We start from the raw sequence: 46,155 nt of genomic DNA, 5'->3' as shown, positions 1-46,155 counted from the left end.
CTCCTGCCCGCGGCGCAGCATTTCATGGTGGACTTCGCCGCCTCCCGCGTGCCCGATGTCGGCACGCCGCTGCGCTCCTCCAAGGTGACGAAGGTCGAATGATGCGCCCGCTCGCCACCCTCGGCAATGTCAACGTCGACCTGATCCTCGGGCCGCTCACGCCCTGGCCGGTGCCCGGCTCCGAGGTGCTCTGCCCCGAGGAGGATCTGCGCGTCGGCGGCGCGGCGGGCAATGCCGCGCTCGCCTGGCAGGCGATGGGACTGCCGTTCCAATGCGTGGCGAGCACCGGCTCCGATCCGTTCGGCGACTGGCTGCGGGCGGGGCTCGGCGCCGCCTCGGCACGCTGGACGCGCAGCGCGGGCGCGACGACGATCTCGGTCGGTGTCACCCATCCGGGCGCCGAGCGCACCTTCCTCACCACCCGCGGCCATCTGCCCGAATTCGGCTGGGCCGATGTCGAGGCACAGCTCGACTGGACGGCATTGCGCGGCGGCACGCTGCTCCTTTGCGGCTGCTTCCTGATGGACCGGCTCAGCGCCGATTACGATCGCCTCTTCACCCGCGCCGAGGCCGAGGGCGTCGCCATCGCGCTCGACACCGGCTGGCCGCTCGAGGGCTGGACCGAAGCGATCCGCGCCCGCGCACTCGACTGGGTCGCCCACTGCCGCCTCGTCCTTTTCAACGAGGTCGAGGCCACCAGCCTCACCGGCCTCTCCGATCCGGAAGCCGCCGCCGAGGCCCTTGCCCGGCGGATGCCCGAGGGCGCCATCGCGGTGGTGAAACTCGGCCCGCGCGGCGCGCTCGTCCATCGCGGCGGCATCAGCTGGCGCGCGTGTGCCCCCGCCGTCGCCGTGAAGGACACGATCGGCGCGGGCGACGTGTTCAACGCCGCCTTCCTCGCCGCGCTCGCCCGCGACGCGGACCTCCCCGCCGCACTCGCACAAGCCGTCGCCACCGCCTCGCGCGCGGTCTCCACCGCGCCGCGCTGCTACATCCCTGAGGAGCTTTCCGCATGAGCACGCTCGAGCTGCGCGGCATCCGCAAATCCTTCGGCACGATCGAGACGCTGCGGGGCATCGACCTCGAGCTCGGTACTGGCGAGTTTCTCGTGCTGCTCGGCGCCTCGGGCTGCGGCAAGTCCACGCTGCTGAGCATGATCTCGGGCCTCTCCGAACCGACCTCGGGCGAGGTCGTGCTCGACGGCCGCGCCCTCAACGGCGTGCATCCGAAGGATCGCGACATCGCGATGGTGTTTCAAAGCTACGCGCTCTATCCGAACCTGACGGTGGCGCGCAACATCGGCTTCGGCCTCGAGATGCGCGGCATCGACCGCCCCACGCGCGAGGCCGCCGTGGCCGAGGTGGCGCGGATGCTGCGCATCGACCACCTGCTCGATCGCAAGCCCGGCGATCTGTCCGGCGGGCAGCGCCAGCGCGTCGCGATCGGCCGCGCGATGGTGCGCAAGCCGCGGCTCTTCCTCTTCGACGAGCCGCTCTCCAACCTCGACGCCAAGCTGCGGATGGAAATGCGCAGCGAGATCAAGCGGCTGCACCAGATGCTCGGGGTCACCGTCGTCTATGTCACCCATGACCAGATCGAGGCGATGACGCTCGCGACGCGGATCGCGGTGATGAAGGACGGCAAGATCGAACAGCTCGGCCCGCCCGAAGAAATCTACAATCGCCCCGCCTCGCGCTTCGTGGCCGAGTTCATGGGCGCGCCGCCGATCAACATGCTGCCGGCGACGGCGGTCGAAGGAGGGCTGCGGATCGGGGCGACCGATCGCCTGCTGCCCTGCACGCCGCCCGCCGCCGCGGTCACGCTCGGCATTCGCCCCGAAGCGCTGCGCCCCGCGCCGAGCCCGGGCGCGATCACGCTTGCCGGCACGATCGACATGGTCGAGCTGACCGGCCCCGAGCAGATCGTCACCCTCGACCTCGGGCAGGACCACATCGTCGCGACGCTTTCCGCCGATCTCGCGCTGGCGCGCGGGCAGCGGCTGGAGCTGCATCTCGATCCGGCGCGGGTTTCGGTCTTCGACGACGCCTCGGGCCTGCGGATTTCCCCCGACCGCCTGGGCTGAGCCGGGGCTGGCGGCGCGCCCGATCGGCGCGCCCCCGTTTCATCGGAGCCTCCCGGCTCAGAAGGTCATCTGCATCGTCAGATAGACCGTCCGCCCCGGTTCGTTGACGCGCGCGACGGTGGTGTCGAACACGCTCTTGCGGCTCAGGTGCTTCGCGTAGGTCTTGTCGAAGACGTTGTCGACGCCACCCACGAGCCGCAGGTTCTCGCCCAGCGCGTGGCTCGCGAAAAGATCGAGCGTCGCATAGCCCACGCTCTTGCCCGGGTCGATGGCGAGATCGACGCGGGTCTGCCCGGTCGCCCAGTTCACCCGCCCGCCGGCCTGCCAGCCCTCGCTGTTCCAGGTCGCGCTCAGGCTCCCCTCGAGCGGCGGGATCTGCGCAAGCGGCGCGTGATCGGTGCTGTTCTGCCCATGGGTCCAGGTCGCGTCCCCGGCGAGGGTCCAGTCCCCCGTGACCCAGCTGCCCGAGACCTCGACGCCCTTCAGCACCGCCTCGACGTTGCGATAGATCGTGCGGTTGCTCGTGGTGCCCATCATCGTGACGGCGACGCTGTCCTGCAGGATATAGTCGTCGACATGGTCGTAGAAGGCGCTCGCGTTCAGCGTCCAGTTCGCCTTCGCGGTCTGGAAACCGATGTCGAACTGGGTGTGCTTTTCCGGCGCGATGTCGGGATTGCCGACCCAGGTCGCCATCCCGTTCATCCCGCGCGCCATCGCCCATTCGTTCGTATCCGCGGTGCGCACCGTGCGCGAGAGCCCGGCGAAGCCCTTCGTCTCCGCATCGAACGCATGTTCGAAGCGCAGAAGCCCGCCGATATTGTCCTCCGTCCGGGCCTTGTCGAAGGTGGTGCCGTAGACCTGGCGATAGTAGTCGTTCGGGGTCTTGCCGGTCATCCCCACGACGGTATTCGCCTTGCCGGCATCGGCGCGGACATGGTCATAACGCAGCCCGAATTTCACCGTGTCGCGCGCGTTCAGCGCGGTTTCCGTCTGCGCATAGAGGCCGAGCTGCGCTATCGTCACATCGGGCCAGGTCAGCGAGGAGGGGTTCGCCAGATTGATCATCGCCGGCGACATCGCCATGTAGCCCCAGGCGGTGCGCTGGTTCGATTGATAATCGACGCCGACCGTCGCCTTCGTGCGGCCGAAGTCGAGCTTGCCCTCGAGCTTGCCGCCCACCGTGTCGGAGGTGGTGGGCGAAAGCATCGCCATGCCGCTCGGTGTGCGCAGCGAATAGTTGTCCATCGTGTGATCGACGTTCGAGCCGAAAAGCACGCCTTCGATCCGGTTCAGCGCGCCGGCATCGAGATCGACCCGCCGCGCAGCCGGTAGGTCACCGTCTTCGACAGCGGGCTGTCCATGCTCGCCCCGGCGAATTCGACATCCTCGGCGCGGTCCGTCTCGACGTCGAAGGCGAGATCGACGCCGTTGTCGCGATAGCCGAGGGTCACCCCCGCGCTCTTCTGCGTATAGCTCGAGCGCACCTTGTGCCCCGATCCGTCCTCGTAATCGGAGGCGGTCTTCGCCTCGCCCGAGGCCTCGAGATAGAAGCCATGACCAAGGTCGACCGCGACGGTGCCGGCCACCGCGCCGCTGCCGCCATTGTCCGCCCCACCGAGGGAGAAGCTGCCGCTGACCGGCTTGCCGCTCTCGAAGCTCGGCGCCTCGCGTTCAAGCCGGATCGTGCCGGCGGGCGCGCCGGGGCCGTTCGTCACGCTCGCGTAGCCCTTTTCCACCACGACCCGGCTGGCCCGGTAGAAGGTCGCGATCGAGGAGGGCGGGTCCATCCGGTTCGGGCAGCCGCCATAGGTGAAGCTGCCCGCGTCGATCACGTTCAGCTGGTTCTTCGACATGCCGCGCAGGATGATGTCGATGCCGTGCCCGCCCATGCGCGAGCCGGAAATCCCCGGGATGGTGGACAGCAGCGCGCCACCGTCGAGCGCGGCGGGAACGCTCATCGCGCCGGGGCTGAAGGTCGTGACCGTGCCCTCCTCGGTGATGCCATCGAGCTGCACATAGATCGGCTCGAGCGCGGTTTCGGGTTTCTTTTCGGTGGTCTCGGCGAGCGCCACGGTGGAAATCGTGCCAAGCAGCACGGCGGTCACGCCAAGGCGCGCCGGGAAGAGAAGGCTCATTCGGGTTCTCCTGGAATCCTGGTCTGATGCAGGCGCGCGCAAAGAGGCCGGCGCGCCGGGTCACTTGCCCCGCCGGGGCGGAGCGTCGGTCAGACGGAAACCGGGGGGCCGCGGATGCTGCGGCTGTCGTCGCGCCGGGCTGCAGCCAGCACACGCGCCGCGGGGGGCGGCAGGTCGATGTCGTGGAGAATGCGGGCGAAACCGGGCAGCGGCTGGGCGGTGGCGACAAGCCCGACCCCGACGATGCAGAACGGGCATTTGGGCGCGCCGGAACCGCTTTCCGGATCCGCCTCGCGCACTGCGCCGGAGATGAGATCGATCACGATCGTGCGCAGCCCGGTGCCGTCGCAGAGCTCGATCAGCGCCTCGTTCGGGCCGGGAACCGGGCGGTTCGCGCCCGGCTGATAGGCCATCGCGACCTGCAGCGCGAGAAGCACGGCAAGCGCCACGGCAAAGATGCCGCGCAACCCCGCTCCGATGCCCCTCACGATCCGCATGGGGGCATCTGATCGGCGCTCACGAAAAGTTCAAGGCAGTCCCCCGCCGAGCCGCCGGCGCGGGCCGCGGTGTGGCGCGCCCGCCACGGCCATTCCGCCCGCCGCCGCGCTGGGCAGAAGCGAAAGATCACGACTATTTTCACTCGGAGCGCGATTTTTCTCTCGCTGCACTGCGGCATTTGTCACATAATTTTGCACAAGCGTCACGAAACCTTCGTGCGTTCCGCGCATTGGGAAGATGTGCCATCGTGAGGAAATGATCATGCCCCTTTCGACGATCAACCCGACCCAGCGCAAGATCTTCCGCACGCTGTTCGTTTCAGACCTACATCTTGGGGCCCGAGGCAGCCGGGCAGAACGGTTCCTCGAATTTCTGAACGGGGTCGAGGCGGAAACGATCTATCTCGTCGGCGACATTCTCGACATCTGGCACACCGGGCGCGTGTTCTGGGGCGAGGCGCAGCAGGGCATCCTGGCCGAACTCGCGCGGCGTGCGCGCTCCGGCACGCGGGTGATCTACCTGCCCGGAAATCACGATGCGGCGCTGCGCGACCATCCCAGCCCGCGCTTCGGCGAGTTCGAATTGCACGAGACGATCACCCATGAGGCCGCCGATGGCGCGCGTTATCTAGTGTTGCACGGCGATCAATGCGACGCGCGGATCTTCCGCTGGCATGTGATGACGCGGATCGGCTCGCGCGCCGATGCGGCGCTGCGGGCGATCGACCAGTGGCTCAAACTGCATCTGCATCGCACCACCGAACGCGGGCTTTGCGAGCTCGCGATCTCGGGGGTGAATGCGCTGATGCTGGTGGGCAACCAGTTCGAGGAACGCCTCGCCGCGCGGGCGCGCGAGGCGGCGCATGACGGCGTGATCTGCGGCCATTTCCACAAGGCCGCGCTGCATGTGCGCGAGGGGCTGACCTATGCCAATTGCGGCGACTGGGTGGACAACCAGACCGCGCTCGTGGAAACCTTCGACGGTTCGCTGCAAATGCTGGAATGGTCCGGCGAGACCCGCAGCGCCGAGATCTGGCAGCCGGCCGCCGTTTCGGCCGTCGTGACGGAGTGACAATGACCCTGCTTTTCGCCCTGCTTGCCGGTTTCGTCCTGCTCGCGCTTTCGCTGCATCTCGCCTCCGCCGCGCTGACCGCGTGGCGCTATCTCGTGCCGGGGCACGAGACCGAAATCGCGGGAACCCCGTTCATCACGCTCCTGCGCCCGGTCTGCGGCCTCGACGCGCATGACGAGGAAACCCTCGCCTCCTCCTTCAAGCTGACCTGGCCCGCGCATGAGCTGATTTTCTGCGCCGCGCGGGCGGATGACCCGGCGGTCGCGCTGCTGGAGCGGCTGATCGCCGAACATCCCGGCTGCAATGCGCGCGTGCTGACCGGCGAGGAGATGATCTCGGGCAATCCGAAGCTCAACAATCTCGAGAAGGGCTGGCGCGCGAGCCGCGGCGAGTTCATCGCGATGGCGGATTCGAACCTGCTCCTGCCGCCCGATTATCTCGAGCGGCTGCTCGGCGCCTGGAGCCCGGGCACCGGGCTCGTGACCTCGCCGCCGATCGGCACGCGGGCGGTCGACCTCGCCGGTTCGCTCGAATGCGCCTTCCTCAATTCGTTCCAGGCGCGCTGGCAGCTCGCCGCAGACAGTCTCGGCAGCGGCTTCGCCCAGGGCAAGACGCTGTTCTGGCGCCGTGACGTGCTCGAGCGCGCCGGCGGCCTGGCCGCGCTCGGCCGCGACCTCGCCGAGGATGTCGCCTCGACGAAGGCGGTGCATGCGCAGGGACTCAAGGTGCGGCTGGTGCGACAGGCCTTCACCCAGCCGATCGGCCCGCGCAAGACGCGCGCGGTCTGGGACCGGCAGCTGCGCTGGGCGCGGGTGCGGCGTGACGGTTTCCCCGGGCTTTTCGTGCTCGAGATCCTGCTCGGGCCCTGGCCGCCGGTGCTGGCGCTCATTGGCCTTTTCGGGCTTTGGGGCGCGGCGGTGGCGCTGCCCTTCCTCGCGCTCTGGTATGGCGCGGAAATCGCGCTTTGCCGCGTCGCGCAGTGGCCCTGTGCCGCGCGCGACATCGCCGCGATGGGCCTGCGCGATCTGATGCTTGCGCCGCTCTGGGTCACCACCTGGTTCAAGCGCGGCTTCGAATGGCGCGGCACGGCGATGGATGCGCCGGGCATCGCGCATGAGGTCAAGGCATGAGCGGGCTGAGCTGCGTCATCCCGGCCTATAACGAGGCGCCGCGGATCGCCGCGGTGCTGCGCTCGGTCGTCGGCCATCCGGCGATCGACGAGGTGATCGTGGTCGACGACGGCTCCTCCGACGGCACCGCCGAGGCGGCCGCGTTGATCGAGGGGATCCGACTGATCCGCCTGCCGCAGAACCGCGGCAAGAGCTGGGCGGTTTCGGTCGGCATCGAGGCGGCCTCGCAGCCGCTGATCCTGTTTCTCGACAGCGATCTGCTCGGCCTCGGCCCCGAGGCGCTCGAGGCGCTGGTCGCCCCGGTGCGCGAGGGCCGCGCCGATGTCTCGATCAGCCTGCGCGGCAATTCGCCCTGGCCCTGGCGGGCGATCGGGCTCGACTATATCTCGGGCGAACGGGTGATGCCGAAGGCATTGATCGGCGAGACGGAGGCGCTGCGCGCGCTGCCGCGCTTCGGCCTCGAGGTCTATCTCAACCGGCGCTGGATCGGCTCGCGGCAGCGCATCGCCGTCGTCCGCTGGCCCGAGGTCGCGAGCCCCTGGAAAGGCGCGAAACGCGGCCGCTGGGAGGGCGTGAAGGCCGATGTGAAGATGCTCGCCGACATGTTCCGCACGATTCCGCTGCATCACGCGGCGGGGCAGATCTGGGCGATGCGCCGGCTTCGGGCCTGATTTCCCCAAATTTCCGGAATGATCGAAAACTGAAAAACCCGCGCCGAAGCGCGGGTTTTCGTTTCTTTGCCTGACGTGCTCAGCGCTTCGTCGGGCCGGCGTCGAGGGCGTCCTCGAAGGTGCGCAGGCCGGTCTTCGGCGCCTGCACCAGAACCGCCATGTTGCCCGGCTTGTGCTGATTGCGCAGCATCTTGGTATGCGCCATCGGGATCTCGTCCCAGGGGAAGACCTCCGACATGCAGGGGTCGATGCGGCGCTCGATCATCATCCGGTTCGCGGCCGAGGCCTGCTTCAGATGGGCGAAGTGCGAGCCCTGCAGACGCTTCTGGTGCATCCACATGTAGCGCACGTCGAAGGTGCAGTTGAAGCCGGAGGTGCCGGCGCAGATCACCACCATGCCGCCCTTCTTGCAGACGAGCGAGGACACCGGGAAGGTCGACTCGCCGGGGTGTTCGAAGACCATGTCCACGCTCACGCCCTTGCCGGTGATGTCCCAGATCGCCTTGCCGAACTTGCGCGCTTCCTTCAGCCAGGTGTTGTACTCTTCCGAGTTCACCTTGGGCAGCTGCCCCCAGCACTTGAAGTCCTTGCGGTTGATCACGCCCTTGGCGCCGAGGCTCATCACGAACTCGCGCTTGTCCTCGTCGGAGATCACGCCGATCGCATTGGCGCCTGCCGCGTTGATCAGCTGGATCGCGAAGGAGCCAAGCCCGCCCGAGGCACCCCAGACCAGCACGTTCTGACCCGGCTTCAGGTCATGCGGCTTGTGGCCGAAGAGCATGCGATAGGCGGTGGCGAGGGTCAGCGTGTAGCAGGCCGCCTCTTCCCAGGTGAGGTGCTTCGGCCGCGGCATCAGCTGCTGCGCCTGCACCCGGGTGAACTGCGAAAACGAACCGTCGTTCGTCTCGTAGCCCCAGATCCGCTGGCTGGGCGAGAACATCGGGTCGCCACCGTTGCATTCCTCGTCGTCGCCGTCGTCCTGGTTGCAGTGGATCACGACCTCGTCGCCCACCTTCCAGCGCTTCACCTTGTCGCCCACCGCCCAGACGATGCCCGAGGCGTCGGAACCGGCGATGTGATAGGGCTGCTTGTGGCCGTCGAAGGGCGAGATCGGCACGCCGAGACCGGCCCAGATGCCGTTGTAGTTCACGCCGGCCGCCATCACGAGGACGAGCACTTCGTGGCTGTCGATTTCCCAGGTCGGCACGACCTCCTGCTGGAAGGACTGCTCGGGTTCGCCGTGACGTTCGCGCCGGATCGCCCAGGCGTACATGTTCTTCGGAACATAGCCGAGCGGCGGCATCTCGCCGATCTCGTAAAGGTCCTTCTCCGGCGCTTCGTAGGGCGCAATGCCGGTGTTCTGGTCGAGGGCCATGCACATCTCCTGTCTCTCGCCGCGCCGCAGAATCGGGCGGGGTTCGAGACAGGGGATAATATTGCTCGCGCAACAATGCAATGCCTGACGTTTGCATTTTGTAATTTTGTGTCCCGCCCGTGAGCCAACTCCTGCCAATGGGGAGGCTGCGACAGGGAGTCTAAGGAAAAACGCGCGCGCGCGTATGACGCCGCGGCGCGGCGAATTGACAGGGTCATATTGTTTCGCCTATCAGGTCATCAGCCGCAATAATCTTGCGAACAGAGAATCGCGTTCCATCGACCGGAGGCCCCCAATGACCGCGCAAGCCAAGCCCGCCAAGGATAAACCCTGGCTGTTCCGCACCTATGCGGGGCATTCGACCGCGGAGAAGTCGAACGCGCTTTACCGGATGAACCTCTCGAAGGGGCAGACGGGCCTCTCGGTGGCCTTCGATCTGCCGACCCAGACCGGCTATGACAGCGATCACGTGCTGAGCCGCGGCGAGGTGGGCAAGGTCGGCGTGCCGGTGTGCCACCTCGGCGACATGCGCGCGCTTTTCGATCAGATCCCGCTCGAGCAGATGAACACCTCGATGACGATCAACGCGACGGCGCCCTGGCTGCTGTCGCTTTATATCGCGGTGGCGGAGGAGCAGGGGGCGGATGTCTCCAAGCTCCAGGGCACGGTGCAGAACGATCTGGTAAAGGAATACCTGTCCCGCGGCACCTATATCTGCCCGCCGAAGCCCTCGCTCGCGATGATCACCGATGTCGCGGCCTATACCGCCCAGCACCTGCCGAAATGGAACCCGATGAACGTCTGTTCCTATCACCTGCAGGAAGCCGGCGCGACGCCCGAGCAGGAGCTGGCCTTCGCGCTGGCGACCGGCATCGCGGTGCTCGATGACCTCAAGAAGAAGGTCAATCCCGAGGGCTTCCCGGCGATGGTGGGCCGCATTTCCTTCTTCGTGAACGCGGGCATCCGCTTCGTCACCGAGATGTGCAAGATGCGCGCTTTCACCGAGCTCTGGGATGAGATCTGCCGCGAGCGCTATGGCATCGAGGAGGAGAAATACCGCCGCTTCCGCTATGGCGTTCAGGTGAACAGCCTTGGCCTGACCGAGCAGCAGCCGGAAAACAACGTCTACCGCATCCTGATCGAGATGCTCGCGGTGACGTTGTCGAAGAATGCGCGGGCGCGCGCCGTGCAGCTGCCCGCCTGGAACGAGGCGCTCGGCCTGCCGCGGCCCTGGGATCAGCAGTGGTCGCTGCGCATGCAGCAGATCATGGCCTATGAGACCGACCTGCTCGAATACGGTGATCTCTTCGATGGCAACCCGGCGGTGACGGCGAAGGTCGAAGACCTCAAGACCGGCGCACGGGCCGAGCTCGAAACCCTCGACGCGATGGGCGGGGCGATCGCGGCGATCGACTACATGAAGGGGCGGCTCGTCGATTCGAACGCCGCCCGCATCAACCGGATCGAGGCGAACGAGACGATCGTCGTCGGCGTGAACCGCTGGAAAGAGGGCGAGCCCTCACCGCTCACCTCGGGCGACGGCGGCATCATGGTCGTCGATCCGGCGGTCGAGGCCGATCAGATCGGCCGGCTGCAGGCCTGGCGCGCGGGGCGCGACGCGGCGGCGGTGGCCGCAGCGCTCGAGCAGCTCAGCGCCGATGCGAAGGCGGGGCGCAACATCATGCCCGCCTCGATCGCCGCGGCGAAGGCGGGGGCGACCACCGGCGAATGGGCCGGGGTGATGCGCAAGGTGCATGGCGAATACCGCGGCCCGACCGGGGTGAGCCGCTCGCCCTCGAACAAGACCGAGGGGCTCGAGGAGATCCGCGCCGCGGTCGATGCGGTCTCCACCCAGCTTGGTCGCCGGCTGAAGTTCCTCGTCGGCAAGCCGGGCCTCGACGGCCATTCGAACGGCGCCGAGCAGATCGCCTTCCGCGCCCGCGACTGCGGCATGGACATCACCTATGACGGCATCCGCCTCACGCCCGAGCAGATCGTCGACAAGGCGCTGGAAGAGAGCGCGCATGTCGTCGGCCTCTCGATCCTTTCTGGCAGCCATATCCCGCTGATCGAGGAGCTGATGGAGCGGATGCGTGCCGCCGGTCTTGGCCACGTTCCGGTCGTCGTCGGCGGCATCATCCCCGATGACGACGCCGAACGGCTCAAGGGCTTCGGCGTGACCCGGGTCTACACGCCGAAGGATTTCGAGCTGAACCGGATCATGATGGACATCGTCGCGCTGGCCACGCCGGCCTCCGCCGCGGCCTGAGCCCCGCGCTCACCAGGACTACGGAAAGGGGGCCACCGCGCCCCCTTTTTGCTGCCTTGCAATCCCCGCGCCAACTGGTAAGTTTGCCTGACCAATTTCAGGAGGTCGCCATGCCCGTCATCACCTGTATCGAGGATCTGAAGCAGCTGCACCGCAAGCGCACGCCGAAGATGTTCTACGATTACGCGGAGAGCGGCTCCTACACCGAACAGACCTTCCGCGAGAACACGACCGATTTCGCGCAGATCCGCCTCAACCAGCGCGTCGCGGTGGACATGACGGGGCGCTCGACGGCTTCGACGATGCTTGGCCAGCAGGTCGCGATGCCGGTGGCGCTTGCGCCCGTGGGCCTCACCGGCATGCAGCGCGCGGATGGCGAGATCAAGGCGGCGCGGGCGGCGGCGAAATTCGGCGTACCCTTCACGCTGTCGACGATGTCGATCTGCTCGATCGAGGACGTCGCCGAAAATACCGACGCCCCGTTCTGGTTCCAGATCTACACGCTCACCGACGACGACTTCAACGTCAACGTGCTCAAGCGCGCGCGGGCCGCGGGCTGCTCGGCGCTCGTCATCACCGTCGATCTGCAACTGCTCGGCCAGCGCCACAAGGATCTGAAGAACGGCCTCACCGCACCGCCGAAATTCACCCTGCCGGTGATGATGGACCTCGCCACGAAATGGCGCTGGGGGATCGAGATGCTGCAAACGAAGCGCCGCTTCTTCGGCAATATCGTCGGCCATGTCTCGGGCGTCGAGGATCCCGCCTCGCTCAACTCCTGGACGGCGACGAAATTCGACCAGGCGCTGAACTGGGACCGGATCCGCCGGCTGATGGACATGTGGGGCGGCAAGGTGATCCTCAAGGGGATCCTGAATGTCGAGGATGCGGAAAAGGCCGCGGCGGCCGGCGCCGATGCGATCGTCGTCTCGAATCACGGCGGCCGGCAGCTCGACGGCGCGCTGAGTTCGATCCGGATGCTGCCCTCGATCGTCTCGGCGGTGGGCGACAAGACCGAGGTCTGGCTCGACAGCGGCATCCGCTCGGGCCAGGACGTGCTGAAGGCGCTGGCGCTCGGCGCGAAGGGCACGATGATCGGGCGCGCCTATGTCCACGGCCTCGGCGCGATGGGCGAAGAGGGCGTGACGAAGGCGCTCGAGGTGATCCGCAAGGAGCTCGACACCACGATGGCGCTTTGCGGCGAGCGGCGGGTGACCGACCTTTCGCGCGGCAACCTGATGGTGCCGAACGGCTTCTTCGACACCTATTCCTGAGGCGCGGGGCGTCGCTCGGAAAGCATCCGGGGCGCGCGGTCAGGCGTGGCGCGCCCCGGCGCGCATCAGCCGCGCCAGGCCGGGCAGGATCGCGGCCATCACCAGCGCCACGGCCAGGAAGATCGCGGCAAGCCCCGCGCGCTCGGCGATCAGCCCCATCACCACCGGGCCGATGAAGAAGCCGGTGAAGCCGATCATCCAGGCGCGCGAGATCGCGGTGGCGCGTTCGGTCGGACCGACGCGGCGGCCAAGCAGCGAATTGGCCGAAGGCACCACCACCGCGACCCCCGCGCCGATCAGCCCGATGCCAAGCACGGCGAGGACCTGCGACCCGGCCACCGCCGTGACGAACCCGCCGATCACGCCGAGCAGGGCCGAAAGCGCGACAAGCCGCGCCTCGCCCAGCCGCGTCGCGATCCCCTGCCCCGCAAGCCGGAAGACCCCCATCACGATCCCGAACATTGCCGGGCCGAAGGCGCCCTCACCCGCGCGCCCGCCCAGATCGCGCTCGATATGCAGGGCCGACCAGGTCTCGGTCGCGCTTTCGGTGACGAAGGCGGCGAAGAGGATCGCGGCGGCGGGCAGCACCACCGCCCAGCTCGGCACGCCGGCGGGCGCCGCCGCTTCCACTTGCCCGTGAGCCGCGTGCCGGTCGCGCAGCGTGAGCGCCACAAGCGCGAGCAGGAGCGCGAGCACCGGCACCGCGATCTCGGGCGCCGCCCCCGCCTGCCGCGCGAGCCCGGCCAGAAAGGCCGCCGCCCCGAGTGCCAGCGAAAACAGCGCGTGATTACCGTTCATCAGATGCAGGCCGGTTTCCTGTTCGAGCTCGGAGATGCGCACATTCGCCGCGATATCGAGGCTCGACATCGCCGCCCCCATGACGAAGAGCGCGAGCGCCAGCGTCACCGCCGATCCGATCGCAAGCGGCGCGAGCGCGGCAATCGCAAGCGCTCCGGCGCAGACCGGCAGAACGCGCGGTCCCAGCGCTCGCCCGATCCGCGGAGCCAGCGCCATCGCCACCATGCCGCCCAGCGCCGAGCCGAGCAGAAGCGTGCCGAAAAGCCCGTCGGCCACCCCCGCCCGCGCCTTGTAGACCGGCAGATAGGCCGCGAAGGCGCCCCAGAACATGCCCAGCACCGCGAGGGAGATCCCCGTCGCCCGGCTCACCGTGAAAACCTGCCGCATCCTGCGCGCCCCTTCAAACCGCTTTGACATCGCGCTAGCATGCGCCGCGTCGCCCGCCCAGAACCCCGCTGCGCGGCCCGGCGTTTCTTCGCCGGTGCTGTTACCAAAGCGTGATGAAACGGCGCGGCGCCGGGGGCGGCCAGCCCGAATCTCCTTGCCAAAAGGGGGAAAGCGGAGTATCCGCGCGACCTCATGGGCCTGCACCCTTGGAGGAGGCCCGGCAATTGCAAACACAAGGAATACGCAAATGGCCAAAGAGATCGAAACTCTCGAAGCCGTCGTGCGCACGGGGACGGGCAAGGGGGCCGCTCGCGCAGCACGTCGTCAGGGTCTCGTGCCCGGCATCGTCTATGGCGACGGCAAGGAGCCGGTGGCTCTGAACTTCGACTACAACAAGCTGCTCACCCGCCTGCGCAAGGGCCGCTTCATGTCGACCCTCTTCAACCTCAAGGTCGAAGGTCAGGAAGACGTGCGCGTGATCTGCCGCGGCGTGCAGAAGGATGTGGTCAAGGATCTGCCGACCCACATCGACTTCATGCGCACCCACCGCGCCTCGCGCATCAACCTGTTCATCCACGTGAACTTCGACAATGGCGAAGCTTCGCCGGGCCTGAAGCGTGGCGGCACCCTCGTCGTCGTGCGTCCGGAAGTCGAGCTCGAGGTGATGGCCGGTGACATTCCGGATCACATCACCGTCGATCTGACCGGCAAGAACATCGGCGACGTCATCCACATCAGCGACATCCCGCTGCCGGAAGGCTGCCGCCCGACGATCGATCGCAACTTCGTCGTGGCGAACCTCGCCGCGCCGTCGGGCCTCGTCTCGTCGGAGAACGAAGAAGCCGAAGGCGCCGCCGAGGCCTGAGCCTCGATCGCGTGACGGATTTGCGGGGCCCTTCGGGGCCCCGCTTTCGTTTCAGGGGGTCTCGCCGGAGGCGAAGGCAAAGCCCTCGAACTCCCAGCCCATGATCCCGCCGAGCATCAGCTTGACCGGACGCCCAAGGCGGGCGAGCGCCAGCACCGCCTGCTCGGCCGCGTTGCAATGCGGCCCCGAGCAATAGACGACGAACAGCGTCTCAGCCGGCCATTCCGCCAGCTGCTCGGCGGTGAGGAAGCGATGCGGCATGAAGAGCGCGCCGGGCACATGGCGGCGCGCGTAGGTTTCGGGCGTACCCATCACATGCAGCAGCACGAAGCCGGGATCGGAAAGCTTCATCGCCTCATGCACGTCATGGCAATCGGTGTGCAGCGCGCATTGCGCCTCGAAAGGGGCGATCAGGGTTTCGGGCGCGGGCGCCGGGCGGGCGAGGACAGGGTTCATCGGGATCTCCTTTGCGATACCCGATGATTGCCAGCCTGCCCTCGCCCGGATAAGATGGCAGCATGACAACGGTCGCACAAATCCTGCCAAACATCTCTGTCGCACCGATCGCGAACGCCCGCGTCGTGGTGCTGGCCTATGACGGGCTTTGCACCTTCGAATTCGGCATCGCCGCCGAGATCTTCGGTCTCCCCCGCCCCGAGATGGGGCCGAACTGGTATCGCTTTGCCACGGCGGCGATCGAGCCGGGGCCGCTGCGCGCACAGGGCGGGCTGCGCGTCGAGGGCGATGGCGGGCTCGACCTGATCGCGGAAGCAGGCCTTGTGATCGTGCCGGGCTGGCGCGGGATCGACGCGCCGGTGCCCGCGGAACTGATCGCGGCGCTGCGCGCGGCGCATGCGCAGGGCGCGCGGCTCGCCTCGATCTGCTCGGGCGCCTTCGTGCTGGCGGCGACCGGGCTGCTCGACGGACACCGCGCGACGACGCATTGGCGCTATGCCTCAGCACTGGCCGAGCGCTTCCCGCAGATCGCGGTCACCCCCGACGTGCTCTTCCTCGACGAGGGGCAGATCTTCACCTCGGCCGGATCGGCGGCGGGGATGGACCTTGGCCTCCATATCATCCGCCGCGATTTCGGGGCGGAGGCCGCCAATCTCGTCGCTCGCCGCCTGGTGATGCCCGCCTCGCGCGATGGCGGGCAGGCGCAGTTCCTGCTGCGCCCCGTGCCGCGCGACCGCGAGGCCGACCGGCTCACCCCGATCCTCGCGCAGCTGCGCAACGCCCTGACAGAAACGCCCGCGGCGAAGGTACTTGCCGCGCGGGCCGGCATGAGCGAGCGCACCTTCCTGCGCCGCTTCGCCGAGGCGACGGGCACCACCCCCGCGCGCTACCACGCGCAGGCGCGGCTCGACCGGGCGGCGGACCTTCTGGAAACCACCGCCGCCGATCTCGAACAGGTGGCGGAGGCGGCGGGCTTCGCCTCCGCCGCGCATCTGCGTCGTCATTTCCATGCGCGCTTCGGCCTCGCGCCAAGCGACTGGCGCAAACGCTTCGCCAGCCCCCCGGCCTAGGCACCAGCGGCGCCCGCGCATGAGTATTTGAGCCAAGAAAAGCGCAGTCCTTTTTCTTGGTGCAAATACTCCGGGGGGGCCGAGGCATCGCCTCGGCGGGGGGCTGGCCCCCCGGCGCGCTTGCCGCTAGAACCACGCCAAAGGAGAGCGCCATGCAGCTATGGGTCGGCCTCGGCAATCCCGGGGCGAAATATGCCGGAAACCGGCACAACATCGGCTTCATGGCGGTGGACCGGATCGCCGCCGATCACGGTTTCGGCCCCTGGCGCAAGGGCTATCAGGGGCAGGTCAGCGAGGGGCGCTTCGGCTCGGAGCGGGTGATCCTGCTCAAGCCGGAGACCTTCATGAACCTCTCCGGCCAGTCGGTACGGGCGGCGGCGGATTTCTACAAGATCCCGGTCGAGGCGATCACCGTCTTCCATGACGAGCTCGACCTCGCCCCCGGCAAGATCCGGCTGAAACAGGGCGGCGGACATGCCGGGCACAACGGGCTGCGCTCGATCCATCAGCACATGGGCGAGGCTTACGCGCGGGTGCGGCTCGGCATCGGGCATCCGGGCGACAAGGATCGCGTCGCGGGCTATGTGCTGAGCGATTTCGCCAAGGCCGAGGGCCCCTGGCTCGACGATCTGATGCGCGGCATCTCCGACGGGGCGCCGGCGCTCGCAGCGGGGGATGGGGCGAAGTTCCTCAATGCGGTCGCGCTGCGCGTGGCGCCGCCGCGCGCCTCGACCGGCACGAAGCCCGTCGAAAAACCGGCACCCAAGGCGGAGGCGCCGGCCGAAGACACGCGCTCCCCGATCGAGAAGCTCGCGGACCGCTTCAAGCGCTGATCACCAGTTGCCGGTGCTCTCCATGCTCAGCCAGGGCTCGGCGGGTTTCAGCGCCTCGCCCATCTGCAAGAGCTCGACCGAGACATTGTCGGGCGAGCGCACGAAGGCCATGTGCCCATCGCGCGGGGGGCGGTTGATCACGACACCGTTCGCCTGCAGATGTGCGCAAAGCGCGTAGATGTCCTCGACCGCATAGGCGAGATGGCCGAAATGGCGGCTGTCGGAGGGCAGCCCCGAATCGCCGTCCCAGTTCCAGGTCAGCTCGACCGGGCAGTCCTCCTGCCCCTCGGGCGCCATGAAGACGAGGGTGAAGCGCCCCGCCTCACTCTCGATCCGGTGCGTCTCGCGCAGGCCGAGCAATTCGTAGAACGCCATGCTCTTTTCCAGGTCGAGCACGCGCACCATCGTGTGCAGATAACGGATCTTCATGGTCACCTCCTGTCGCCTCGCAGCTAGGCCGCGCCACCGCCACGGCAAGGCTCAGAACGCCGAGCGCAGCCGCATCGAAAAGCTCATGTCCCGGCTGTCGTAAAGCACCGAGTTCGAGCGGTTGCGGGTATAGGTCAGCCCGAGTTCGGGCGCGAAACCGAGATAGTCATGATCGCGCAGGAAGGCGGTGGCGCCAAGGGTGACGCGGTGATCGGTGCGATTTTCGCTGTCGAAGGGCATCAGCCCGAAATCGCGCCGCTCATAGCCGAGATCGAAACTCAACGCCGCGCCGAACACCGGCTTCGCCAGATCGTAGCCGAGGCTCACGCCCTTGCGGATGCTCGCCACCGTGCGCGCATCGGAGGCCGCCTGCCCGCCGAAGAGCCCGAAGGAGAACACCCCCGGCCCGAGGCGCTGGCGCCAGTCGAGATCGGCCATCCGCAGCACGGAGGAGTTGACGTCATTGTCGAGCCGCCATTGCCGCTGAACCGTGGTCCCCAGATGCAGGGCGCGATCCGCCCCGAAGGTGAAGCTGCGCCCGGCATCGAAGCCGAGATAATTCGACAGCGGCGCACCGCTGTAATCGTTATGCCCGGCGAGCAGCCGCAGATCCCATTCGTCGCGCCCGCGCGTCGCATGCCAGCGCTGCGCGAGGTAGATCTCGCTCGCCCAGAAGGCATAGTCGGACCCCTGCGCCCCCGGCGCCTTGCGCTTTGCCGCATCGGAAAGCGTGTAGGTCCGCCCCGCGAGGTTGAAACCGAGCCGGGCGACATGGCGCTCGTTCTCGATCACCGTGCGCTCGACGCTCAGCGAGGCATGTTCCTCGAGACCGGAGAGCGCCTGGCTGTCCCCCGAAAGCGTGAAGGGCAGGCCGTAGATCCAGATCGTATCCGCGCCGGTGCCGCCGTTCACGTTGGAGGAGGGCGAGGCACCGAAATCGAGGTTGACGGTCCAGGGGTTGCGCATCCGCACATAGCGGAAATCGCGGATCGCCTGGGCGCGGATCTGGGGCGTCGGCGCCGTCTGCGCCGCGCGGCGCAGCCAGAATTGCGCCGCGGTGCGATTGCCCGCGGAAGAGCGCGCCTGCGCCATCGCGAAGGAGGCCTGGGTCTTCTGCCCGTCGTTCCGCGCGAGGCTCAGCGCCTTGCGCGCGGCGGCCGCGGCCTCGGCGTAATCGCCGAGGTCACGCGCCGCATGCGAAAGCAGGATCTGTGCGCCGAAATCCTCGGGATTGCGGGCGATCAGGCTGAGCGCCGCCTTGCGCGCGATGTCGGGGTGCCCATTGGCCAGCGCGATCATCGCGATCCGGGTCAGCCCTTCCGGGCCGACCTCGATCGCCTCCTTCGGCGCGCCGCCCGCAGGCCCGGCCACGGCAGGCGGGGCGAAGCCGCCCGCCATGCCGAGCGCGAGGCAAAGCGCCGCGACGACCTTCAAACCCGGTTTCATCGCGCGATCACGGCCGGGTCAGCAGGAAGCCACCCGTTTCGCGCGTCGTATAGGCGCCACGCGGATCCGTCGCCGTCACCACGATGATGCCGACGACCTCCTCGGCGTTGTCGCCCGAAACGATGGCGTAGTAATTGCCCGATTCGAAGGTCGTGATCGCCCCCGAAGCATCGGCGGTATAGGAATGCGCCTGGCCGGCGATCTCGCCGTTCGAGGTCATCACGCCGGGGCCGACGTCGAAGGTGATCGTCGGCAGCACCGAGGCGGTGGAGCCCATCGCGCTCATGATATCGGTGGTGATGTCATTGCCGTCGATATCGTAGACGCGGCGGTTGGTGACGCTCGCCCGGACGGCATTGCCGTCGTTGAAGTCCTCGAAGTCGATCGCCATGGTCATGTCGCCGCGGACATATTCGAGGCCGGCACGCCCCTCGAAGTCGCGCAGACCGGCATATTCGCCCGAATAGGCGGCCTGGCCCGAGGTCGGCAGCGTGACCGACCCGTTGCGCTGATAGATGAAGCCGCCGAAGCCGTAGTTCACATAGGCGCCGGTGCGCACGATCGCGAGCTCGACATTGCCGCTGTCGCTCACCGCGTAAAGCGCGCGATGGGTGAACTGGCCGATCGGCACGCCGGTCACGTCGTCGGGGTAGAGATCGGGCCCCTCGTAAACCGCGAAACGACCGAGGCTGCTCACCTTGGTTCCGCGGGTATAGGGCGTATCCGCGCCGTCGAAGGCGAGGTTGTCGACGAGGAAAGTGTCGTCGGTCTTGTTGTAGGTGAAGCCCGTGGCATAGCCGTTGCCACTGTCGTCCTGCGCCTCGTAGCGCACGATGCCGCGCGAGGCGCTCGGGCTGTCGGTGCCGGGCGGCAGCGTGCCGTCGCTGCTGATCCCGCCATCCGTGCCGCTGTCCGTGCCGCTGTCGGAACCGCCCACGACCGCCGGACCGCCACAGGACGCGAGCGCCATCAATGCCAGAAACGGCAATACCTGCATCTTCATTTCTGTTTCTTTCTTTGGAACCTGCCTTGCGCGAAAGGGTGCCGAAAACGGGCCTCAAAGTCAATTTCCGTAAACTTCCGTTTACTCGCATAAACCCCCGTCGTGCCCCCGCTGCGACACTGCCTCGCGCCTCCACGACATGTCGCGGTTTCGTGAGGCGTTCTCGCCAGATATAGTTCGCCCGATTCGTATGACGGAGGATCCCATGTCGCTCACCCCCGAACAGCTTGCCGAGATCGCGGCGCAACGTGCCACGACGCAGCCGACGCTGCGCGCGACCGCCCCGGGGATGGAGGCGCATCTCTACTCCGCGCATCCGGTTCTCGACCACGGCCTCGTACGGGTGATCGACTATATGGGCGACGACGCGGCGATCTGTCAGGCGGCGCGCGTCAGCTATGGCCGCGGCACCAAGGCGGTTTCCGACGACCGCGGGCTGATCCGCTACCTCATGCGGCACTGGCACTCGACCCCGTTCGAGATGTGCGAGGTCAAGTTCCACGTCAAACTGCCGGTCTTCGTCGCGCGTCAGTGGATCCGCCACCGCACCGCCAACGTGAACGAATATTCCGCGCGCTACTCGATCCTCGACCGCGAGTTCTACATCCCCGCGCCCGAGCAGCTCGCCGCGCAGTCGGTGGTGAACAACCAGGGCCGCGGTCAGGTGCTCGAGGGGGCGGAGGCCGCGCGCGTGCTCGACCTTTTGCGCGAGGACGCGATGCGCAGCTACGACCATTACGAGGACATGCTGACCCCCGACGCCGAGGCGGGCAAGCTTGGCCTCGCGCGCGAGCTCGCGCGGATGAACCTGCCGGCGAACATCTACACGCAGTGGTATTGGAAGATCGACCTGCACAACCTCTTCCACTTCCTGCGCCTGCGCGCCGACGCCCATGCGCAATACGAGATCCGCGTCTATGCCGAGACGATGTGTCAGATCGTGAAGGACTGGGTGCCGAGCGCCTACGAGGCCTTCGAGGACTACCGCCTCGGCGCGGTGAGCGTGTCGGGCCGGGCGAAGGAAGTGTTGCTGCGCCGGCTCGCCGGTGAGACGGTCACGCAGGAGACCTCCGGCATGAGCAAGGGCGAATGGCGGGAATTTGTGGAGGTTTGGGGGTGAGTATTCCTCCTCCACATGAATTAATACGGATTATTGAGAAACACGATCGTCAGGCGATCTTGGACGGCTTTGAGCCTCACCAGCGTTTTCTACAAGTAGTCCCAAAGGTATGCCATGAGCTTGGAATCGTCTTTGTAATCGGGCCGCATCCCAACGCTGAAATTGAGCAGATCAGCGGGCTTTTTCATACCCTGTATCGGAAGAAAGATCTAGCCATTGGCTCGGTCTTCTCCGGCTTAGCATCACATCTTGACATATTCTACTCCGCTTACTTCCCCCATTGTTACGGCACCGTACGACTTGACGCCAAAAGCTGTATCGACGCCACTGAAATGCAATTGGGAAGGATTTATAATATCGAAGAGGAGTTCAAGGAAGTATTAAACCAGATCGTAGATGTCTGGGATATAGGCGCCTGTCTAGCACCGTTTGACGTATTTTCAACGCCGGAAGGTGACGCTGGTGAGTACTTCAGACTTGCTTGCAATCATATGGAAGCGGCCGCAGCCGTGGCCTGCAACGGGGCACGGCTAGACGGAGCGGTCATGTCTGCCCTATTATGCGCAGAACTGAGCGTGAAATGTGCATGCTTGATCTCTACGAAGACCACCAAGGATGAACTACGGAAAGAAGTCGGCCACAACCTTTTAAAGTCCGAAAAATACATAAAGGCAGGATCATCATTCGACTGGAATGATCTCTCAACAAATATAGCCAAACTTCCAGGATTTACCGAAAACAGGTATACAGATAAGAATTGGACGCGCCTTGAGTGCAAGCCCATCCTGCTCTCCGCCCAAAGATTGCTTGCGCTTGTAGCAGTTGGTTACAATAAAAAATCGATTCGCGACCTAAATCCGATATAAGCATTGCGCTCTGAGGGTATTTACTACCCTTCCTATATAGGCGCTGAAAGGTTTTACTGCCTAATGCCCCACCGCTTCCACGCCCCGCAATCCCGTGACCTGCCCATCGCCCTGCGCGAACTCCGCCAGGGCCGCAAGCTCACCCATTGGATTTGGTGCGTTCGGACCTGAAAACGCTCCACTGGAGCGTTTTCAACCCCTCACTCCCGCAGCTCGCCGCCCTCGGCCGCTCTCAGCGCGCGATCGACTTCGGCATCCGCGATCTCGCCGAGGCGCGCGCCTATCTCGCCGACCCGGTGCTGCGCGCGAACCTGATTGCGGCGGCCGAGGCGGTGCTCACCCATCCCGACACGCCGATCGAGCAGATCATGGGCCCCGTCGACGCGCTCAAGCTGCGCTCCTGCGCGACGCTGTTCGAGGCGGCCTCGGAGGGGCGCGAGCCGGTCTTCGCGCGGCTGCTCGACACCTTCTACGCCGGCAGCCGCTGCCCGCTCACCCGCGCCGAACTCAGCCGATAAGCGCCAGCCATTCGCGGATCGCCGCCACCGCCTCGGGCTCGTCGAGGAAGGGGATATGCGCGCGGTCGGGCACTTCGGCAAAGATCATGTCGGGGCGGTGGGCGCGCATTTCCGCCACCGAATCATGGCCGAGCAGGTCCGAATTCGCGCCCCGGATCAGGCAGAGCGGCAGGCCCGCGCAGGCGTCGAACAGTGGCCAGGCGGTCGGCACCTCGTCCCCCTGGAAGGCGGCGAGGAAGCTCTCGCGCAGGCCCGGGTCGTAGTTGATCCGCAGCCCCTTCGCCGTTTCGATGTAGTGCCGCTCCGCCTCCTCGCGCCAGCGGCTCTCGGGGACATTGGCGAAGCCCTCCATCGCGAAGGGCAGTTTCGCGACGAGCTCGTCGTAATCCTTCGCCGCCGGGTTTCGGCCGATATAGTCGAAGATCTTCACGAGACCCGCGCGTTCGAGCTCGGGGCCGACGTCGTTCAGACAGACGCCCGAGAGCCGCCCCTTCGCCACCGCGGCCAGAAACATCGCGATCAGACCGCCGCGCGAGGTGCCGATCACTGCCGCCGTCTCGATCCCGAGATGGTCGAGGAGCTGCAGCGCATCGGCCCCCTCGCGGGGCACCGTATAGGTCGCCGCACCGGTGAAGGCGCTCGCGCCGCGGCCGCGATAATCCATGCGGATCAGCCGCTTGTCGGCGAGGAACGGAGCGAGATAGTCGAAGTCGCGCCCGGTGCGGGTGAGCCCGGCCAGCGCCAGGACAGGCGTGCCCTCACCTTCGTCGCGATAGGCGACATGGGCGCCGTCGTCCGCAGTAAAATACTGAACTTCCGTCATTTCTCTCCCCTTGGCAGCGCGGCTCTCCAGGCTAACATAGCGCCAAAGACGGAGAGCACCATGCCCGAGACGCTGGAAAGACTGCAGGCGCGGCTGAACGAGATCGAGGATCAGCTCGAGCGCGAATGGGCGGCGCGGCGCGAGACCATGCGCTATCACCTCGACAAGGGGCGGGTCGTCTTCGAGGAGGGCGTGCGCGAGGCGCATCGGCGCGCGCGGGTGAACCTCTGGCTCTTCCTGCGCCGGACGCGGCCGATGGTGGTGCTGACCGCGCCGGTGATCTATGCGGTGGTGATCCCTTTCGCGCTGCTCGACCTCTTCGTCACGATCTACCAGACGGTCTGCTTCCCGATCTACGGCATCCAGAAGGTGCGGCGGCGCGACCATATCGCGATCGACCGCCATCACCTCGACTATCTCAACGCGATCCAGAAGCTGAACTGCATGTATTGCAGCTATGGCAACGGGGTCATTTCCTATGTGCGCGAGGTCGCCGGGCGGACGGAGAAATACTGGTGCCCGATCAAGCATGCGCGCCGGGTGAAGGGCGCGCATGGGCTTTACGGGGATTTCTGCGATTTCGGCGATGCCGAGGGGTTCCAGGAACAATCGCAGCGGCTGCGCAACGAGCTGCGCCGGATCGACCCGCCCGAGCCGAAAGAGTAAGGGCCCCGAAGGGCCCCTTTTTACAGGTTTTCCGGCTGCGGCATGCCGAGCACGTGATATCCGCAGTCGACCATCACCACATCGCCCGTGGTACAGGCGCCGTAATCCGAGCAGAGCCAGACCGCGGTGCCGCCGATGCTTTCGAGCGTCGCATTCTGGCGCATCGGGCTGTTCGCCTCGGTATGGCGGAAGGTCTTGCGCGCGCCGCCGATCGCCGCCCCGGCGAGCGTCTTCATCGGGCCGGGCGAGATCGCGTTGACGCGGATCTGCTGCGGGCCGAGATCGTTCGCGAGATAGCGCACCGCGCTTTCGAGCGCCGCCTTCGCCACGCCCATCACGTTGTAGAACGGGGTGACGCGGTTTGAGCCGCCATAGGTCAGCGTGATGAGCGAGCCGCCCTCGGGCATCAGCTCAGCGGCGCGGCGGGCCACGTCGATGAAGCTGAAGCAGGAAATCGCGAGTGAATTCTTGAAATTGTCGCGCGAGGTATTGATGAAGCGGCCGGCAAGTTCGTTCTTGTCGGAATAGGCGATGGCGTGGATGACGAAGTCGAGCGTGCCCCATTCCGCCTTCAGCCTGGCGAAGGCCGCATCCATCGAGGCGTCGTCGTTCACGTCGACATCGACGAGGACCGTCGAGCCGAGCGAGGCGGCGAGCGGTTCGACGCGCTTGCCGAAGGCCTCGCCCTGATAGGAGAAGGCGAGCTCCGCCCCCTCCGCCGCCAGCGCCGAGGCGATGCCCCAGGCGATCGAGCGATCATTGGCGACCCCCATCACGAGGCCGCGCTTGCCCTTCATCAAATCCGCCATTCCGCCCTCAGTCCAGATATTTGCTCATCACCAGCGTCGCGTTGGTCCCGCCGAAGCCGAAGCTGTTCGACAGCACCGAGTCGAGTTCGACATTCTCGCGCAGCTCCGTGCAGATTTCTTCCGGGCGGATCGCGGGGTCAAGCTCGGTGATATTGGCCGAGGCGGTGATGAATTTGCCCTGCATCATCAGCAGGCAATAGATCGTCTCATGCACGCCGGTCGCGCCGAGGCTGTGGCCGGTGAGCGATTTCGTCGAGGAAATCACCGGCACCTTGCCCTCGCCGAAGACGCGGCGCACGGCCTCGATCTCGGTCACGTCGCCCGCGACGGTCGAGGTGCCATGCGCGTTGATATAGTCGATCTTGCGGCCTTCGGGCAGCGTGTCGAGCGCAAGCCGCATCGAACGTTCGCCGCCCTCGCCCGAGGGTGCCACCATGTCATAGCCGTCCGAGGTCGCGCCATAGCCGGTGACCTCGGCATAGATCTTCGCGCCGCGCGCCTTGGCGTGTTCGAGCTCCTCGAGCACGACGACACCGCCGCCGCCCGCGATCACGAAGCCGTCGCGCGTCGCGTCGAAGGCGCGGCTCGCCGTGGTCGGCGTGTCGTTGTATTTCGACGACATCGCGCCCATCGCGTCGAAGAGGCAGCTCAGCGTCCAGTCGAGTTCTTCGCCACCGCCGGCGAAGACGACATCCTGCTTGCCCATCTGGATCAGCTCGGTGCCATTGCCGATGCAATGCGCCGAGGTCGAGCAGGCGGAGGTGATCGAATAGTTCACGCCCTTGATCTTGAACGGCGTCGCAAGGCAGGCCGAATTCGTCGAGCTCATGCAGCGGGTGACCATGAACGGACCCATCCGCTTCGGCGAGCCCTTCTCGAGCACGATCCGATGCGCCTCGAAGAAATTCGAGGTCGAGGGACCGCCCGAGCCCATGATCAGACCGGTGCGCGGGTTCGAGATATCGCTCTCCTCGAGGCCCGAATCCTTGATCGCCTGTTCCATGGCGATGAAGTTGTAGGCCGCGCCCATGCCCATGAAGCGCAGGTTGCGCTTGTCGATGTGCTCGGCGACGTCGATCTGCGGCTGTCCCTTCACCTGGGAACGGAAGCCGCGCTCGGCGTAATCGGGGGCGAAGACGATGCCGGAGCGGCCCGCGCGCAGGCTCGCTTCGACTTCTTCGGCATTGTTGCCGATCGGGCTGACGATACCCAGACCGGTGATGACGACACGCCGCATGTGGGCCTCCTGTCTCGTTCGATCAGCTCTCGGAGAGAGCGACTTTCATGTCCTTGACCATGTAGATCACCTCGCCATCGGCCTCGACGATCCCGTCGGCGACGCCCATGGTAAGCCGGCGCGTCTGCACCGCCTTGGTGAAATCGACCTTGTAGGTCAGCATCTTGCGGTCGGGGCGCACCATCCCGGTGAGCTTCACCTCACCCACGCCCAGCGCATAGCCGCGCCCCTGCCAGCCGCGCCAGCCGAGGTTGAAACCGGTGAGCTGCCAAAGCCCGTCGAGGCCGAGGCAGCCGGGCATGATCGGGTTGCCCGGGAAGTGGCATTCGAAGAACCACAGATCGGGGGTGATTTCGAATTCGGCCACCACATGTCCCTTGCCATGCAGCCCGCCGTCGCCCGAGATCTCGGTGATCCGGTCCATCATCAGCATCGGCGGCGCCGGCAGCTGTGCATTGCCCGGCCCGAACAATTCGCCGCGCGCGCATTTCAGCAGATCTTCTTTCCCGAAGCTCGTCGGAAAGCCAGTCATCGGCTCCGTTCCCCCCAATCGAATGTCTTCCCCCCTCTATCACCGGCGCCGCCGACGGCGCAAGGCCGCAGCCCCGCTGCAATGCCGCAGGGGCCGCAGCCGGCCCGTTCTCGCCGCGATTGCGAAAGGCCGTTGAAATATTGGGGCATTGGGCCTTATAATGTCACAGGGAGAAAACGGATCAGTGACGATGAAGACGGTTGCACAGGAGCGCGGCCAGAAATGGCTGGCCAGCGGCGGATTGCGTCCGACGCGGCAACGGCTTTCGCTTGCCTCGCTTCTGGTGGGCGACGGCATGAACCGCCACGTCACGGCCGAAGGGCTTTTCGCCTCCGCGCTCGAAGCCGGGGAAAAGGTCTCCCTCGCCACCGTCTACAACACGCTGCGCGCCTTTTGCGAAGCGGGGATCATGCATGAGATCACCGTCGACGCCGGGCGCAGCTACTTCGACACGCGGATGGACGATCACCCCCATTTCTTCTGGGAGGGCGAGAACCGGATCTCCGACGCGCCGCCCGAGGAGCTCGAGATCGCGCGCGTGCCCAAGGCCCCCGAAGGGGCCGAGGTGACCCGCGTCGACGTGGTGATCCGCGTCCGCAAGATCTGATCAGCCCGCGCGCCCCTTGCGCTCGGGCAGGCCGCTCAGCCAGACACAACCCAGAACCACCGCCGCACCGATCAGCTGCGTCAGGCTCAGCGCCTGGCCAAGCAGCGCCCAGCCGAGCAGCACCGCGGTGAGCGGGCTGAGGAAGCCGAGTCCGGTGATCGTTTCGGGGCCGAGCCGCTCGATGCCGCGGAACCACAGGTAATAGGTGAGCGCGGCGCCGATCAGCCCGAGCCAGAGGAACCCGGCGAGATGGGTCGCGGTGAGCGCGGGCAGCGGCGGCTCGAAGGCGAAGGCCAGCGGCAGAAGCAGGATCCCCCCGGCGGTCAGCTGCCAGGCGGTGAAGGTGAGGGCCGGCGCCTCGGGGCGCCATTTGCGCGTGAGCACCGTGCCCGCGGCCATCGAAACCGCCCCGGCCAGCGCCGCAAGCACCCCGACCGGATCGAGCCGCGCCGAGGGGCCAAGCACGAGCAGCGCGACGCCGCCGATCCCGGCGAGAGCCGCGAAAAGGCGGCGCGGCGTCAATGCTGTGCCAAGCAGGCCCCGCGCGAGAAACAGCACGATCAACGGCTGCACCGCGCCCAGCGTCGCAGCGACACCTCCCGGCAGGCGGTAGGCGGCGACGAAAAGCGCCGTCCAGAACAGGGTGAAATTCAGCGCGCCCAGAACGAAGAGCCGCCCCAGAAAGGCGCGCGGCGGCATCCTGTGCGTCAGCGCGAGCAACAGGATCCCCGCGGGCAGCGCACGCAGCGCCGCGGCGGTCAGCGGGTAGCCCGGCGGCAGCATTTGCGAGGTCACGATATAGGTCGTACCCCAGATCGCCGGCGCCATCGCCGCCAGCAGGATTTCGGTCGTTCTGGTCATCGCTCCCTCCATTATCTCGACGTCGAGATAAATCGGCAGATATCTTGACGTCAAGATATTTATGCCCTACCCCTTCCGCCATGGATCGCGTCGACGACATTCTCGCGCAGTGGCGCGCCGAGCGCCCGGACCTCGACACCGGGCCGATGGGGCTGCTTGGCCGGCTGAAACGGGTGGCGGACCGGCTGTCGGAAGAGGTCGCACAGCTGCTGCATGCCCACGGGCTGACCGCGGCCAGCTTCGACGTGCTCGCCACGCTGCGCCGGGCCGGGCCGCCGCATGCGCTCAGCCCATCCGAGCTGATGGACTGGACGATGGTCGCCTCGGGCACGATGACGAACCGTCTCGACCGGCTCGAAGCCGAGGGGCTGATCGAGCGGCGCCCGAACCCCGCCGACGGGCGCGGCTCGATCGTGGCGCTGACACCGAAAGGGTTTGCGCTGATCGACCGGGTCGTCGCCGAGCACGTCGCCAATCAACACCGGCTGGTGGCACAGCTGCCGCCCGAGGTGCAGGCGGCGCTGAACGACACGCTGCGGACCTGGCTCGCCGCGCTGGACGGGCGCGACTGAATGCAAAAGGCGCCCCGAGGGGCGCCTTCGTCGTTTCGGCCTGTCGCGAAGGATCAGTCCTTCGCGCGCTCGACATAGGAGTTGTCGGCGGTGTTGATGATGATCCGGGTGCCGATGCCGATATGCGGGGGCACCATCACGCGGATGCCGCCGGTGCACATCGCGGGCTTGTAGCTCGACGAGGCGGTCTGACCCTTGACGACCGGTTCGGTCTCCTCGACCTCGACGGTGACCTTCGCCGGCAGCTCGATCGAAAGCGCGACGCCTTCGTGGGTGAGCATCCACACGCGGATGCCGTCGCGCAGGTGGACCTTGGCGTCACCGACGACGTCCTCCGACACCGCGATCTGGTCGTAGGTCTCGGGGTTCATGAAGTGGAAGCCTTCGCCGTCCTCGTAGAGGAAGTCGTATTCGTTCTCGTCGACATGCGCCTTTTCGACGGAGTCGACGGTGCGCCAGCGCTCGGACACTTTCACGCCGTCGGAAATGCGGCGCATTTCGACCTGGGTGACCGAGTTGCCCTTGCCCGGGTGAACGTTTTCGGCGGTCAGAACGATGTAAAGCACGCCATCCATGTCGATGACGTTGCCCTTGCGGATCGAAGAGGCGATCACTTTGGCCATGTTTGCGGTCCTTGGTTCGAATGAGGCAGGCTCTGGCGCCCGGATGGCTGAGCGCCTAAACCATCCGCAACGTAATTTCCAGTCGAAAGCCGCTGAAATGAGCTCTTCTCCGTGGTGGGACGCCGCCAGACATGCCGATCGGCGCCCGCTTCTGCTGGCGCGCAACCGGATTCAGGGGGCGATCCGCGGCTGGCTCGGGACCGAGGGTTTCCTCGAGGTCGATCCCTGCGCGCTGCAGGTCAGCCCCGGCAACGAGGCGCATCTGCACGGCTTCGCCACCACCGCGATCGGCAACGACGGCGCGCCGCATGCGATGTATCTGCATACCTCGCCCGAATTCGCGATGAAGAAGCTGCTCGCCGCCGGCGAGGAGCGGATCTTCGCCTTCGCCCATGTCTGGCGCAACCGCGAGCGCGGCGCGTTGCATTCACCCGAATTCACCATGCTCGAATGGTATCGGGTGGGCGCGGATTACACCGTGCTGATGGCGGATTGCGCGGCGATGCTGCGCCTCGCGGCCGAGGCGGCGGGGGTGACGCAACTGCAGTTCCGCGGCATCACCTGTGACCCTTTCGCCGAAGCCGAGCGGCTTTCGGTGGCCGAGGCCTTCGCACGCTACGCCGGCATCGACCTGCTCGCCACCTGCGACGGCGCCGAGACCGATGCCGCAGCGCTGCGCGCCCAGGCGCGGGCGGCGGGGATCAAGACGGCGGAAGACGACACCTGGTCTTTCCTTCTGTCAAAGATCCTCGTCGAGAAGGTCGAGCCGCATCTCGGCCATGGCCGCCCCACCGTGCTCGACCGCTATCCGGCGGCGGAAGCGGCACTGGCCCGCCCCGCGCCCGATGACGCCCGCGTGGCCGAGCGGTTCGAGCTTTACGCCTGCGGGGTGGAGCTCGCGAATGGCTTCGGCGAGCTGACCAACCCCGCCGAGCAGCGCCGCCGCTTCGAGATCGAGATGGCGGAGAAACAGGCGATCTATGGCGAGCGCTATCCGATCGACGAGGATTTCCTCGCCGCGCTGGCACAGATGCCCGCGGCGAGCGGCATCGCGCTCGGCTTCGACCGGCTGGTGCTGCTGGCGACGGCGGCGCCCCGGATCGACGACATCCTCTGGACCCCGGTTTCCGATCAGATCGCGTAATCGCGCAGCAGGTCGAGCGAGACGACCTTGAGCGTGCGCCGATGCGTGGCGGCAAGCACGACGCGGGGCGCGCAGCCCTCGTCATGCGCCTCGAGGAAACGCGCGGCGCAGAGGCACCAGCGATCGCCAGGATTCAGCCCGGGAAAGGCGAACTCCGGACGCGGGGTGATCAGGTCATTGCCGATATAGCTCGACCAGGCGAGAAATTCGGCAGTAACGACGACACAAACGGTATGCGCGCCGCGATCCTCCCAGCAGGTGTTGCATGAGCCGTCACGGAAGAAACCGGTGCGCGGCGCCATCGAGCAGGGCTCGAGCGGCTGCCCCAGAACATTGATCGACGGCTCCATTTCCATCCGGCCTCCCCCTCAGGGAGAAGTCTCGGCGAGTTGGCGGAACATGGCAAGGTTTTCGTCGGTGATGCCTGCCGCGTCGAAGCCGCGATCGGCGCTGTTCACCGCAATCACCACCCGCACCGCGGGGTTCACATAGATGAACTGGCCGTAGATGCCCTGCGCCATGTAATCGCCGCCATGCGCGGCATTGTCCTTCGGCACCCACCACTGGAATCCGTAGCCCGCCCCATCCGCCGCCTGATGCGCGGTCGAGGCCGCGACCCAGTCGGCGGGCACGATCTGGCGCCCGTTCCAGACCCCCTTTTGCAGGAACATTTGACCGATGCGGGCATAATCGCGCGTGCGCATATTGAGCCCGCCAAGAACGAAACCGGTGCCCTCGCCATCGGTGAGCATCTCGGGTGCGGCCTCGAGCCCCATCGGCGCGATGATCCGCTCCTGCATCAGGTCGACCGGGTCGCGCCCGGTTGCGCCGCGGATCACCATGCCGAGCACATGGGTGTCGATCGAGACGTAATGCATATGGCTCCCGGGCGGGGTGGCGCGGGTCTTGAGCGAGGCGGCGAAGGCGTCCATCGAACCGCCGAGCGCGAGAACCCGCCCCATGCGATTGATGTCGCTGTTGAAATCCATGTAATCCTCGTTGAAGGCAACGCCCGAGGACATCGTGAGCACATCGCGGATCGTCGCCCCGTCATAGGCGGAGCCCTTGAGCGACGGGGCGTATTGCACCACCTGCGCGTCGAGATCTGGGATCTTGCCCTCGGCGACCACGGTGCCGAAAAGCGCCGAGAGCACCGATTTCGCCATCGACCAGCTGATCCGCAGATCCTCCGGCCCGGTGCCGAGGAAAGTGTTCTCGTAGGTCAGATGCCCGTCGCGCAGGATCACCAGCGCCGTCACCGCACGGCGTTTCGCCCAGTCCTGCGCCGCCGGGGCCAGGGTTTCCGGCGGCCCGGGCGGCAGTGCGAAGACCGGACCGGTGCCGCGGTCGAGCAGGCGGTAATGGAAGAGCCGGTCCATATGCGAGAAATTCTGCACGATCCGCTCTTCGGAAAAGAGCCCGTTCACCGCAATCAGCCGGGTGATTTCTTCCCGCTTCCAGAGCGCGAGCCCCGCAATCAACACAACAAGAATGACGAGCGCGCGTAGCGCAAAACGCAGGATCCGACGCATGTTTCCCCCTCGCGCCCATCCTCCCCGGCGCAGCGGCAGAGAAACACGCGGGCGGCCAACGGGCAAGCGGTGGCAAAATTGCCGTGACGTCCCCCCGGTTCCGGGGAGACGGTGCCCGTCAATAGATGTAACGAATCTGATCCGACCAGTAGCGCTCCATCCGGCGCAGGGTGTGGTTCATCTCGTCCATCGCGTCGAGGGTGACGACGCCGCGCGCCTCCATCCCCTGCGCGTGCCGCTCGAAGAGGTCGGTGACCATCGTGCGCAGCTCTCGCCCTTTCGCGGTGAGCCGCACCCGCACCGAGCGGCGGTCGATATCGCAGCGCTGATGGTGCATGTAGCCGGCCTCGACCAGCTTCTTGAGATTGTAGCTGACGTTCGAGCCCTGGTAATAGCCGCGGGTCTTGAGCTCGCCCGCCGTCACCTCGTTCTCGCCGACGTTGAAGAGCAGCAGCGCCTGCACCGGATTGATCTCGAGAATGCCGAGCCGTTCGAATTCATCCTTGATAACGTCGAGCAAAAGTCGGTGCAGCCGTTCGACGAGCGACAGGCTGTCAAGATAGCAGGTCATCATGCCCGGAGAGGTCTCCGGCGTTTCCCCTGCGCCGGGCATGTTCATCGGGGTTTGAAATGTCATTCCGTTCTCCGCCAACCTCGCAGCCCTTGCGGACAAACTGGCGGGAAAACCCCAAGATTGCGTTAAGCGCAGCGCAGTTTTTTCAAATCTGCGCCAAATTTCGCGCTTCCGTCACGTCAGGCCGCGCCGTCTCAGCGCCCGTGGCGCGCCTTTGCGAAAGCCGCGATCTCGGTCAGGAGCTCAAGATATTGCGTCGGGCAGGGCTGTGTGCCCGAAACCCAGGGGTAAAGATCTTGATCGTTTTCCTCGAGCAGCAGATCGTAAAGATCGAGCGCCTCGGGCGTCATCCCGGCCAGCTTCTCATCCGCCCAGGGGCCGAGGATCAGGTCCATCTCCTTCGTGCCGCGCCGCCACGACCGCATCCGCATCCGCTTCAGTCGGGCCTCGTCCGTCTCGCTCATCAGTCCTCCCCGGCGATCAACCGCCGCTCGAGCCGCCCGAGCCGCGCGTCGAGCTCCTCGAGCACCGACCGGATCGCCCGGATCTCGCGCACCGTCGTGCGCACCTCCTCCGCCTGTGCCACCTCGTCCGGCGGCGCGTCAAGCCCCTCGCCCTCGCCGGTGAGCAGCCACATCAGCGAGACGTTCAGCATTCCGGCCACCATCTGCAACCGGTTCGCCCGCGGATCGGCGGCGTCGTCCTCCCAGCTTTGCAGCGTTTCGAGCCGCACGCCGAGCCGCTCGGCAAGCGCCTCCTGCGTCAGCCCCGCCGCCTCGCGCGCGCCCGCCAGCCGGTCGCCGAAGGTCGCGGTTTGCGGTCCATACCAATCGGTCATGCCTCTTCCCTTCTTGACGCTGTGCGGGGCGAGCGTAAGACATGCACCCGGCAGATACAAACCGGAGCTCCCGACATGGCTTTCCTTTCCGATACGCTTGCGCGCGTGAAACCCTCGCCGACGATCGCGGTGACCAACAAGGCGCGCGAGCTGAAAGAGGCCGGGCGCGACGTGATCGGCCTGGGCGCCGGCGAGCCCGATTTCGACACGCCCGCGAACATCAAGGCGGCCGCGATCGCCGCGATCGAGGCGGGCAAGACGAAATATACCGCCGTCGACGGCATCCCCGAGCTGAAGAAGGCGATCTGCGCCAAGTTCGAGCGCGAGAACGGCCTCAGCTACAAGCCCTCGCAGATCACCGTCTCCTCGGGCGGCAAGCAGGTGCTTTACAATGCGCTCGTCGCGACGCTGAACCCCGGCGACGAGGTCATCATCCCGGCGCCCTACTGGGTGAGCTACCCGGACATGGTGCTGCTCGCCGGCGGCACGCCCGTCTTCGTCGAGGGGCCGATGCAGACCGGCTACAAGATCACCGGCGCCGAGCTCGAGGCCGCGATCACGCCGAAGACGAAGTGGTTCATCTTCAACTCGCCCTCCAACCCCTCGGGCGCGGCCTATTCGCGCGAGGAGCTGAAGGAGATCACCGACGTGCTGATGCGTCACCCGCAGGTCTGGGTGATGTCGGACGACATGTATGAACACCTCTGCTTTGGCGATTTCGAATTCGTCACGCCCGCTCAGGTCGAGCCCGGCCTCTACGACCGCACGCTCACCTGCAACGGCGTCTCGAAGGCCTATGCGATGACCGGCTGGCGCATCGGCTACGCCGGCGGGCCGGAGAGCCTGATCAAGGCGATGGGCAAGGTGCAGTCGCAATCGACCTCGAACCCCTGCTCGATCTCGCAATATGCCGCGGTCGAGGCGCTGAGCGGCCCGCAGGACTACATCGCCGAAAGCTGCAAGGCCTTCGAGCGCCGCCGCGATCTCGTCGTCGCCGCGCTGAACACCTGCCCGGGGATCTCCTGCCCGACGCCCGAGGGCGCCTTCTACGTCTATCCCTCGATCGCGGGCTGCATCGGCAAGACCTCGGCCGCCGGAACGAAGATCACCGATGACGAGGCCTTCGCCGCGGCCCTGCTCGAGGAGGCCAATGTCGCCGTCGTCTTCGGCGCCGCCTTCGGCCTTTCGCCGAACTTCCGCATCAGCTACGCTACTTCCGACGCGGCGCTGACCGAGGCCTGCGCACGCATCAAGGCCTTCTGCGAAGGGCTGAAGTAACAGGGGGCACGATGGCGGGCGATCTGCCGGATTACTATTTCCGTATCCGCGAGAATGGCGCGGCGGTGTTTCGGGTCGATACCGAAAACCGCCAGCGCCGCATCGAGATGGACCAGATCGCCGTCGTCAACATCAAGAACGGCGAGATCAAGCCGCAGGGCGACCGGCGGCTGACCCCCGAGGATCAGCGCGAGATCGAGCGCTGGATGGCAAGCCGCGTCGCGCTGCTGGCCGAACGCGACATCGACGACATCCATCGCGCGGTCGATTACCTCAACCTCACGACCCATTGGGTGCAGTCGAAGGCCTCGGACGATCAGCTCGAAAGCGTCACCGATGCGCTCCTGCTCGCGATGCACGATCTGCGCACGGTGCTGGTGCGCAAGAAGGCGGAGCGGATGATGAAGACGATGCCCGCCGAGGGCGAGGACTAGGCGCTGCGCGCTTGCGCCGCATCGCGGCATGGCGCGGCGATCTTGCCCCGCATCCGGCGTCAAGATAGATGCAGGATATAGAATTTATCGCCGTTCCTCGCTGAAGGAGGCCCCTCACATGTCCCATGTCCTGATCCTCGGTTCCGGCTTTGCCGCGCTCACCGTGATCCGCGAGCTGCGCCGCCACAAGGTCGGTGCGCAGATCACCGTGGTCTCGCCGCGCGACGCGTTGCACTATCTGCCCTCCTCGATCTGGATCCCCGCGGGGATCCGCAAGGGGGCGGAGCTGAAACTGCCGCTGGCCAATTTCTTCGCCCGCAACGGGGTGCGCCATGTCGCGGCCTCGGTCACCGGGATGAATGCCGCGGAAAAGACGGTGACCACCGACACCGGCGAGGTCTTCACCGCCGATCACATCGTGATCGCCTCGGGCGGGCGCTTCCTGCGCAAGCTGCCGGGGATCGAGAACGCGATCATCCCCTGCGAGGGGATCGGTGCGGCCGAGGCGATGACCGAACGCCTCGCCGCGCTCGAAAGCGGCACGATCGCGATCGGCATGGCCTCGAACCCGAACGAGCCGGGCGCGATCCGCGGCGGCCCGATGTTCGAATATCTCTTCATCCTCGACACGCTCTTGCGTCGGCAGGGCCGGCGCGGCAAGTTCCGCCTCGTCTTCTTCTCGCCCGCGAAACGCCCGGGCAACCGGCTGGGCGAGAAGGCCGTCGACGGCCTCCTCAAGGAAATGGCGAAGCGCGGCATCGACACCCATCTCGGCCACAAGATGGTGCGGATCGAGCCGAACAAGGTGGTGACCGAGGGCGGCGAGATCGAGGCCGATCTGATCCTGTTCCAGCCCGGCATGACCGGCCCGGCCTGGCTCGAGGCGACGGACCTGCCGATGAGCCCGGGCAAGATGGTGCAGGCCGATGCGCTCGCCCGCGTCATGGGCTTCGAGGGGATCTGGGTCGCGGGCGATTCCGGTTCCTACCCGGGGCCGGAATGGCTGCCGAAACAGGCGCATCAGGCCGATCTTCAGGCGAAGGCGGTGGCGGCGAATATCGCCGCGATGCTGCGCGGCGACCTGCCGAAGACCGAATTCCTCGTCGAGCTCATCTGCATCATGGACAGCCTCGACAAGGGGATGATCGTGTTCCGCCGCGGCAATCTGAACATCGTGCTGCCCGGCATGAAGCCGCTGCACTGGCTCAAGCAGGCCTTCGAGAACCACTATCTCAAGGCCTATCGGTAAGCCTCCGGCGCGAGCCACGGCCCGCGCCAGAACCGCACGATCAGGGTGAGGCCGACACAGGCCAGCCCGACGACGAGGCCAAGCCAGAGCCCGACGCCGCCGAAGCCGTAGACGAAGGCGAGCAGGTAGCTCGTCGGCATGCCGATCAGCCAGTAGCCGGCGGCGGCCACCCACATCGGCACGCGCGTGTCATGCACCCCGCGCAGGAGGCCAAGCGCCATCACCTGCGTCGCGTCGAAAAGCTGGAACACCGCCGCCACGGCAAGCAGCTTCGAGCCGAAGCGCACGATCTCGGCCGCCTCGGGATTGGCGGCGTCGAGGAACAGGCCGATCAGCTCACGCGGGAAGATCAGGAAGATCGCCACCGTCACCAGCGCGAAAAGCACCGACATCCCCTGCGCGACCAGCGCGCCGTCGCGCAGCCGCACCACGTCCCCCGCGCCGAAGGCCCGGCCCGAGCGCACCGTCGCGGCATTCGACATCCCCATATGAACCATGAAGGTGAGCGAGGCGAGCTCAAGCGCGATGCCATGCGCGGCCAGCGGCACGGTGCCGATCCAGCCCATCATCAGCGCCGAGGCCTGGAACATCCCGGTCTCGAACAGCGAGGTGAAGCCGATCGGGATGCCAAGCCGGGCGACAGCCACGAAGGCCTCCCAATCCGGGCGCCAGAAGCGCTGCAACAGGTGGAAATGCGCCAGCGCCGGCTCGCGCACGGCATAAAGCATCAGGAGCGCGGCGGTCGCGAGCTGCACGATGACGGAGGCGAGGGCCGCACCGCGCACGCCCATCTCCGGCACTCCGAACCGGCCGAAGATGAGCACCCAGTTCAACCCGATGTTCAGCACCACGCCCAGCGCCGTCACCCACATCACGACCTGGGTGCGTTCGAGCGCGCTCAGATAGGCCTTCAGCACCGCGATCGTCAGCGCCGGAAACATCCCCCACATCGCGATCCGCAGGTAATCCTGCGCCAGCCCGGCGATCGCCGGATCCTGCCCGAGGCCGCGCAGGATCGGCCCGGAGACCGCCAGCACCGGGATCGAGAGCGCCGCGAAGATCAGCGACAGCCAAAGCCCCATGCGCGCATCGCGGCGCACCTGCGTCTCGTTCCCCGCGCCCATCGCGGCCGAGATCCGCCCCATCAGCGCATAGGAAAACCCCGAGCCGAGGATGAAGAGAAAGAAGAAGAAGGAGGAGCCAAGCACCACCGAGGCGAGCTCGGGCACGCCATACCAGCCGAGCATCACCGTATCGGTGACATGCAGCCCCATCTGCGCGACGTTCGAGCCGACGAGCGGCAGCCCCAGCACGACGAGCGCCCGGGAATGGGCGGCGAAACTCATGCGCTCCGCCGCGGAGGATTTGACCATCTGGTTCATGCGCGCGACGCTAGCCGAGCGCCGGGATGCCGTCCAGAGCCGGCGTCAGCCCTTGCGCCGACCGGTGATCATCGGGGTGACGAGGTCTTCCTTCTTCCACAGCTTGTAGAAGACGATCGCGCCGACATGCAGCACGACGAGGATCAGAACCACCGCGCCAAGCCGATGATGCCAGCCCAGCGCGAACCGGTTCCAGGCGGTGGAGACCATCTCCGCCAGCGGGCCGATGTTGAGGTAATCCTCCGGGTCGAGGAAAAGCCCGGTCGCGACCTGCGCGGCCAGCACGAGCAGCAGCGCGACGACGGAGAGCGCGCCGAGCGGATTGTGCCCGGGGTAATACTGCGTCTCACGCGAGGGCAGCGTGCGGATGTAACGCCAGACCGCCCCCGGCCCCTTGATGAAATTGACGAAGCGCGCATTCGCCGGGCCGACAAGCCCCCAGATCACGCGAAAGACCAGAAGCGCGATGACGAAATACCCCAGAAACATGTGCAGCGTCATCTTCGCCGGGCCGAATTCGCCCAGAAGCCAGGCCCCGGTGACGGAAAGCGCCAGCAACCAGTGAAAGGCCCGCAGCGCCGGATCCCAGATCTGCTTGCCGCTTTGGTCGTCGGGGGTGGGGCTGGCGGTGGGCTGCGTTGCATCGGTCATCGGAAATCGTCCTCGCATCGGTCGGAAAGACCCGGGCCGAACGCCCGGGTCGGGGAAGGGGCCGGGGCCCCTCCGCTCATTCGGGCAGACGGTAATCGTCGTGGCAGGCCTTGCAGGTGCCGGCGAACTTGCCGAAGGCGGCGCCATAGGCCTCCGCACCGTTGCCGGCCGCGGCGACGAGCTCGGCAGCAGCTTCGTGCATCGCCTTACCCTTGGCGCCGAAATCTTCCATATTGGTCCAGATCTCTTCCTTGGCGCGGGTCTGGCCCGGGAAATCGGCGACCGAAGTGCCGGCGGCGAACAGCGGCGCCATGTCGGTCTTCAGGATCGTGTCGAGCTTGGCGGCTTCGGCCTTGGCAGCCTCGGCGTCATAGGCCTTGGTCAGGCCGCCCATCGCCTTCGTCTCCTGCCCGAGGGCCTTGAAGAAATTCTGACGCGCCTCGACGGTCTGCGCCGCATCGGCGAAGGCCATCGTGGTGCCGAGCGCAAGCGCGGCGGGAAGCAGGGTAAAAATGGCTTTTTTCATGGCTGTCTCCTTGGAAGGGCGCTCGGACGCGCCAGCGACAGGAGTATTACGCATATGCAGCATGTTTCCGTCGCGACAGATGGACGCGAAACCGGTCACAACGGCGTGACCGGCGGAAAACGACCCGCGAACCGGTCCGGCACGCAGGGCGCCGGACCGGTCTGCGCCGCGGCTCAGGCCTTCCCCGGGGCCCGGCGATTGTCGGGATGCAGCGCCGAGCCGAGGATGTGGTCGGCCCCGTGGATCACATGGCTCGCATGGCCCACGATCAGCGGATCATAGGGCGTGGCGATCGCGGGATCCTTGTCGGGATAGTCGAGCGTCGAGAGGAAATGCTTCATGCAGTTCAGCCGCGCGCGTTTCTTGTCGTTCGACTTCACGATCACCCAGGGCGCATCGGCGGTGTCGGTGTAGAAGAACATCGCCTCCTTCGCCTCGGTGTAATCGTCCCATTTGTCGAGCGAGGCGAGGTCGATCGGCGAGAGCTTCCAGCGTTTCAGCGGATCGGTCTCACGCGCCTTGAAGCGGCGGCGCTGCTCGTCGCGGGTGACCGAGAACCAGTATTTGTAAAGCCGGACCCCGGACCGCACGAGCATCCTTTCGAGCTCGGGCGTCTGGCGCATGAATTCGAGATATTCGGAGGGCGAGCAGAAGCCCATCACCCGCTCGACCCCGGCGCGGTTGTACCAGCTGCGATCGTAGAACACCATTTCGCCCGCGGTGGGCAGATGCTCGACATAGCGCTGGAAATACCATTGCCCGCGCTCTTCCTCGGTCGGCTTGTTCAGCGCGACGACGCGCGCGAAGCGCGGGTTCAGGTGCTCGTTGAAGCGCTTGATCGTGCCGCCCTTGCCGGCCGCGTCGCGCCCCTCGAAGAGGATGACGAATTTCTGCCCGGTCTCCTGCGCCCAAAGCTGCACCTTGAGCAGCTCGGCCTGCAGGAGCGCCTTTTCCTTCTCATAGGCGGGGCGGCCCATGCGACGCGGATAGGGGTATTTCCCGCTTTCGAAGGCGATGCGGATCGCGTTCGGGTCGAGCTTCGGAAAGCTCTGGGGCCCGGTCAGCGCGCCCTCTCCCGGTGCGACCTCCGCCTCCGGCGCCGAGGTTTCCGCAGGGGTCACCGCCGCGGCAGCGCCCCCCGCGAGGGTCGCTGCGGCAGTTACCTCCCCCTGCGGCGCCTCAGGCTTGGCCTGCACCGCTTCCGACAGGATCTGATCGTCCATGCACATACTCCCTTCTTGTCTGACCCGCCTTAGCAGTGCGGCGTGAATTCCGCCTTGATACGCGTCAAAAAACTGTCACATCCGCCTTGTTTTTCTGGCCCGGGTCCGGTGCTCCCCTCTTTTCTTTCGCCGCGACCACGCGCAGTCTGGCGCGACAGGAGGACGCGATGATCACCCTTTACGGCACCTATCGCTCGCGCGCGACGCGCAACATCTGGGCGCTTTCCGAGCTTGGCCTGCAATGGCAGCTCCGACCGGTGATCCAGGCCTATCGGCTGGAGGCGCGCGGCACCGACCCGCATGCGCCCACCGCGCCGCTGAACACGCTTTCGGCGGAGTTCCTGCGCCTTTCCCCCGCCGGCGCGATCCCGGTGATGGAGGACGGCGGCCTCGTGCTGAGCGAATCGCTCGCGATCAACCTCTACCTCGCGAAGAAGGCCGGCGGCCCGCTTGCGCCGAAGGATGCGCAGGAAGAGGCGCTGATGCTGCAATGGGCGCTCTACGGCGCGACCTCGATCGAGAATGACGCGCTCGAGATCTCCTTCGCCTATGCCAAGGGCGAGGATTTCCCCGAGGCACGCCAGAAGATCGTCGATGCCGCGGCGGACCGGCTCGCGCGCCCCTTCGCGGTGCTCGAGAGCCATCTCGCCACGCACAGCCACATGGTCGGCGGGCGCTTCACCGTGGCCGACATCAACATGGCCGAGGTCGTGCGCTACGCGCAGCCGCATCTGCCGCTGATGGAGCGTTTCGAGCGGGTGAAGCGCTGGCTCGACCTGTGCCAGTCGCGCCCGGCCTTCCGCGAGATGTGGCGCAAGCGCCTCGACGAACCGGCGTAATCGAGCCGGTCGCCCGCCGAAGATCTCCGCGGGGTTGACATGTCGCGGCAACGCGGCACCCTGTCGGCATGTAACGGCCTGACTTCTCTCATTTTGTCAGTGAATGCGTTATCGGTCTCGAATTTGATGGAGTGATTATGGGTCAGGTTACCTCGAGCGGCGCGAACGCTCTCCCTTTCGATGCGGCGATGCAGGCGGCGGCGCTGAGCGCGACGATCCGGGATGGCTGGCTCTACGTCACCGGGGCGGCCAGCGGCGCCACGTTCACCGGGGTCGAGATCAGCTATCCCAATTACACCGGCTCGAGCCGCATCCTGCCTGTCGTCCGACAGGATGACGGCGCCGGGACGCAGATCGCCGTCACCAGTGATGCGACGACTCTCGTCAATCTCGACCTCAGCGGGTTAACCGTCTCCGGCGCCACCGTGAGCTGGTATTATCTGCAGGCCGAGACCTCGCTCATCGGTTCGCAACAAGACGACAGTCTCAGGTTCGAATCCCGGACGGCGGGGGTGATGCAGGGGCTCGGGGGCGACGACCTTCTCGCCGGGGGCCTCAGCGACGACCGTCTCTATGGCGGGGACGGCAACGACACGCTGAACGGATATGACGGGGACGACACGCTGGTCGGCGGGCGCGGCGACGATACGATCAACGGGGGCGACGGCATCGACACGGTCGTGCTGCGCGGCGCGATCAGCGATTACGAGATCACCACCTCCGACGGGAGCTACGTCATCACCCAGATCTCGGGCCCGGGAAACTACGGCACCGACACGGTGAGCAATGTCGAGATCGCGCGGTTCGACGACGGTATCGTCGACATCTCCGCCCCGCCGACCGACCTCGAGGCGACGCTCTCGGGCGGCCGCCTGCGCCTGAGCGGCGCGGCCGCGCAAACCGGCGCCGGCCCGATCGGCCGCATCTATGTCTATGGCGAACCCGAATACGCCCAGCTCAGCATCACCGACAACAACTCCGGCTATACCACCGTGCCGGTCACCGGTGACGTCTCGACGATCACCGCGCTCAATTTCAACCTCGTCACCGGGACGGGGATCTCGCTGACCTGGATGGCACAGGCCGCGACCACGATTCGCGGCAGCGCACAAAGCGACAGCATCGACCTTTACTCGACCAGCGACTGCACGGTGTTCGGCGGCGCGGGGAACGACATCATCCAGAGCAGCTATGGCAACGACCGCGTCTGGGGGGGATGGGGCCGCGACGAGATCAACAGCGGCGCCGGGTCGGACACGATCGCCGGCGAGCGCGGCAACGACACGATCAACGGCGACGCCGGCGAGGACACGATCGTCTTTCGCGGGGCGCGCGCGGAATATGACATCACCGAGCAGGCCGACGGCACCTATGCGATCACCCATGCGCGCGGCACGCAATTCGATGGCACCGACACCGTGATCAACGTCGAACACGCGCAGTTCTCCGACGGGGTCGTCGACCTGCCCCCGATCACCGATCTCTCGCTCGAACTCGACAATGGCCGGCTGACGGTCAGCGGCACGCCGGCACAGACGGGCTCCGGGATCTCCCTGTCCTATGGGGACGGGGTGATCCGTCTCGTCGACAACACCCCCACCCCGACCATCATCGAGATCGCAAGCGCCGCCGCCAGCATCCGCACCGTCGACTTTTCCGGCGTCAGCGACACGGGCGTCAGCTTCTACTGGAACAATCTTGCCGATCAGGCCCTGACCGTCCGCGGCAGTCAGCAGGATGACGCTTTCGCCTCCATGACCTTCGGCGACCTCCGGATCTTTGGCCTCGCGGGGGACGACACGATCGCGGGCTCCTACGGCAACGACACGCTGATCGGCGGACGCGGCGACGACATCGTCGACGGCAACGCCGGCCTCGACACCGTCGTCTTCTCCGGCGACCGGGCCGATTACGACATCGCGCTCGTCGACGGCGCCTATGTGGTCACCCATGCCCGGGGCACCATGTTCGACGGCACCGACACCGTGCTCGACGTCGAGTTCCTGCAATTCCACGACACCACGATCGACCTCTCGACGAACGACTGGATGGCCTGACGCGACGCGGCCTTGCCGCCATCGGGGCGCCCGTTTGCGCGCCCCCGGGCGATAACGCCGCTTCCAAAGTGCTCAAATATCCCCGGGGGGTCGGGGGGCGGCGCCCCCCGCCTTGCCCCCCGGGGCCAAGCTGCGGTATCCCTGCCCCTCAAGACCACCAGTGAAAGCGAGCAGCATGGCCGACGATCTCCTCTCTTCGCAGCCGCCCGAGACCTATGACGCCTCGTCGATCGAGGTGCTCGAAGGGCTCGAGCCGGTGCGCAAGCGTCCGGGCATGTATATCGGCGGCACCGACGAGCGCGCGCTGCATCACCTCGTGGCGGAAATCCTCGACAACTCGATGGACGAGGCGGTGGCCGGCCATGCCACCCGCATCGGGGTCGAGATGAATGCCGATGGCTCGGTCACGATCACCGACAACGGCCGCGGCATGCCCGTCGACCCGCACCCCAAATTCCCCGGCAAATCGGCGCTCGAAGTCATCCTGACCGTGCTGCACGCGGGCGGCAAATTCTCGAACAAGGCCTATTCGACCTCGGGCGGCCTGAACGGCGTCGGCTCCTCCGTGGTGAACGCGCTTTCCGACAGCATGATCGTGCAGGTCGCGCGCAACAAGGAGTTGTGGGAGCAGCGCTTTTCGCGCGGCGTGCCGCAAGGCCCGATCGAGATGATCGGTGCCGCGCCCAACCGCCGCGGCACCACCGTCACCTTCCACCCCGATCCCGAGATCTTCGGCTCGCTCGCGCTGAAACCCTCGCGGCTTTTCAAGATGGCGCGCTCGAAGGCCTATCTCTTCTCGGGCGTCGAGATCCGCTGGAAAAGCGAAATCCCCGACGGTGACATGCCGATGGAAGCGACCTTCCGCTTCCCCAATGGTCTGGCCGACTTCCTGAACGAGACGCTGACCGGAACCTCGACCTATGCCGACCGCCCCTTCGCGGGCCGCGTCAGCTTCGAGGAGAAGTTCAACGTCCCCGGCTCGGTCGAATGGGCGATCAACTGGACGCCGATGCGCGACGGCTTCATCCACAGCTATTGCAACACCGTGCCCACGCCCGAGGGCGGCACCCATGAGCAGGGCTTCTGGAACGCGATCCTCAAGGGGATCCGCGCCTATGGCGAGCTGTCGAACAACAAGAAGGCTGGCCTCATTACCCGCGACGACATGCTCACCGGCGGCTGCGCGCTCATTTCGATCTTCATCCGCGAGCCCTCTTTCGTCGGCCAGACGAAGGATCGCCTCTCGACCGAAGAGGCCGCGAAATGGGTCGAGGCCGCGGTGCGCGACCATTTCGACAACTGGCTGGTGGCCGATCCGAAATCGGCGGGCGCGATCCTCGATTTCCTCGTGCTGCGCGCCGAGGAACGGCTGCGGCGCCGGCAGGAAAAGGAAACCTCGCGCAAGACCGCGACGAAGAAGCTGCGCCTGCCCGGCAAGCTCGTCGACTGTTCCGCGACCAACCGCTCGGGCACCGAGCTTTTCATCGTCGAGGGCGACTCGGCGGGCGGCTCGGCGAAGATGGCGCGCGACCGCACGCATCAGGCGCTGCTTCCGCTGCGCGGCAAGATCCTGAACGTGCTTGGCGCCGCCTCCTCGAAACTCGGCCAGAACCAGGAGATCAACGATCTCGCCCAGGCGCTCGGCGTCGGCCTCGGCACGAAGTTCCGCGTCGACGATCTGCGCTATGACAAGATCATCATCATGACCGACGCGGATGTCGACGGCGCCCATATCGCCTCGCTCTTGATGACCTTCTTCTTCACCCAGATGCGCGGGCTGATCGACAAGGGGCATCTCTACCTCGCCTGCCCGCCGCTTTACCGCCTCACGCAGGGCGCGCGGCGCATCTATGTCTCCGATGACGCGGAAAAAGAGGTGATGCTTGCCAAGGGCCTCGGCGGCAAGGGCAAGATCGACGTGCAGCGCTTCAAGGGTCTGGGCGAGATGGACGCCAAGGATCTGAAGGACACGACGATGAACCCGGAGACGCGCAAGCTGATCCGCGTCACCATCGACGACGAATTCGCGGGGGAAACCGGCGATCTCGTCGAGCGGCTGATGGGCAAGAAACCCGAGCTGCGCTTCCAGTACATCACCGAGAACGCCCGTTTCGTCGAGGAACTCGACGTCTGATCCCGGAATGAAAGCCGCCCCGATCGCAGGATCGGGGCGGTTTCCGGTTCAGGCCACGGCCCCGGGGCGCCGGGGCCGGCCCTGTTCAGTTCGAGCCGGCGGCGATCTGCGCCTTCGCCACATCGGTGAGCTTCGGCGCCGCGCTTTCCGCCGCACTCAGCCCCGCGGGTTTTTCAAGCGGCGCGCCCTCGTCGCCCATCAGCCCGTTCGGCGTCGTCGTGCCATAGGTGTTGGTGCCGCGCTGGAAGAAGCGGCGGGTATCCTCGACCGAGCCAAGCCAGCGCGGATCCTGCGGCCGCTGGAAGCTGTTGAGGTAAAGCGCCACGTCCCAGGCCTGCGCCTCGGTCAGATCGGCATTGCCGAGCGGCATGTTGTGCTTGATGAAGCCCGCGGCCTTCTCGAGGTCATGCATGCCCGCGCCCCAGTTGAAGGAATTCGCCCCCCAGAGCGGCGGGAAGACGACGTGATCGCCCTCTTTCTTGCCCTGGCCATCGGCGCCGTGGCAGGTGGCGCAGCGCGCGGCATAGACCGCCTCGCCCCGGGCGTAATCGGGTTTCTCCTCGGGCACCGGCAGGTAGATATAGCCGCGCGGCTCGACGATCGCATCCGAGGGGATGCCGGTGCCAAGCCATTTCATGTAGCTTTCGAGCGCGACCATCACCTTGCTGTTCGGCGCCGGCGGCGTGCCGTTCATCGAATAGGTGAAGCAGCCCGCGAGCCGCTCGTAGAGCGTGTTCACATGCAGGTTCTTCGAGCGATACTGCGGGAAGTCGACCGTCGTCGCCCAGATCGGCGCCGCGTTCGGATTGGCGCCGGCGCCGAGGTGGCAGTTGGTGCAGGAGAGATCGTTGCCGACATAGGTGCCGCGCAGCTTCTGCGTGTTGACGAAGATATCGCGACCAAAGCGGATCAGATCACCCTCGGGCCCCTCGGGGATCTGGTCGAGCGTCGGCGGGGTGTGGGTATAGACCTTCGGATTGTTGATCCGCTTTTGCTGCTTTTCATAGGCGGTCTGCGCCGAGGTCCAGTCGATGCCGGCGGCCAGCGGCTTGTCCTTCATCTTCGGCATGTCCCAGCTCAGATCGGCCGGGGTGTAGCCGGTCAGCGGCCCGGCGTTCGGGTCGAGCGTGGCGAGATAGGCGATGACATTGGCGCGTTCCTCGGGCGTGAGCTTGCCGGCGACCGCGGCCATCAGCGCCTTGTTCGCATCGCTCGAGGGCTGCTCGGGCGCGGCGAGCTGCTCGAGCCGCTGCGCGACATAGGCGGT

Annotated in this window: 49 protein-coding genes (1 of these 49 cut by a window edge); 24 read left to right on the top strand and 25 right to left on the bottom strand. The window is 66.4% G+C overall.

Annotation, left to right across the window (positions count from 1 at the left end):
- Positions 1-98: 98 nt before the first annotated feature.
- A complete protein-coding gene (locus AB7U46_RS05190; protein WP_428335875.1) occupies positions 99-1,016 on the top strand; it encodes a carbohydrate kinase family protein in 918 nt (305 codons plus the stop codon).
- Positions 1,013-2,083: an ABC transporter ATP-binding protein gene (locus AB7U46_RS05185; RefSeq protein WP_428335874.1), complete on the top strand. Its 1,071-nt coding sequence runs from the start codon at positions 1,013-1,015 to the stop codon at positions 2,081-2,083. Before AB7U46_RS05190 ends, AB7U46_RS05185 begins: the two co-directional genes overlap by 4 nt.
- A 57-nt stretch (positions 2,084-2,140) precedes the next feature.
- Here AB7U46_RS05185 and AB7U46_RS05180 read toward each other — a convergent pair whose 3' ends face one another.
- From AB7U46_RS05180 to AB7U46_RS05170, 3 genes are all read right to left on the bottom strand, one after another.
- Positions 2,141-3,358: a TonB-dependent receptor gene (locus AB7U46_RS05180; protein WP_428335873.1), complete on the bottom strand. Its 1,218-nt coding sequence runs from the start codon at positions 3,356-3,358 to the stop codon at positions 2,141-2,143.
- A 14-nt stretch (positions 3,359-3,372) separates the two neighbouring features.
- Positions 3,373-4,218, bottom strand: coding sequence for a TonB-dependent receptor plug domain-containing protein (locus AB7U46_RS05175; RefSeq protein WP_428335872.1), 846 nt, complete (start codon positions 4,216-4,218; stop codon positions 3,373-3,375).
- 89 nt (positions 4,219-4,307) lie between these two features.
- Positions 4,308-4,715: a hypothetical protein gene (locus AB7U46_RS05170; protein WP_428335871.1), complete on the bottom strand. Its 408-nt coding sequence runs from the start codon at positions 4,713-4,715 to the stop codon at positions 4,308-4,310.
- A 262-nt stretch (positions 4,716-4,977) separates the two neighbouring features.
- Between AB7U46_RS05170 and AB7U46_RS05165 the strand changes: the two genes are divergently transcribed.
- The 3 genes from AB7U46_RS05165 to AB7U46_RS05155 are packed head-to-tail and all read left to right on the top strand — an operon-like array spanning position 4,978 to position 7,588.
- Positions 4,978-5,787 (top strand): UDP-2,3-diacylglucosamine diphosphatase, encoded by an 810-nt coding sequence (locus AB7U46_RS05165; protein ID WP_428335870.1) that lies wholly within the window; start codon positions 4,978-4,980, stop codon positions 5,785-5,787.
- A 2-nt stretch (positions 5,788-5,789) separates the two neighbouring features.
- Complete coding sequence (locus AB7U46_RS05160) at positions 5,790-6,917, top strand: ceramide glucosyltransferase (RefSeq protein ID WP_428335869.1); 1,128 nt, start codon at positions 5,790-5,792, stop codon at positions 6,915-6,917.
- On the top strand, positions 6,914-7,588 hold the full coding sequence (locus AB7U46_RS05155) for a glycosyltransferase family 2 protein (protein ID WP_428335868.1): 675 nt from the start codon (positions 6,914-6,916) through the stop codon (positions 7,586-7,588). The genes AB7U46_RS05160 and AB7U46_RS05155 overlap by 4 nt, the downstream gene beginning before the upstream one ends.
- 79 nt (positions 7,589-7,667) lie before the next feature.
- Here the strand turns inward: AB7U46_RS05155 and ccrA are convergent, their stop codons facing one another.
- A complete protein-coding gene (gene ccrA / locus AB7U46_RS05150; RefSeq protein WP_428335867.1) occupies positions 7,668-8,963 on the bottom strand; it encodes a crotonyl-CoA carboxylase/reductase in 1,296 nt (431 codons plus the stop codon).
- A 295-nt stretch (positions 8,964-9,258) separates the two neighbouring features.
- Between ccrA and AB7U46_RS05145 the strand changes: the two genes are divergently transcribed.
- Entirely contained in the window at positions 9,259-11,232 is a 1,974-nt protein-coding gene (locus AB7U46_RS05145; protein WP_428335866.1) for a protein meaA, read from the top strand.
- A gap of 110 nt (positions 11,233-11,342) precedes the next feature.
- A complete protein-coding gene (locus AB7U46_RS05140) occupies positions 11,343-12,506 on the top strand; it encodes an alpha-hydroxy acid oxidase (protein ID WP_428335865.1) in 1,164 nt (387 codons plus the stop codon).
- Positions 12,507-12,545: 39 nt separating this feature from the next.
- On the opposite strand, the gene AB7U46_RS05135 is transcribed toward AB7U46_RS05140, so the two are convergent.
- Complete coding sequence (locus AB7U46_RS05135) at positions 12,546-13,691, bottom strand: MFS transporter (RefSeq protein ID WP_428335864.1); 1,146 nt, start codon at positions 13,689-13,691, stop codon at positions 12,546-12,548.
- 247 nt (positions 13,692-13,938) lie between these two features.
- Here AB7U46_RS05135 and AB7U46_RS05130 point away from each other — a divergent pair, with 247 nt between their 5' ends.
- Positions 13,939-14,556, top strand: coding sequence for a 50S ribosomal protein L25/general stress protein Ctc (locus AB7U46_RS05130; protein ID WP_428335863.1), 618 nt, complete (start codon positions 13,939-13,941; stop codon positions 14,554-14,556).
- A gap of 51 nt (positions 14,557-14,607) precedes the next feature.
- On the opposite strand, the gene AB7U46_RS05125 is transcribed toward AB7U46_RS05130, so the two are convergent.
- Positions 14,608-15,012, bottom strand: coding sequence for a rhodanese-like domain-containing protein (locus AB7U46_RS05125; RefSeq protein WP_428335862.1), 405 nt, complete (start codon positions 15,010-15,012; stop codon positions 14,608-14,610).
- A 62-nt stretch (positions 15,013-15,074) separates the two neighbouring features.
- Between AB7U46_RS05125 and ftrA the strand changes: the two genes are divergently transcribed.
- The gene (ftrA, locus tag AB7U46_RS05120) at positions 15,075-16,082 is read left to right on the top strand and encodes a transcriptional regulator FtrA (protein ID WP_428335861.1); all 1,008 of its coding nucleotides are present in this window, start codon (positions 15,075-15,077) and stop codon (positions 16,080-16,082) included.
- Between the two features lie 152 nt (positions 16,083-16,234).
- Positions 16,235-16,915: an aminoacyl-tRNA hydrolase gene (pth, locus tag AB7U46_RS05115; RefSeq protein ID WP_428335860.1), complete on the top strand. Its 681-nt coding sequence runs from the start codon at positions 16,235-16,237 to the stop codon at positions 16,913-16,915.
- Here the strand turns inward: pth and AB7U46_RS05110 are convergent, their stop codons facing one another.
- Genes AB7U46_RS05110 through AB7U46_RS05100 form a run of 3 tightly spaced genes read right to left on the bottom strand, consistent with a single transcriptional unit; the run spans position 16,916 to position 19,793 of the window.
- Positions 16,916-17,344 carry a VOC family protein gene (locus AB7U46_RS05110; RefSeq protein WP_428335859.1) on the bottom strand — a complete coding sequence of 143 codons (429 nt, stop codon included), beginning with the start codon at positions 17,342-17,344 and terminating at the stop codon, positions 16,916-16,918. It abuts the gene before it with no gap.
- Between the two features lie 51 nt (positions 17,345-17,395).
- Positions 17,396-18,790, bottom strand: a complete 1,395-nt coding sequence (locus AB7U46_RS05105) for a surface lipoprotein assembly modifier (RefSeq protein ID WP_428335858.1) — start codon at positions 18,788-18,790, stop codon at positions 17,396-17,398.
- A gap of 7 nt (positions 18,791-18,797) precedes the next feature.
- Positions 18,798-19,793 (bottom strand): hypothetical protein, encoded by a 996-nt coding sequence (locus AB7U46_RS05100; protein ID WP_428335857.1) that lies wholly within the window; start codon positions 19,791-19,793, stop codon positions 18,798-18,800.
- A gap of 205 nt (positions 19,794-19,998) precedes the next feature.
- On the opposite strand from AB7U46_RS05100, the gene thyX reads away from it, so the two are divergent.
- From thyX to AB7U46_RS05080, 4 genes are all read left to right on the top strand, one after another.
- Positions 19,999-20,913, top strand: a complete 915-nt coding sequence (gene thyX / locus AB7U46_RS05095; protein ID WP_428335856.1) for an FAD-dependent thymidylate synthase — start codon at positions 19,999-20,001, stop codon at positions 20,911-20,913.
- Entirely contained in the window at positions 20,910-21,779 is an 870-nt protein-coding gene (locus AB7U46_RS05090) for a hypothetical protein (RefSeq protein ID WP_428335855.1), read from the top strand. The genes thyX and AB7U46_RS05090 overlap by 4 nt, the downstream gene beginning before the upstream one ends.
- A gap of 63 nt (positions 21,780-21,842) precedes the next feature.
- Positions 21,843-21,950, top strand: coding sequence for a DUF1810 family protein (locus AB7U46_RS05085; protein WP_428335854.1), 108 nt, complete (start codon positions 21,843-21,845; stop codon positions 21,948-21,950).
- Positions 21,935-22,297, top strand: a complete 363-nt coding sequence (locus AB7U46_RS05080) for a DUF1810 family protein (protein WP_428335853.1) — start codon at positions 21,935-21,937, stop codon at positions 22,295-22,297. The genes AB7U46_RS05085 and AB7U46_RS05080 overlap by 16 nt, the downstream gene beginning before the upstream one ends.
- On the opposite strand, the gene AB7U46_RS05075 is transcribed toward AB7U46_RS05080, so the two are convergent.
- Positions 22,287-23,120, bottom strand: a complete 834-nt coding sequence (locus AB7U46_RS05075) for an alpha/beta fold hydrolase (protein ID WP_428335852.1) — start codon at positions 23,118-23,120, stop codon at positions 22,287-22,289. The two genes, AB7U46_RS05080 and AB7U46_RS05075, sit on opposite strands and share 11 nt — an antisense overlap.
- Before the next feature lie 60 nt (positions 23,121-23,180).
- Here AB7U46_RS05075 and AB7U46_RS05070 point away from each other — a divergent pair, with 60 nt between their 5' ends.
- Positions 23,181-23,786 carry a hypothetical protein gene (locus AB7U46_RS05070; protein WP_428335851.1) on the top strand — a complete coding sequence of 202 codons (606 nt, stop codon included), beginning with the start codon at positions 23,181-23,183 and terminating at the stop codon, positions 23,784-23,786.
- Between the two features lie 20 nt (positions 23,787-23,806).
- Here the strand turns inward: AB7U46_RS05070 and AB7U46_RS05065 are convergent, their stop codons facing one another.
- The 3 genes from AB7U46_RS05065 to fabA are packed head-to-tail and all read right to left on the bottom strand — an operon-like array spanning position 23,807 to position 26,364.
- Entirely contained in the window at positions 23,807-24,595 is a 789-nt protein-coding gene (locus AB7U46_RS05065) for an enoyl-ACP reductase FabI (RefSeq protein WP_428335850.1), read from the bottom strand.
- 7 nt (positions 24,596-24,602) lie between these two features.
- On the bottom strand, positions 24,603-25,832 hold the full coding sequence (gene fabB / locus AB7U46_RS05060) for a beta-ketoacyl-ACP synthase I (RefSeq protein WP_428335849.1): 1,230 nt from the start codon (positions 25,830-25,832) through the stop codon (positions 24,603-24,605).
- Between the two features lie 22 nt (positions 25,833-25,854).
- The gene (fabA, locus tag AB7U46_RS05055) at positions 25,855-26,364 is read right to left on the bottom strand and encodes a bifunctional 3-hydroxydecanoyl-ACP dehydratase/trans-2-decenoyl-ACP isomerase (RefSeq protein ID WP_428335848.1); all 510 of its coding nucleotides are present in this window, start codon (positions 26,362-26,364) and stop codon (positions 25,855-25,857) included.
- 190 nt (positions 26,365-26,554) lie between these two features.
- Between fabA and irrA the strand changes: the two genes are divergently transcribed.
- A complete protein-coding gene (gene irrA, locus AB7U46_RS05050) occupies positions 26,555-26,971 on the top strand; it encodes an iron response transcriptional regulator IrrA (protein ID WP_428335847.1) in 417 nt (138 codons plus the stop codon).
- On the opposite strand, the gene AB7U46_RS05045 is transcribed toward irrA, so the two are convergent.
- Positions 26,972-27,832 carry an EamA family transporter gene (locus tag AB7U46_RS05045; RefSeq protein WP_428335846.1) on the bottom strand — a complete coding sequence of 287 codons (861 nt, stop codon included), beginning with the start codon at positions 27,830-27,832 and terminating at the stop codon, positions 26,972-26,974.
- A gap of 80 nt (positions 27,833-27,912) precedes the next feature.
- Here AB7U46_RS05045 and AB7U46_RS05040 point away from each other — a divergent pair, with 80 nt between their 5' ends.
- Positions 27,913-28,404, top strand: coding sequence for a MarR family winged helix-turn-helix transcriptional regulator (locus tag AB7U46_RS05040; protein ID WP_428335845.1), 492 nt, complete (start codon positions 27,913-27,915; stop codon positions 28,402-28,404).
- 53 nt (positions 28,405-28,457) lie between these two features.
- Here the strand turns inward: AB7U46_RS05040 and efp are convergent, their stop codons facing one another.
- The gene (gene efp, locus AB7U46_RS05035; RefSeq protein ID WP_428335844.1) at positions 28,458-29,027 is read right to left on the bottom strand and encodes an elongation factor P; all 570 of its coding nucleotides are present in this window, start codon (positions 29,025-29,027) and stop codon (positions 28,458-28,460) included.
- 97 nt (positions 29,028-29,124) lie between these two features.
- Here efp and epmA point away from each other — a divergent pair, with 97 nt between their 5' ends.
- A complete protein-coding gene (epmA, locus tag AB7U46_RS05030) occupies positions 29,125-30,171 on the top strand; it encodes an EF-P lysine aminoacylase EpmA (RefSeq protein WP_428335843.1) in 1,047 nt (348 codons plus the stop codon).
- Here epmA and AB7U46_RS05025 read toward each other — a convergent pair.
- From AB7U46_RS05025 to AB7U46_RS05005, 5 genes are all read right to left on the bottom strand, one after another.
- Positions 30,159-30,527 (bottom strand): DUF2237 family protein, encoded by a 369-nt coding sequence (locus AB7U46_RS05025; protein ID WP_428335842.1) that lies wholly within the window; start codon positions 30,525-30,527, stop codon positions 30,159-30,161. The two genes, epmA and AB7U46_RS05025, sit on opposite strands and share 13 nt — an antisense overlap.
- A gap of 12 nt (positions 30,528-30,539) precedes the next feature.
- Positions 30,540-31,703 (bottom strand): serine hydrolase domain-containing protein, encoded by a 1,164-nt coding sequence (locus tag AB7U46_RS05020; RefSeq protein ID WP_428335841.1) that lies wholly within the window; start codon positions 31,701-31,703, stop codon positions 30,540-30,542.
- 118 nt (positions 31,704-31,821) lie between these two features.
- Positions 31,822-32,316 carry a MarR family winged helix-turn-helix transcriptional regulator gene (locus AB7U46_RS05015; RefSeq protein WP_428335878.1) on the bottom strand — a complete coding sequence of 165 codons (495 nt, stop codon included), beginning with the start codon at positions 32,314-32,316 and terminating at the stop codon, positions 31,822-31,824.
- Positions 32,317-32,471: 155 nt separating this feature from the next.
- Positions 32,472-32,741, bottom strand: a complete 270-nt coding sequence (locus AB7U46_RS05010) for a succinate dehydrogenase assembly factor 2 (protein WP_428335840.1) — start codon at positions 32,739-32,741, stop codon at positions 32,472-32,474.
- A complete protein-coding gene (locus AB7U46_RS05005) occupies positions 32,741-33,115 on the bottom strand; it encodes a helix-turn-helix domain-containing protein (protein WP_428335839.1) in 375 nt (124 codons plus the stop codon). The genes AB7U46_RS05010 and AB7U46_RS05005 overlap by 1 nt, the downstream gene beginning before the upstream one ends.
- A 75-nt stretch (positions 33,116-33,190) precedes the next feature.
- Between AB7U46_RS05005 and AB7U46_RS05000 the strand changes: the two genes are divergently transcribed.
- The 3 genes from AB7U46_RS05000 to AB7U46_RS04990 all read left to right on the top strand — a co-directional run bounded on the left by AB7U46_RS05000 (position 33,191) and on the right by AB7U46_RS04990 (position 36,076).
- Positions 33,191-34,393 (top strand): pyridoxal phosphate-dependent aminotransferase, encoded by a 1,203-nt coding sequence (locus tag AB7U46_RS05000; protein WP_428335838.1) that lies wholly within the window; start codon positions 33,191-33,193, stop codon positions 34,391-34,393.
- Between the two features lie 11 nt (positions 34,394-34,404).
- On the top strand, positions 34,405-34,827 hold the full coding sequence (locus AB7U46_RS04995; protein WP_428335837.1) for a hypothetical protein: 423 nt from the start codon (positions 34,405-34,407) through the stop codon (positions 34,825-34,827).
- A gap of 118 nt (positions 34,828-34,945) precedes the next feature.
- The gene (locus AB7U46_RS04990; protein WP_428335836.1) at positions 34,946-36,076 is read left to right on the top strand and encodes an NAD(P)/FAD-dependent oxidoreductase; all 1,131 of its coding nucleotides are present in this window, start codon (positions 34,946-34,948) and stop codon (positions 36,074-36,076) included.
- On the opposite strand, the gene AB7U46_RS04985 is transcribed toward AB7U46_RS04990, so the two are convergent.
- The 4 genes from AB7U46_RS04985 to ppk2 form a co-directional block, all read right to left on the bottom strand.
- A complete protein-coding gene (locus tag AB7U46_RS04985; protein ID WP_428335877.1) occupies positions 36,067-37,449 on the bottom strand; it encodes an MATE family efflux transporter in 1,383 nt (460 codons plus the stop codon). The two genes, AB7U46_RS04990 and AB7U46_RS04985, sit on opposite strands and share 10 nt — an antisense overlap.
- Before the next feature lie 54 nt (positions 37,450-37,503).
- A complete protein-coding gene (locus AB7U46_RS04980) occupies positions 37,504-38,109 on the bottom strand; it encodes a cytochrome b/b6 domain-containing protein (protein ID WP_428335835.1) in 606 nt (201 codons plus the stop codon).
- Positions 38,110-38,185: 76 nt separating this feature from the next.
- On the bottom strand, positions 38,186-38,635 hold the full coding sequence (locus tag AB7U46_RS04975) for a c-type cytochrome (RefSeq protein ID WP_428335834.1): 450 nt from the start codon (positions 38,633-38,635) through the stop codon (positions 38,186-38,188).
- Between the two features lie 173 nt (positions 38,636-38,808).
- Positions 38,809-39,858 (bottom strand): polyphosphate kinase 2, encoded by a 1,050-nt coding sequence (gene ppk2, locus AB7U46_RS04970; RefSeq protein WP_428335833.1) that lies wholly within the window; start codon positions 39,856-39,858, stop codon positions 38,809-38,811.
- A 167-nt stretch (positions 39,859-40,025) separates the two neighbouring features.
- Here ppk2 and AB7U46_RS04965 point away from each other — a divergent pair, with 167 nt between their 5' ends.
- The 3 genes from AB7U46_RS04965 (at position 40,026) to parE (ending at position 44,888) form a co-directional block, all read left to right on the top strand.
- Complete coding sequence (locus AB7U46_RS04965) at positions 40,026-40,697, top strand: glutathione S-transferase family protein (protein ID WP_428335832.1); 672 nt, start codon at positions 40,026-40,028, stop codon at positions 40,695-40,697.
- A gap of 137 nt (positions 40,698-40,834) precedes the next feature.
- A complete protein-coding gene (locus AB7U46_RS04960) occupies positions 40,835-42,754 on the top strand; it encodes a calcium-binding protein (protein WP_428335831.1) in 1,920 nt (639 codons plus the stop codon).
- Positions 42,755-42,929: 175 nt separating this feature from the next.
- Positions 42,930-44,888 (top strand): DNA topoisomerase IV subunit B, encoded by a 1,959-nt coding sequence (gene parE / locus AB7U46_RS04955; protein ID WP_428335830.1) that lies wholly within the window; start codon positions 42,930-42,932, stop codon positions 44,886-44,888.
- A gap of 85 nt (positions 44,889-44,973) precedes the next feature.
- Here the strand turns inward: parE and AB7U46_RS04950 are convergent, their stop codons facing one another.
- Positions 44,974-46,155, bottom strand: partial view of a c-type cytochrome gene (locus tag AB7U46_RS04950; protein WP_428335829.1) — the 3' portion only. It continues 495 nt past the right edge of the window; only the last 1,182 of its 1,677 coding nucleotides appear in the window; its start codon lies beyond the right edge, outside the window; it ends in the stop codon at positions 44,974-44,976.

The sequence above is a fragment of the Paenirhodobacter sp. genome, from assembly GCF_050177655.1.
Lineage (GTDB): Bacteria > Pseudomonadota > Alphaproteobacteria > Rhodobacterales > Rhodobacteraceae > Rhodobacter.
The sequence above is the reverse complement of the archived record's forward strand: the minus strand, read 5'-3'. Positions and strand labels throughout refer to the sequence as shown.

Bases quoted from the DNA above. Each gene is read 5' to 3' on its own strand.
- AB7U46_RS05190 (WP_428335875.1), top strand. From the start codon at position 99: ATGATGCGCCCGCTCGCCACCCTCGGCAATGTCAACGTCGACCTGATC.
- AB7U46_RS05185 (WP_428335874.1), top strand. From the start codon at position 1,013: ATGAGCACGCTCGAGCTGCGCGGCATCCGCAAATCCTTCGGCACGATC.
- AB7U46_RS05175 (WP_428335872.1), bottom strand. From the start codon at position 4,218: ATGAGCCTTCTCTTCCCGGCGCGCCTTGGCGTGACCGCCGTGCTGCTT.
- AB7U46_RS05170 (WP_428335871.1), bottom strand. From the start codon at position 4,715: ATGCGGATCGTGAGGGGCATCGGAGCGGGGTTGCGCGGCATCTTTGCC.
- AB7U46_RS05165 (WP_428335870.1), top strand. From the start codon at position 4,978: ATGCCCCTTTCGACGATCAACCCGACCCAGCGCAAGATCTTCCGCACG.
- AB7U46_RS05160 (WP_428335869.1), top strand. From the start codon at position 5,790: ATGACCCTGCTTTTCGCCCTGCTTGCCGGTTTCGTCCTGCTCGCGCTT.
- AB7U46_RS05155 (WP_428335868.1), top strand. From the start codon at position 6,914: ATGAGCGGGCTGAGCTGCGTCATCCCGGCCTATAACGAGGCGCCGCGG.
- ccrA (WP_428335867.1), bottom strand. From the start codon at position 8,963: ATGGCCCTCGACCAGAACACCGGCATTGCGCCCTACGAAGCGCCGGAG.
- AB7U46_RS05145 (WP_428335866.1), top strand. From the start codon at position 9,259: ATGACCGCGCAAGCCAAGCCCGCCAAGGATAAACCCTGGCTGTTCCGC.
- AB7U46_RS05140 (WP_428335865.1), top strand. From the start codon at position 11,343: ATGCCCGTCATCACCTGTATCGAGGATCTGAAGCAGCTGCACCGCAAG.
- AB7U46_RS05135 (WP_428335864.1), bottom strand. From the start codon at position 13,691: ATGCGGCAGGTTTTCACGGTGAGCCGGGCGACGGGGATCTCCCTCGCG.
- AB7U46_RS05130 (WP_428335863.1), top strand. From the start codon at position 13,939: ATGGCCAAAGAGATCGAAACTCTCGAAGCCGTCGTGCGCACGGGGACG.
- AB7U46_RS05125 (WP_428335862.1), bottom strand. From the start codon at position 15,012: ATGAACCCTGTCCTCGCCCGCCCGGCGCCCGCGCCCGAAACCCTGATC.
- ftrA (WP_428335861.1), top strand. From the start codon at position 15,075: ATGACAACGGTCGCACAAATCCTGCCAAACATCTCTGTCGCACCGATC.
- pth (WP_428335860.1), top strand. From the start codon at position 16,235: ATGCAGCTATGGGTCGGCCTCGGCAATCCCGGGGCGAAATATGCCGGA.
- AB7U46_RS05110 (WP_428335859.1), bottom strand. From the start codon at position 17,344: ATGAAGATCCGTTATCTGCACACGATGGTGCGCGTGCTCGACCTGGAA.
- AB7U46_RS05105 (WP_428335858.1), bottom strand. From the start codon at position 18,790: ATGAAACCGGGTTTGAAGGTCGTCGCGGCGCTTTGCCTCGCGCTCGGC.
- AB7U46_RS05100 (WP_428335857.1), bottom strand. From the start codon at position 19,793: ATGAAGATGCAGGTATTGCCGTTTCTGGCATTGATGGCGCTCGCGTCC.
- thyX (WP_428335856.1), top strand. From the start codon at position 19,999: ATGTCGCTCACCCCCGAACAGCTTGCCGAGATCGCGGCGCAACGTGCC.
- AB7U46_RS05085 (WP_428335854.1), top strand. From the start codon at position 21,843: ATGCCCCACCGCTTCCACGCCCCGCAATCCCGTGACCTGCCCATCGCC.
- AB7U46_RS05075 (WP_428335852.1), bottom strand. From the start codon at position 23,120: ATGACGGAAGTTCAGTATTTTACTGCGGACGACGGCGCCCATGTCGCC.
- AB7U46_RS05070 (WP_428335851.1), top strand. From the start codon at position 23,181: ATGCCCGAGACGCTGGAAAGACTGCAGGCGCGGCTGAACGAGATCGAG.
- AB7U46_RS05065 (WP_428335850.1), bottom strand. From the start codon at position 24,595: ATGGCGGATTTGATGAAGGGCAAGCGCGGCCTCGTGATGGGGGTCGCC.
- fabB (WP_428335849.1), bottom strand. From the start codon at position 25,832: ATGCGGCGTGTCGTCATCACCGGTCTGGGTATCGTCAGCCCGATCGGC.
- fabA (WP_428335848.1), bottom strand. From the start codon at position 26,364: ATGACTGGCTTTCCGACGAGCTTCGGGAAAGAAGATCTGCTGAAATGC.
- irrA (WP_428335847.1), top strand. From the start codon at position 26,555: ATGAAGACGGTTGCACAGGAGCGCGGCCAGAAATGGCTGGCCAGCGGC.
- AB7U46_RS05045 (WP_428335846.1), bottom strand. From the start codon at position 27,832: ATGACCAGAACGACCGAAATCCTGCTGGCGGCGATGGCGCCGGCGATC.
- AB7U46_RS05040 (WP_428335845.1), top strand. From the start codon at position 27,913: ATGGATCGCGTCGACGACATTCTCGCGCAGTGGCGCGCCGAGCGCCCG.
- efp (WP_428335844.1), bottom strand. From the start codon at position 29,027: ATGGCCAAAGTGATCGCCTCTTCGATCCGCAAGGGCAACGTCATCGAC.
- epmA (WP_428335843.1), top strand. From the start codon at position 29,125: ATGAGCTCTTCTCCGTGGTGGGACGCCGCCAGACATGCCGATCGGCGC.
- AB7U46_RS05025 (WP_428335842.1), bottom strand. From the start codon at position 30,527: ATGGAAATGGAGCCGTCGATCAATGTTCTGGGGCAGCCGCTCGAGCCC.
- AB7U46_RS05020 (WP_428335841.1), bottom strand. From the start codon at position 31,703: ATGCGTCGGATCCTGCGTTTTGCGCTACGCGCGCTCGTCATTCTTGTT.
- AB7U46_RS05015 (WP_428335878.1), bottom strand. From the start codon at position 32,316: ATGCCCGGCGCAGGGGAAACGCCGGAGACCTCTCCGGGCATGATGACC.
- AB7U46_RS05010 (WP_428335840.1), bottom strand. From the start codon at position 32,741: ATGAGCGAGACGGACGAGGCCCGACTGAAGCGGATGCGGATGCGGTCG.
- AB7U46_RS05005 (WP_428335839.1), bottom strand. From the start codon at position 33,115: ATGACCGATTGGTATGGACCGCAAACCGCGACCTTCGGCGACCGGCTG.
- AB7U46_RS05000 (WP_428335838.1), top strand. From the start codon at position 33,191: ATGGCTTTCCTTTCCGATACGCTTGCGCGCGTGAAACCCTCGCCGACG.
- AB7U46_RS04995 (WP_428335837.1), top strand. From the start codon at position 34,405: ATGGCGGGCGATCTGCCGGATTACTATTTCCGTATCCGCGAGAATGGC.
- AB7U46_RS04990 (WP_428335836.1), top strand. From the start codon at position 34,946: ATGTCCCATGTCCTGATCCTCGGTTCCGGCTTTGCCGCGCTCACCGTG.
- AB7U46_RS04985 (WP_428335877.1), bottom strand. From the start codon at position 37,449: ATGGTCAAATCCTCCGCGGCGGAGCGCATGAGTTTCGCCGCCCATTCC.
- AB7U46_RS04980 (WP_428335835.1), bottom strand. From the start codon at position 38,109: ATGACCGATGCAACGCAGCCCACCGCCAGCCCCACCCCCGACGACCAA.
- AB7U46_RS04975 (WP_428335834.1), bottom strand. From the start codon at position 38,635: ATGAAAAAAGCCATTTTTACCCTGCTTCCCGCCGCGCTTGCGCTCGGC.
- ppk2 (WP_428335833.1), bottom strand. From the start codon at position 39,858: ATGGACGATCAGATCCTGTCGGAAGCGGTGCAGGCCAAGCCTGAGGCG.
- AB7U46_RS04965 (WP_428335832.1), top strand. From the start codon at position 40,026: ATGATCACCCTTTACGGCACCTATCGCTCGCGCGCGACGCGCAACATC.
- AB7U46_RS04960 (WP_428335831.1), top strand. From the start codon at position 40,835: ATGGGTCAGGTTACCTCGAGCGGCGCGAACGCTCTCCCTTTCGATGCG.
- parE (WP_428335830.1), top strand. From the start codon at position 42,930: ATGGCCGACGATCTCCTCTCTTCGCAGCCGCCCGAGACCTATGACGCC.